51 protein-coding genes (2 of these 51 running past the window's edge) are annotated in these 57492 nt (G+C 63.9%); 30 read left to right on the forward strand and 21 right to left on the reverse strand.

The features are described from left to right. From RX330_RS32375 to RX330_RS32400, 6 genes are all read right to left on the reverse strand, one after another. A protein-coding gene (locus RX330_RS32375; protein ID WP_317241181.1) for an ABC transporter ATP-binding protein crosses the window boundary here: on the reverse strand, positions 1-901 show its 5' portion. Its footprint begins 737 nt before the window's first position; the window shows 901 of its 1638 coding nt (coding positions 1-901); its start codon is at positions 899-901; the stop codon falls past the left edge of the window. 4 nt (positions 902-905) lie between these two features. Next, positions 906-2084, reverse strand: a complete 1179-nt coding sequence (locus RX330_RS32380) for an ABC transporter permease (protein WP_212087832.1) — start codon at positions 2082-2084, stop codon at positions 906-908. Then, positions 2084-3193, reverse strand: a complete 1110-nt coding sequence (locus RX330_RS32385) for a microcin C ABC transporter permease YejB (protein WP_212087830.1) — start codon at positions 3191-3193, stop codon at positions 2084-2086. Before RX330_RS32385 ends, RX330_RS32380 begins: the two co-directional genes overlap by 1 nt. Before the next feature lie 2 nt (positions 3194-3195). Next, positions 3196-5082, reverse strand: coding sequence for an extracellular solute-binding protein (locus RX330_RS32390; protein WP_317241182.1), 1887 nt, complete (start codon positions 5080-5082; stop codon positions 3196-3198). A 14-nt stretch (positions 5083-5096) separates the two neighbouring features. After that, a complete protein-coding gene (locus RX330_RS32395; protein ID WP_317241183.1) occupies positions 5097-6998 on the reverse strand; it encodes an extracellular solute-binding protein in 1902 nt (633 codons plus the stop codon). 211 nt (positions 6999-7209) lie between these two features. Beyond that, positions 7210-7764: a c-type cytochrome gene (locus RX330_RS32400; RefSeq protein WP_317241184.1), complete on the reverse strand. Its 555-nt coding sequence runs from the start codon at positions 7762-7764 to the stop codon at positions 7210-7212. Positions 7765-7982: 218 nt separating this feature from the next. On the opposite strand from RX330_RS32400, the gene RX330_RS32405 reads away from it, so the two are divergent. Next, positions 7983-8723, forward strand: coding sequence for a 3-deoxy-manno-octulosonate cytidylyltransferase (locus tag RX330_RS32405; protein WP_212087823.1), 741 nt, complete (start codon positions 7983-7985; stop codon positions 8721-8723). Positions 8724-8761: 38 nt separating this feature from the next. Continuing rightward, entirely contained in the window at positions 8762-9616 is an 855-nt protein-coding gene (locus RX330_RS32410) for a prephenate dehydratase (RefSeq protein ID WP_317241185.1), read from the forward strand. A 53-nt stretch (positions 9617-9669) separates the two neighbouring features. On the opposite strand, the gene RX330_RS32415 is transcribed toward RX330_RS32410, so the two are convergent. Continuing rightward, on the reverse strand, positions 9670-10689 hold the full coding sequence (locus RX330_RS32415; RefSeq protein WP_317241186.1) for an LLM class flavin-dependent oxidoreductase: 1020 nt from the start codon (positions 10687-10689) through the stop codon (positions 9670-9672). Between the two features lie 388 nt (positions 10690-11077). Here RX330_RS32415 and metF point away from each other — a divergent pair, with 388 nt between their 5' ends. Next, positions 11078-11998, forward strand: coding sequence for a methylenetetrahydrofolate reductase [NAD(P)H] (gene metF / locus RX330_RS32420; protein WP_317241187.1), 921 nt, complete (start codon positions 11078-11080; stop codon positions 11996-11998). Positions 11999-12004: 6 nt separating this feature from the next. Then, a complete protein-coding gene (gene metH, locus RX330_RS32425; protein WP_317241188.1) occupies positions 12005-15853 on the forward strand; it encodes a methionine synthase in 3849 nt (1282 codons plus the stop codon). Between the two features lie 326 nt (positions 15854-16179). Here metH and RX330_RS32430 read toward each other — a convergent pair whose 3' ends face one another. Together RX330_RS32430 and RX330_RS32435 are read right to left on the reverse strand one after the other, a co-directional pair. After that, on the reverse strand, positions 16180-16809 hold the full coding sequence (locus tag RX330_RS32430; RefSeq protein WP_317241189.1) for a glutathione S-transferase family protein: 630 nt from the start codon (positions 16807-16809) through the stop codon (positions 16180-16182). Between the two features lie 138 nt (positions 16810-16947). Further along, positions 16948-17250, reverse strand: a complete 303-nt coding sequence (locus RX330_RS32435; protein ID WP_024340569.1) for an ArsR/SmtB family transcription factor — start codon at positions 17248-17250, stop codon at positions 16948-16950. Positions 17251-17312: 62 nt separating this feature from the next. Between RX330_RS32435 and RX330_RS32440 the strand changes: the two genes are divergently transcribed. Together RX330_RS32440 and RX330_RS32445 are read left to right on the forward strand one after the other, a co-directional pair. After that, positions 17313-18260 (forward strand): threonine/serine dehydratase, encoded by a 948-nt coding sequence (locus RX330_RS32440; protein ID WP_317241190.1) that lies wholly within the window; start codon positions 17313-17315, stop codon positions 18258-18260. Positions 18261-18316: 56 nt separating this feature from the next. After that, positions 18317-18919, forward strand: a complete 603-nt coding sequence (locus RX330_RS32445) for a hypothetical protein (protein ID WP_317241191.1) — start codon at positions 18317-18319, stop codon at positions 18917-18919. A 206-nt stretch (positions 18920-19125) separates the two neighbouring features. Here the strand turns inward: RX330_RS32445 and RX330_RS32450 are convergent, their stop codons facing one another. The 3 genes from RX330_RS32450 to RX330_RS32460 form a co-directional block, all read right to left on the reverse strand. After that, positions 19126-19719 (reverse strand): GNAT family N-acetyltransferase, encoded by a 594-nt coding sequence (locus RX330_RS32450; protein WP_317241192.1) that lies wholly within the window; start codon positions 19717-19719, stop codon positions 19126-19128. A 178-nt stretch (positions 19720-19897) separates the two neighbouring features. Continuing rightward, a complete protein-coding gene (glpK, locus tag RX330_RS32455; protein WP_317241193.1) occupies positions 19898-21403 on the reverse strand; it encodes a glycerol kinase GlpK in 1506 nt (501 codons plus the stop codon). Between the two features lie 323 nt (positions 21404-21726). Then, the gene (locus RX330_RS32460; protein WP_317241194.1) at positions 21727-22119 is read right to left on the reverse strand and encodes an endonuclease domain-containing protein; all 393 of its coding nucleotides are present in this window, start codon (positions 22117-22119) and stop codon (positions 21727-21729) included. A gap of 224 nt (positions 22120-22343) precedes the next feature. Here RX330_RS32460 and RX330_RS32465 point away from each other — a divergent pair, with 224 nt between their 5' ends. The 3 genes from RX330_RS32465 (at position 22344) to RX330_RS32475 (ending at position 24591) form a co-directional block, all read left to right on the forward strand. Beyond that, positions 22344-23255, forward strand: coding sequence for an MBOAT family O-acyltransferase (locus tag RX330_RS32465; protein ID WP_317241195.1), 912 nt, complete (start codon positions 22344-22346; stop codon positions 23253-23255). Between the two features lie 55 nt (positions 23256-23310). Beyond that, positions 23311-23628: a hypothetical protein gene (locus tag RX330_RS32470; protein WP_317241196.1), complete on the forward strand. Its 318-nt coding sequence runs from the start codon at positions 23311-23313 to the stop codon at positions 23626-23628. A 96-nt stretch (positions 23629-23724) separates the two neighbouring features. Continuing rightward, a complete protein-coding gene (locus RX330_RS32475) occupies positions 23725-24591 on the forward strand; it encodes a hypothetical protein (protein ID WP_317241197.1) in 867 nt (288 codons plus the stop codon). 14 nt (positions 24592-24605) lie between these two features. Here RX330_RS32475 and RX330_RS32480 read toward each other — a convergent pair whose 3' ends face one another. The 5 genes from RX330_RS32480 to RX330_RS32500 all read right to left on the reverse strand — a co-directional run bounded on the left by RX330_RS32480 (position 24606) and on the right by RX330_RS32500 (position 31969). After that, complete coding sequence (locus RX330_RS32480; RefSeq protein ID WP_212087806.1) at positions 24606-25379, reverse strand: SDR family NAD(P)-dependent oxidoreductase; 774 nt, start codon at positions 25377-25379, stop codon at positions 24606-24608. A gap of 148 nt (positions 25380-25527) precedes the next feature. After that, complete coding sequence (gene pimD / locus RX330_RS32485; protein WP_317241198.1) at positions 25528-26670, reverse strand: pimeloyl-CoA dehydrogenase small subunit; 1143 nt, start codon at positions 26668-26670, stop codon at positions 25528-25530. 184 nt (positions 26671-26854) lie between these two features. After that, positions 26855-28045, reverse strand: coding sequence for a pimeloyl-CoA dehydrogenase large subunit (pimC, locus tag RX330_RS32490; protein ID WP_317241199.1), 1191 nt, complete (start codon positions 28043-28045; stop codon positions 26855-26857). A gap of 23 nt (positions 28046-28068) precedes the next feature. Next, on the reverse strand, positions 28069-29727 hold the full coding sequence (gene pimA / locus RX330_RS32495) for a dicarboxylate--CoA ligase PimA (protein WP_317244013.1): 1659 nt from the start codon (positions 29725-29727) through the stop codon (positions 28069-28071). A 145-nt stretch (positions 29728-29872) separates the two neighbouring features. Further along, positions 29873-31969 carry a 3-hydroxyacyl-CoA dehydrogenase NAD-binding domain-containing protein gene (locus tag RX330_RS32500; RefSeq protein ID WP_317241200.1) on the reverse strand — a complete coding sequence of 699 codons (2097 nt, stop codon included), beginning with the start codon at positions 31967-31969 and terminating at the stop codon, positions 29873-29875. Between the two features lie 131 nt (positions 31970-32100). Here RX330_RS32500 and RX330_RS32505 point away from each other — a divergent pair, with 131 nt between their 5' ends. From RX330_RS32505 to RX330_RS32550, 10 genes are all read left to right on the forward strand, one after another. Further along, positions 32101-32967 (forward strand): IclR family transcriptional regulator, encoded by an 867-nt coding sequence (locus RX330_RS32505; protein ID WP_212087797.1) that lies wholly within the window; start codon positions 32101-32103, stop codon positions 32965-32967. A 66-nt stretch (positions 32968-33033) separates the two neighbouring features. Next, positions 33034-33831 (forward strand): ABC transporter ATP-binding protein, encoded by a 798-nt coding sequence (locus RX330_RS32510; protein ID WP_212087795.1) that lies wholly within the window; start codon positions 33034-33036, stop codon positions 33829-33831. Then, complete coding sequence (locus tag RX330_RS32515) at positions 33828-34541, forward strand: ABC transporter ATP-binding protein (protein ID WP_035997952.1); 714 nt, start codon at positions 33828-33830, stop codon at positions 34539-34541. Before RX330_RS32510 ends, RX330_RS32515 begins: the two co-directional genes overlap by 4 nt. A gap of 13 nt (positions 34542-34554) precedes the next feature. Beyond that, on the forward strand, positions 34555-35433 hold the full coding sequence (locus tag RX330_RS32520) for a branched-chain amino acid ABC transporter permease (protein ID WP_212087793.1): 879 nt from the start codon (positions 34555-34557) through the stop codon (positions 35431-35433). Between the two features lie 2 nt (positions 35434-35435). Beyond that, positions 35436-36455: a branched-chain amino acid ABC transporter permease gene (locus tag RX330_RS32525; RefSeq protein WP_212087791.1), complete on the forward strand. Its 1020-nt coding sequence runs from the start codon at positions 35436-35438 to the stop codon at positions 36453-36455. A 37-nt stretch (positions 36456-36492) separates the two neighbouring features. Next, positions 36493-37728 (forward strand): ABC transporter substrate-binding protein, encoded by a 1236-nt coding sequence (locus RX330_RS32530; RefSeq protein WP_212087789.1) that lies wholly within the window; start codon positions 36493-36495, stop codon positions 37726-37728. A 117-nt stretch (positions 37729-37845) separates the two neighbouring features. Continuing rightward, positions 37846-39072: an ABC transporter substrate-binding protein gene (locus RX330_RS32535; RefSeq protein ID WP_317241201.1), complete on the forward strand. Its 1227-nt coding sequence runs from the start codon at positions 37846-37848 to the stop codon at positions 39070-39072. A gap of 248 nt (positions 39073-39320) precedes the next feature. After that, positions 39321-40550, forward strand: a complete 1230-nt coding sequence (locus RX330_RS32540; protein WP_212087785.1) for an ABC transporter substrate-binding protein — start codon at positions 39321-39323, stop codon at positions 40548-40550. Between the two features lie 166 nt (positions 40551-40716). Then, a complete protein-coding gene (locus RX330_RS32545; RefSeq protein ID WP_212087783.1) occupies positions 40717-41946 on the forward strand; it encodes an ABC transporter substrate-binding protein in 1230 nt (409 codons plus the stop codon). 192 nt (positions 41947-42138) lie between these two features. After that, complete coding sequence (locus tag RX330_RS32550; protein WP_317241202.1) at positions 42139-43422, forward strand: glycerate kinase; 1284 nt, start codon at positions 42139-42141, stop codon at positions 43420-43422. A 177-nt stretch (positions 43423-43599) separates the two neighbouring features. Here RX330_RS32550 and RX330_RS32555 read toward each other — a convergent pair whose 3' ends face one another. Then, a complete protein-coding gene (locus RX330_RS32555; RefSeq protein ID WP_212087778.1) occupies positions 43600-44133 on the reverse strand; it encodes a MarR family winged helix-turn-helix transcriptional regulator in 534 nt (177 codons plus the stop codon). A gap of 179 nt (positions 44134-44312) precedes the next feature. Here RX330_RS32555 and RX330_RS32560 point away from each other — a divergent pair, with 179 nt between their 5' ends. The 6 genes from RX330_RS32560 to RX330_RS32585 all read left to right on the forward strand — a co-directional run bounded on the left by RX330_RS32560 (position 44313) and on the right by RX330_RS32585 (position 50135). Continuing rightward, positions 44313-45353, forward strand: a complete 1041-nt coding sequence (locus tag RX330_RS32560; RefSeq protein WP_212087776.1) for a branched-chain amino acid ABC transporter permease — start codon at positions 44313-44315, stop codon at positions 45351-45353. A 7-nt stretch (positions 45354-45360) separates the two neighbouring features. After that, positions 45361-47130, forward strand: coding sequence for an ABC transporter permease subunit (locus RX330_RS32565; protein ID WP_212087774.1), 1770 nt, complete (start codon positions 45361-45363; stop codon positions 47128-47130). Continuing rightward, a complete protein-coding gene (locus tag RX330_RS32570; protein WP_317241203.1) occupies positions 47127-47858 on the forward strand; it encodes an ABC transporter ATP-binding protein in 732 nt (243 codons plus the stop codon). The genes RX330_RS32565 and RX330_RS32570 overlap by 4 nt, the downstream gene beginning before the upstream one ends. Positions 47859-48103: 245 nt before the next feature. Then, positions 48104-48757, forward strand: coding sequence for a hypothetical protein (locus RX330_RS32575; protein ID WP_317241204.1), 654 nt, complete (start codon positions 48104-48106; stop codon positions 48755-48757). 11 nt (positions 48758-48768) lie between these two features. Continuing rightward, entirely contained in the window at positions 48769-49203 is a 435-nt protein-coding gene (locus tag RX330_RS32580) for a hypothetical protein (protein WP_317241205.1), read from the forward strand. Further along, on the forward strand, positions 49203-50135 hold the full coding sequence (locus RX330_RS32585; RefSeq protein WP_317241206.1) for a class I SAM-dependent methyltransferase: 933 nt from the start codon (positions 49203-49205) through the stop codon (positions 50133-50135). Before RX330_RS32580 ends, RX330_RS32585 begins: the two co-directional genes overlap by 1 nt. On the opposite strand, the gene RX330_RS32590 is transcribed toward RX330_RS32585, so the two are convergent. Beyond that, a complete protein-coding gene (locus tag RX330_RS32590) occupies positions 50132-50752 on the reverse strand; it encodes a pyridoxamine 5'-phosphate oxidase family protein (RefSeq protein ID WP_317241207.1) in 621 nt (206 codons plus the stop codon). The genes RX330_RS32585 and RX330_RS32590 overlap by 4 nt on opposite strands. Before the next feature lie 121 nt (positions 50753-50873). On the opposite strand from RX330_RS32590, the gene RX330_RS32595 reads away from it, so the two are divergent. After that, a complete protein-coding gene (locus RX330_RS32595; RefSeq protein ID WP_317241208.1) occupies positions 50874-51758 on the forward strand; it encodes a LysR family transcriptional regulator in 885 nt (294 codons plus the stop codon). Between the two features lie 146 nt (positions 51759-51904). On the opposite strand, the gene RX330_RS32600 is transcribed toward RX330_RS32595, so the two are convergent. Further along, a complete protein-coding gene (locus RX330_RS32600) occupies positions 51905-52324 on the reverse strand; it encodes a PaaI family thioesterase (RefSeq protein ID WP_317241209.1) in 420 nt (139 codons plus the stop codon). 227 nt (positions 52325-52551) lie between these two features. Beyond that, positions 52552-53721, reverse strand: coding sequence for a 4-hydroxybenzoate 3-monooxygenase (pobA, locus tag RX330_RS32605; protein ID WP_317241210.1), 1170 nt, complete (start codon positions 53719-53721; stop codon positions 52552-52554). Positions 53722-53987: 266 nt separating this feature from the next. Here pobA and RX330_RS32610 point away from each other — a divergent pair, with 266 nt between their 5' ends. The 4 genes from RX330_RS32610 to RX330_RS32625 all read left to right on the forward strand — a co-directional run. After that, complete coding sequence (locus RX330_RS32610) at positions 53988-55004, forward strand: TRAP transporter substrate-binding protein (RefSeq protein WP_317241211.1); 1017 nt, start codon at positions 53988-53990, stop codon at positions 55002-55004. A gap of 198 nt (positions 55005-55202) precedes the next feature. Next, complete coding sequence (locus tag RX330_RS32615) at positions 55203-55739, forward strand: TRAP transporter small permease (protein ID WP_317241212.1); 537 nt, start codon at positions 55203-55205, stop codon at positions 55737-55739. A 2-nt stretch (positions 55740-55741) separates the two neighbouring features. Continuing rightward, a complete protein-coding gene (locus RX330_RS32620; RefSeq protein WP_317241213.1) occupies positions 55742-57061 on the forward strand; it encodes a TRAP transporter large permease in 1320 nt (439 codons plus the stop codon). Between the two features lie 12 nt (positions 57062-57073). Then, positions 57074-57492, forward strand: the 5' portion of a protein-coding gene (locus tag RX330_RS32625) for a DUF3237 domain-containing protein (protein WP_212087753.1). The gene runs 43 nt beyond the window's last position; only the first 419 of its 462 coding nucleotides appear in the window; its start codon is at positions 57074-57076; its stop codon lies beyond the right edge, outside the window.

Below are 57492 nucleotides of genomic sequence, written 5' to 3' on the forward strand. Positions count from 1 at the left end.
GGCCGACCGTCTTGCGCATCAGGCCGCGCTTGATCGGAAACCAGACCTTCAAATCGTCCGCCGACATCACCACCGGCGCATCCGGCTGCGGCGGCGCCGGGTCCGGCTTCGGCTCGGCCGCGAGCAGATCGCGCGTATAGGGATGCTTCGGCGACTTGAAGACCTGCTCGACCGGTCCCTGCTCGACGATCTCGCCGCTCTTCATGACGCAGACGGTGTCGGCGATGCGGCGCACGATGCCGAGATCGTGGGTGATGAAGAGCAGGCTCATGCCGAGCCGCGAGCGGATCTCGGCGAGCAGCGCCAGGATCTGTGCCTGCACGGTGACGTCGAGCGCCGTCGTCGGCTCGTCCGCGATCAGCAGATCCGGCTCGTTGGCGAGCGCCATCGCGATCATCACACGCTGGCGCTGACCGCCGGAGAGCTGATGCGGATAGCTCTTCAGCCGCGTCTCGGGCTCGGGGATGCCGACCTGCGTCAGCAGCTCCAGCGTCCGTTTGCGCGCCTCGGCATTACTGGTCGGATTGTGCAACTGGATGATCTCGCCGATCTGCGCCTCGATCGTGTGCAACGGATTGAGCGAGGTCATCGGCTCCTGGAAGATGATGGAGATGTCACTGCCGCGAATCTCCCGCATCTGCTGCTCGGATCGGTCGATCAGCTCCTGCCCCTTGAAGCGGATGCTGCCCGAGGGATGCGAGGCGTTCGGATAGGGCAGGAGCTTGAGGATCGAGAGCGCGCTGACGGACTTGCCGGATCCGGATTCGCCGACCAATGCCAGGCATTCGCCGCGCTTGATCTGGAACGTGACCTTGTCGACTGCAAGCGTGGTGGCGCCGCCCTGGTGGAAGGCCACCGAGAGATCGCGCACGCTGAGCAGGGGCTGGTTGATCGCGTCCATCGGCCTACCTGAACGTCTTGCGCGGATCGAAGGCGTCGCGAACGGCTTCGCCGATGAAAATCAGGAGTGAAAGCATGATCGCGACCGAGAAGAAGCCGGAGAACCCGAGCCAGGGTGCCTGCACATTGGACTTGGCCTGCGACAGCAATTCGCCGAGCGAAGGTGACCCCGGCGGCAGGCCGAAGCCGAGGAAATCCAGCGCCGTCAATGTCATCACCGAACTCGACACGATGAAGGGCAGGAACGTCATGGTCGCCACCATCGCGTTCGGCAGCAGATGGCGGAACATGATGGTCGGGTTGGAGACGCCGAGCGCCCGCGCCGCCTGGATGTACTCGAAGTTGCGCCCGCGCAGGAATTCGGCCCGCACGAGGCCGACCAGCGAGACCCAGGAGAACAGCAAGAGGATGCCGAGCAGCACGAAGAAGCCGGGCACAAGGACCGAGGACAGGATCAGGAGAAGATAGAGCGAGGGGATAGCCGTCCAGATCTCGATGAAGCGCTGGAAGATGAGATCGACCCGGCCACCGAAATAGCCCTGCACCGCGCCCGCTGCTATGCCGATGACCGACGAAACGATCGTGAGACAAAGGCCGAACAGCACCGAGATGCGGAAGCCGTAGATCAGCCGTGCGACCACGTCGCGCCCCTGGTCGTCGGTGCCGAGCCAGTTGTATTCGAGGTCGCGGCAACTCGTCAGCCCCTTCTTTTCCACCACCGGCTTGCATTGCTTCTCGGTCAGCATCCAGGTCGGCGGCGACGGCGCCGGCGTCGGCAAGTCGAGATTGTGGGTGTCGTAAGAGTAACGGATCAGCGGCCAGACGATGGTGCCGTTCTTTTCCTTGATCAGCTTCTGCAAATAGGGATCGCGGTAGTCAGCCGCGGTTTCGAAGTCCCCGCCGAAGGTGGTTTCGGAATAGGTCACGAACGCGGGCCAGTAGAGGCGACCGTCGAACTTGATCAGAAAAGGCCGATCGTTGGCGATCAGCTCCGCGAACAGCGAGAGCACGAACAGCGCAATGAATAACCAGAACGACCAGTAGCCGCGGCGGTTGGCCTTGAAGTTCTGCCACCGCCGCCTGTTGAGCGGCGAAGGAGCGAACGGCTTGCGTGTGATCGGAACGACCTCGCCCAATGGGGACTGGGCCGTGGTCTCGATCGGCGTCGGTGCGGTGATCGTCATCAGACCTCCCGCGCTTCGAAATCGATCCGGGGGTCGATCCACATATACGTCAGGTCGGAGACCAGGTTGATCACGAGGCCGACCAGCGAGAAGATGTAGAGCGTGCCGAACACCACGGGATAGTCGCGGTTGAGCACGCTCTCGAAGCTGAGCAGGCCCAACCCGTCCAGCGAGAAGATGGTCTCGATCAGCAGCGAGCCGGAAAAGAAGGCGTGGATGAAGGTCCCCGGGAAGCCGGCGATCACGATGAGCATGGCATTGCGGAAGACGTGGCCGTAGAGCACCCGGCCCTCGCTACAGCCCTTGGCGCGCGCGGTCATCACGTATTGCTTGCGAATCTCGTCCAGGAACGAGTTCTTGGTCAGGAACGTCATGGTGGTGAAGGCACCTAACCCCATGGCGATCAGCGGCAGCGTCAGATGCCAGAAATAGTCGATGATCTGCCAGTACCAGGGAAACTGCGACCAGCCGTCCGAGGTCAGTCCGCGCAGCGGGAACCAGTTGAAGAAGGAGCCGCCGGCGAACAGGATGATGAGAAGGATGGCGAACAGGAAGCCGGGAATGGCATAGCCCAGCACGAGAATGGTCGACGTCCAGGTGTCGAAGCGCGTGCCGTCCTTCACCGCCTTGCGGATGCCGAGCGGAATCGAGATCAGATAGGTGATCAGCGTCAACCACAGGCCGAGCGAGATCGAAACCGGCAGCTTCTCCTTGATGAGTTGCAGAACGCTGACGTCGCGGAAATAGCTCTTGCCGAAATCGAAGCGGGCAAAATTCCACACCATCAGTGCGAAGCGTTCCGGTGCCGGCTTGTCGAAGCCGAACTGCACCTCGAGCTTCTTGATGAAGTCAGGATCAAGACCCTGCGCACCGCGATATTTCGAGTTGATGGCGTCGCCACCGGCCCCGACCTGCCCGGGCGCCCGCTGCGCAAAGTCGCTGCCGCCCGAAATGCGCGAAGTGCCGCCGGTGTCAGCCCCGGAGAGTTGCGCGATCACGCGCTCGACCGGGCCGCCCGGCGCGAACTGCACGACGACGAAAGACACGAAGAGAATCCCCAGCAGCGTCGGGATCATCAGGAGGATGCGGCGGGCGATATAGGCGCTCATGATTATTTCGCCTGTTCGAGCTTGGCGGCCTTGGCGGGTTCATGCCACCAGATGTCGGGCGCGCCGACGCCGTTGGCATAACGCGGCAGCTTCTGCGGGTGGCCGAACTGATCCCAATAAGCCAGCCGGTGCGTCTTGTTGTACCATTGCGGCACCCAGTAGCGGCCGGCGCGAAACAGGCGGTCGAAAGCACGACAAGCAAAGGTCAATTCCTCGCGGCTGTCGGCTGCCATGATCTTCTCGATCATGGCATCGATGGCCGGGTTGGCGATGCCCGCGAGATTGTACGAGCCCTTGGTGTTCGCGACCTGCGAGGAGAAGAACGAGCGCATGGCATCGCCCGGCGTTGCCGACATGCTGAAGCGCTGGATCGTCAGGTCGAAATCGAAGTCATCCTGACGCGCCCTGTATTGCACCGCATCAACAAGGCGCACGTTCGCCTCGATGCCGAGCGTCGCGAGATTCTTGATGTAGGGCGCGTGATGCGGCTGGAAGGAGGGTTCGTCCAACAGGAACTCGATCTTGAACACCTCGCCGTTGGGCAGCATCCGCTTGCCATCCTTGATCGGCACGCCAGCCTCGCTCAGCAGTTGCTGCGCCTTGCGCAACAGGCTGCGGTCCTGCCCGGAGCCGTCCGTTACCGGAGGCGTAAACGGTGCGGTGAAAACTTCGTCGGGAACCTGGCCGCGAAACGGCTCCAGCAGCTTCAGCTCTTCCGGCGAAGGCGGCACACCGCCCGCCATGAGGTCCGAATTCTGGAACGGCGACACGGTACGGGCATAGGCGCCGTACATGATGGTCTTGTTGGTCCATTCGAAATCGAAGGCGTTGATCAGGGCCTCGCGCACGCGCGGGTCCTTGAACTTGTCGCGCCTCGTATTGATGAACCAGCCCTGCGCGCCGGAGGGCGTGTCGTCGGGCACGACCTCCATCTTGACGCGGCCGTCCTTGACGGCCGGAAAGTCGTAGCGCGTCGCCCAGATGCGCGAGGTGAACTCTTCGCGATAGAGATAACTCTTGCCGGTGAAGCCCTCGAAGGCGACATCGCGGTCGCGATAGAATTCATAGCGCACGACATCGAAATTGTAAGTGCCGCGGCAGGGCGGCAGATCGGCCGCCCACCAATCCTTGACTCGCTCGAACTCGATGTAGCGATTGACCTCGAACCTCCCGACCTTGTACGGACCGGAGCCGAGCGGAGTATCCAGCGTCGATTCATCGAACGGCCGGGACGTGTAATACGCTTTCGAAAAGATCGGAAGACCGGCGACATAGAGCGGTACGTCGCGGGCGCGTCCCTTGGCGAAGGTGACGACGAGCGTGGCGTCGTCGATGGCTTCCGCGCTCACGAAGTCGCGCATGTTCACGACGATCAGCGGGTGGCCCTTGGCCTTCAGCGTCGTCAGCGAGAACGCCGCATCATGCGCGGTGAGTCTGGTGCCGTCGTGGAATTTCGCTTCGGGCCGCATCGTGAAACGATAGACCAGCCTGTCCGGCGATATCTGCACGGATTTGGCGGCAAGCCCATACATCGCGTCGGGCTCGTCGCTCGCGCGCACCATCAGCGGCGAGAACGTCATGTCCATGCCTTGCGCACCGTCGCCCTTGAGAATGTAGGCGTTGAGCGAGTTGAAGGTCTGGTAGGACTGGTTATGCGATTTCGTCGACGGAATCAGCGAGAACGTGCCCCCCTTCGGGGCAGCCGGATTGACGTAGTCGAACTGGCGGAAATCGGCGGGATATTTGAGATCGCCGAACGCGGAGATGCCATGGGCCTCGATTCCGGCCTCCGACGCGCCTGCCTTGCGCAACGGCGGCACGCCAAGGAACGCTCCAAAGGCGCCGCCAACACCCAGGGCCAGCACATGGCGGCGTGACATCTGCGTCATGCGGGGGATGTCCTTCACGACTTCTTTGCGATCCGTGCCGCCTTGTCTGCGTCGTACCACCAGATGAACGGGAAGCCGGATAGCCCGTATTTGGGCAGTTCCGCCGGCCGGCCGAAACGGTCCCAGCGCGCGGTACGCACCTTGTTGTAGGTCCATTGCGGCACGACGTAGTGATTCCACAGCAGCACGCGGTCGAGCGCCTTGGTTGCGGCGACGAGCTCGTCTCGATCTTTCGCGAAAATCACACGATCGATCAACTTGTCGACCGCCGGATTCTTGATTCCCGCTATATTGTCAGACCCTGCTATGTCGGCGTTCTTGGCGCCCCAACGTTCCCGTTGCTCGTTGCCGGGAGACTGCGACTCCCCCCAGGACTTTGTGACAATATCGAAGTCCCATTCCCGCAATCTGTTCTCGTATTGGGTCGGATCGACCGTGCGCACGCTCACCGCGATGCCGAGCCGCTCCAGCGACGGCTTGTAGAACAGCGTGATCCGCTCGAAGCTGGGATCCGAGTTCAGCAATTCGAGGGTGAACTGGGCGCCGGTCTTGACGTCGACCAGCTTGCGGTCGCGCACCTCGTAGCCGGCCTCCTTGAACAGGCGCAGCGCCTCGCGGAGATTATCGCGCACGGCTTCCGGATTGCCGCCGACCGGATTGGTGTAGGCCGTGGTGAAGACTTCGGGCGGGACCTGGGCGCGGACGGTCTCGAGGATCTCGAGCTCCTTGCCCTGCGGCACGCCGGTTGCCATCAGATCTTCGATGCCGTCGAAATAGCTGCTGACGCGCTTGTACTGGCCGAAGAAGATCTGCTTGTTCATCTCCTCGAAGTCGAACGCATAGTTGAGCGCACGCCGCACGCGCGGATCGCTGAACTTGCCGCGGCGCAGGTTCGGCACGAAGGCCTGCATCACGCCCGAGCTGCGATTGGCGAATTCTTCGAGGATCACGCGCTTTTCGGTCACGGCCGGGAAGTCGTAGGCGGTCGCCCAGTTCTTCGCGCTGTTCTCCGCACGCCAATCGACCTGGTCGGCCTTGAAAGCCTCGATCGCCACGGTGGCGTCGCGGAAATATTCGTAGCGCAGCTCGTCGAAATTGTTGCGACCCACATTGGCAGGCAGATCGCGGCCCCAATAGTCCTTGACGCGCTCCAGCGCGATCGATCGTCCCGCCACGAAGTCCTTGATCTTGTAGGGACCGGAGCCGAGCGGAACTTCGAGCGTGGTCGCGGAGACATCGCGCTTGCGGCCCTGCGCGTCCGTCCCCTCCCACCAATGCTTCGGCAGGACCGTGAGCTGCCCCACGATCTGCGGCAGCTCGCGGTTGCCCGGCGCGTCGAATACGAACTTCACCTCGCGCTCGCCAACCTTCTCGGCCTTCAGCACGTGGCTGTAATAGGCCGAGTACATCGGGTGATGCTTCTTGAAGGAATCCAGCGAGAAGATCACGTCCTCCGCGGTAACAGGCTTGCCGTCGTGCCATTTGGCCTGCGGCCGCAAACGGTAGGTGACGAAGGCGAAATCGTCCGGGTGGCTGACGGCCTCGGCCAGCGCGCCGTATTCGGTCGAGACTTCGTCGAGCGAGGCCGTCGTGAGGGACTCGTAGATGAATGCGACAGCGCCGGCGACCTGGCCCTTCACGCCCGACACGACGATGTTGAAATTGTCGAAGGTGCCGACGGCGATCTGGCGGGCGATGCCGCCCTTGGGCGCTTCCGGATTGACATAATCGAAGCGCTTGAAATCAGCGGGGTACTTGACCTTCCCGAACAGGGACAGCGCGTGGCGCCAAGGCAGCTCATTCGCCGATTGCGCCGCGGCACTGCCGACGACGGAAAGGCCCGCTACGGAACCGAGGGCGGGAAGCGCTGCGGCCGCAGTGCCGGTGAGCAGGAGATCGCGTCGGGTAATGGCCAAATCAACATCCCTGTCTTGAAGGAGGCTACTCCTTTAAGTTCGCAATATAGGCGAGGTTTCGACCGAATATGTTGCTTTTTCCTCATCTTGGAAGCCCCGGCCGCCGATCGGATGCGGCCAAACGCCCCGATAAATTCACTGGGAGGGCCGGATAAGGAAACGGCCAGGCTCTTCAGCCCGGCCGCATTTTCAGAGACAGGTTGTTGAAGCTTTACTTCGCCGCCGTTGGCAGCGGCTGGGGTTTCTCCGACAGCGAATTCAGGTAGGCAATGACGTCGGCCCGCTCGGAATCCTTCTGGATGCCGGCAAATCCCATCGCGGTACCCGGGACAAAGCCCTTCGGATTGGCGATGAACTTGTTGAGGTCATCGAACGTCCAGTTGCCGCCCTTGCCCTTGAGGGCCGCCGAGAAGTTGAAGCCGCCGCGGCCCTGGCCCTTTGGCTCGCCGACGACGCCATAGAGGTTGGGACCGACGCGATTCGGGCCACCCTTTTCGAAGGTGTGGCAGGCGCCGCACTTCTTGGCGGCGGCAGAGCCCTTTTCGACGGAGGCGGTCTGGAGCAGCTTTTCGATCGGTTCGGACGCTGCCGCGGCGGCGGCGCCTTCCTTGCCGTGGCCGGCATCTTCCTTCACGGCGATCTCGAAGCCGGGCTTTTCCGGCATCTTGGGCGAGAAAAGAGCCTGGGCGGTAAAGCTGGTCACCAGGAGAAAGAGACAGGTACCGAGCACGGCACCCATGATCTTATTGAGTTCGAAAGAGTCCATTTCCGGCCAGGCCCCACCGCAAGAAGGAAACAGCGGCGCAATCGGCCGCCAGGACGAGCCTCGGGAGAATCAAACGTATCCTATAGTTTCCCCGAGTTTTGCCATTGAGATATCGGTTTGCCCGGGGTCTGGCAACCCGTATAAGCGACCCGGCTTTCAACCCGTCCCACCTCCATTTCTCGGCGCGGAAAACGCCCTGTTTGCAGGCTCTTGACCCGATGATCGACCCTCGCATCCTGGTGCTGATCCCGGCCCGCATGGCCGCCACCCGCCTGCCCGGCAAGCCGCTCGCCGACATCGCGGGCCAGCCGATGATCGTGCATGTGCTGCGCCGCGCCGAGGCCGCCGGTATCGGCCGGGTCGCGGTCGCAACCGATACGCCGGAGATCGCCTCGGTCGTGACGGCCCATGGCGGCGAAGCCGTGATGACGCGCGCCGACCACCCCTCCGGTTCGGACCGCATCCACGAGGCCATGCAGAAGCTCGACCCGGACGGCAAGGCCGAGATCGTGATCAACCTGCAGGGCGATTTCCCGACCATCACGCCGCAGACCATCCGCGAGGTGCTGCCGCCCTTTTCCGAACCCGCGGTCGACATCGTGACGCTGGCCTCGCAAATCCACACCGAGGAGGAGGACCTCGCCCCCAGCGTCGTGAAGGCCATCGGCTCGCCGATCGGGCCGCGGCGGCTGCGGGCACTCTATTTTACCCGCGCCACAGCCCCTTACGGCAATGGACCGCGTTACCACCACATCGGCCTCTATGCTTACCGCCGCGCGGCGCTGGAACGGTTCGTGGCACTGCCGCCTTCGCCGCTGGAGCGTCAGGAAAGCCTGGAGCAGCTCCGGGCGGTCGAAGCCGGCATGCGCATCGACATCATGATCGTCGACAGCGTACCTCGCGGCGTCGACACGCCGCCTGATCTCGAAACCGCGCGCAGCATCCTTTCCAAATCCTGAGCGGCTGGTACAAGGCGCCGCAGGAGCACTTTTAAGACATGAGCAAGCTGAAAATCGCATTCCAGGGCGAGCCCGGAGCCAATTCCCACATCGCCATCGTCGAAGCCTATCCCGACGCCGAGCCGATGCCCTGTGCCACCTTCGAGGATGCGCTGTCTGCGATCTCGTCGGGCGAGGCCGATCTCGGCATGATCCCGATCGAGAACTCGGTCGCCGGCCGCGTCGCCGACATCCATCATCTCTTGCCGGCCTCCGGTCTCTTCATCATCGGCGAGTGGTTTCTCCCCGTTCGGCATCAGCTGATGGCGGTGAAGGGCACCAGGCTCGACGACATCAAGAGCGTCGAGAGCCATGTGCATGCGCTCGGCCAGTGCCGCCGCATCATCCGCAAGCTCGGCATCAAGCCGATCGTGCACGCCGACACTGCCGGCAGCGCCCGCGACATCTCGGAACGCAAGGACAAGACGGTCGCCGCGATCGCCTCGCGCCTCGCCGCCAAGATCTATGGCCTCGACATCCTCGCCGAGGACATCGAGGACGAGGCCCACAACACGACGCGCTTCGTGGTGCTGGCGCGCGAGCCGAAATGGGCCGCGCAAGGCACGGGTCCGCTGGTCACGACCTTCGTCTTCCGGGTGCGCAATTTGCCGGCCGCGCTGTACAAGGCACTCGGCGGCTTTGCCACCAACGGCGTCAACATGACCAAGCTGGAAAGCTACATGGTCGACGGCAATTTCTTCGCCACGCAGTTCTATGCCGACGTCGATGGCCACCCCGAGGACAAGGGGCTCGCCTTCGCCATCGAGGAGCTGAAATTCTTCTCGCGCGAATTCCGCATCGTCGGCGTCTATCCGGGCCATCCGTTCCGCGCGACGTTCAGCGAAGCACAGTAGGATTGAACTCGTGTCCCGGACGCGCGAAGCGCGAGCCGGAGCACGAGGGCGGGTTATGCGACTTCGCTTTTCGCCAGCCCAAACGCCTCCGCCAGCAGCGAATACGACTTCTTTCGCGCCTCGTGGTCATACACGGCGGTGATCACCATCAATTCGTCCGGCTTGCTCGCGTCGATCAGCGGCTGCAGCTTCCTCCGCACCGTCGCGGGGCTGCCGACGAACAGGCGGGAGCGGTTGCGGAGGATCGAGGTGCGCTCGGCGTCGGAGTAAGGATAGGCCAGCGCCTCCTCGACGCTCGGCAGCGGCAGATACTGACCGCGGTCGCGGCGCAGCCGGTTGAGGTCGAACGAAGAGGCGAGACGTTCGGCTTCCTCATCGGTATCGGCCGCGATGGCCGCGACTGCGAGGATCGCGTGCGGACTCGCACGCCAGGCCGACGGCTGGAAGCGGTTGCGGTAATGCACCATCGCATCGATCGCATCGTGGGACGCGAAATGATGGGCGAAGGCGAAGCCCATGCCGACTTGCGCGGCCAGCTCCGAGGAATAATCGCTGGAGCCGAGCAGCCAGATCGGCGGCAAAGCGGTGTCGTCAGGCATGGCGACGACATTGTTGTAGGGGTGGCCTGCAGGGAATTCGCGCGTCTGCCACAGAATCAGTTCGTGGAGCCGCTCCAGGAAATCGTCGCCTTCGCCGCGGTCGAGCCGGCTGCGCAGCGCGTAAGCCGTTGCTCCGTCGGTGCCGGGCGCACGGCCGAGGCCGAGGTCGATGCGGCCGGGAAACAGCGCCTCCAGCATCTTGAAGCGCTCGGCCACCACCAGCGGCGCGTGATTGGGCAGCATCACCCCGCCGGAGCCGACGCGGATATGCTTCGTCACGGCGGCGATCTGTCCGATCATGACGTCGGGCGCGGGGCTCGCGACCGAGGCGAGATTGTGGTGCTCGGCGAGCCAGTAGCGGACATAGCCAAGCCCGTCGACGTGGCGGGCCAGATCAATGCTGTTGCGCAGCGCCGCGGCAGGCCTGGTGCCCGTGGTGACGACGGAGAGGTCGAGGACGGAAAGCGGAATCATGGCGCGCTAAGTTAGTTGCGGGCGGCGACGCGGCAATGGGTCGGCTGCGCAGGTCTGACGTGTGCGGGCGGCGGACGGCCATCTGGTGGACGTTGGGACAGTTGACAGAGGCATGACCGTAAAATCATTCTGCCCACCTTCATTCTCGGCGTGCATCATGATGACGGCAGTCATATTTTATTGAATTTTCACGATATTTTAGACCAATCTCACCTCCCACAGCTCAGTCCCAGGATAACGATACTCAGAGGAATTCGCGTTAAGTGGGCCACTTCCCATCCGCGATGGGCTGTAGATCAAACTGCCTTTGCCGTATCTTAGGTCATCCAAGCGAGAACCTGACCGTCGGCCGCCGAAACCCGGCGACAAATCTGGAGTGAGTGGGGCCATGACCGATCTGACGATTCCTGCCCGCGCCGACGGGCAAGACGGGCACCTGAAGCGGCCTGCGATCTCCTTCGAGTTCTTTCCGCCGAAGACGGAAGAGATGGAGCGCAATCTCTGGGAGACCATCAACCGGCTCGCCCCGCTCGACCCGAAATTCGTGTCGGTGACTTACGGCGCCGGCGGCTCGACCCGCGAGCGGACGCACTCCACCATCTCGCGTATTCTGAAGGAGACCGCGCTGCTGCCGGCGGCGCATCTGACCTGCGTCGGCGCCTCGCGCGGCGAGATCGACGAGATCGTCGACCGCTATCACGAGGTCGGCGTCCGCCACATCGTGGGCCTGCGCGGCGATCCCGCCGGCGGCATCGGCACGCCCTATGCCAGCCATCCCGACGGCTACCAGAGCTCGGCGGAGCTCGTCGCGGGGATCAAGAAGCGGCATGCCGATATCGAGGTGTCGGTCTCGGCCTATCCCGAGAAGCACCCGGAGGCGCGCGACTTCGACGCCGACATCGACACACTGAAGGCCAAGGTCGACGCCGGCGCGAGCCGCGCGATCACCCAGGTGTTCTTCGACAATGATCTCTACTTCCGCTATCTCGACCGCGTCCGCGCCCGCGGCATCAGCATTCCGATCGTGCCGGGCATCATGCCCATGCACAATTTCAAGCAGGCGCGCAATTTCGTCACCCGCGCCGGCACCACCGTGCCCGACTGGTTCGCCGCGAAGTTCGAGGGCCTCGATGACGACGCCGAGACCCGCAAGCTGGTGGCTGCGACGGTCGCCGCCGGCCAGGTGCAGAAGCTCGCCAAGCACGGCGTCGACACCTTCCATTTCTACACCATGAACCGCGCCGATCTCGTGTTCGCGATCAGCCATTTGCTCGGCATCCGCGCCAAGAGCGCGCAGAAGGCGGCTTAAGACACCATGACCGTATCCACCTCTCCGAAGCGAACTGCCCTGCTCAACGCCGCGCGCCAACGCATTCTCGTGCTCGACGGCGCCATGGGCACGATGATCCAGAACCTCCAGTTCGACGAGGCCGCCTTCCGCGGCGAGCGCTTCAAGAACTTCCATCGCGACCTGCGCGGCAACAACGACCTGCTGATCCTGACGCAGCCGCAGGCGATCGAGGACATCCACGCGGCGTATTTGCGTGCCGGCGCCGACATCGTCGCCACCAACACCTTCTCCACGACCTCGATCGCGCAGGCCGATTACGACCTCACCGACATCGTCTACGAGATGGCGCGCGAAGGCGCCCGCCTCGCCGGCAATGCCGCAAGGCGCGTCGAAGCCGAGGACGGCAAGCCGCGCTTCGTCGCGGGCGCCATCGGCCCGACCAACCGCACCGCCTCGATCTCGCCCGACGTGTCCAATCCCGGCTACCGCGCCGTCACCTTCGACGATCTGCGCAAGTCCTATGGCGAGCAGATCAACGGCATGCTCGACGGCGGCGTCGACCTGCTGCTGGTCGAAACCATCTTCGATACGCTGAACGCCAAGGCGGCGCTTTATGCGATCGCCGAGATCACCGAAGAACGCGGCATCGACATGCCCGTGATGGTGTCGGGCACCATCACCGACAAGTCCGGCCGCCTGCTCTCGGGCCAGATGCCGGAGGCGTTCTGGAATTCGGTGCGCCACGCCAAGCCCATCACCATCGGCTTCAACTGCGCGCTCGGCGCCGAAGATTTGCGCGCGCATATCGCCGATATCGGCCGCGTCGCCGACACGCTCGTCTGCGCCTACCCCAATGCTGGCCTGCCCAACGAATTCGGCCAATATGACGAGACGCCCGAATACATGGCGCGCCTCGTCGGCGAGTTCGCACGCGACGGCCTCGTCAACATCGTAGGCGGCTGCTGCGGCACCACGCCGGACCATATCGCGGCGATCGCAGCTAGCGTCGCTCCGCACAAGCCGCGCACCGTGCCGGAGATTACGCCGCGACTGCGTCTCTCCGGCCTCGAGCCGTTTGTGCTGACGGACGCGATTCCTTTCGTCAATGTCGGCGAGCGCACCAACGTCACGGGCTCGGCCCGCTTCCGCAAGCTGATCACCGCCGGCGACTACACCGCCGCACTGCAGGTCGCACGCGACCAGGTCGAGAACGGCGCACAGATCATCGACGTCAACATGGACGAGGGGCTGCTCGATTCCGAAGCCGCGATGGTGACCTTCCTCAACCTCGTCGCCGCCGAGCCCGACATCGCCCGCGTCCCCGTCATGGTGGACTCTTCGAAATTCTCGGTGATCGAGGCCGGCCTGAAATGCGTGCAGGGCAAGCCGGTCGTCAACTCGATCTCGATGAAGGAAGGCGAGGAGAAGTTCATCCACGAGGCCAAGATTGCCCGTCGCCACGGCGCGGCCGTCGTCGTCATGGCGTTCGACGAGGTCGGCCAGGCCGATACGTTCGCGCGCAAAACCGAGATCTGCAAGCGCGCCTACGACATCCTGGTGAACAAGGTCGGCTTCCCGCCCGAGGACATCATCTTCGATCCCAACATTTTTGCGATCGCGACCGGCATCGAGGAGCACAACAATTACGGCGTCGACTTCATCGAGGCGACGCGCTGGATTCGCCAGAACCTGCCGGGCGCGCACATCTCCGGCGGCGTCTCCAACCTGTCGTTCTCGTTCCGCGGCAACGAGCCGGTGCGCGAGGCCATGCACTCGGTGTTCCTGTATCATGCCATCAAGGCCGGCATGGACATGGGCATCGTCAATGCCGGGCAGATGATCGTCTATGACGACATCGACCCCGAGCTGCGCCAGACCTGCGAGGACGTCGTCCTCAACCGCGATCCCGGTGCCTCCGAGCGGCTGCTGGCACTCGCCGAGAAGTTCCGCGGCAAGAAGACGGAGAGCAAGGAAGCCGATCTCGCCTGGCGTGAATGGCCGGTGGAGAAGCGGCTGTCGCATTCGCTGGTGCACGGCATCACCGAATTCATCGAGGAGGACACCGAGGAAGCCCGCAAGAATTCATCGCGCCCGCTCGACGTGATCGAGGGACCGCTGATGGCCGGCATGAACGTGGTCGGCGATCTCTTCGGCGACGGCAAAATGTTCTTGCCGCAGGTGGTGAAGTCCGCCCGCGTCATGAAGCAGGCGGTGGCCTGGCTGATGCCGTTCATGGAGGAGGAGAAGGCGCGCAACCTCGCCAACGGGATCGGCACGGAGGGCTCCTCCTCCGCCGGCAAGATCGTGCTGGCGACGGTCAAGGGCGACGTCCACGACATCGGCAAGAACATCGTCGGCATCGTGCTCCAATGCAACAATTTCGAGGTCATCGACCTCGGCGTGATGGTGCCGGCGGCCAAGATCGTCGAGACCGTGAAGGCGGAGAAGGCCGACATCGTCGGGCTCTCCGGCCTGATTACGCCCTCGCTCGACGAGATGGCGTTCTTCGCCGGCGAATTGCAGCGCGAAGGCCTCAAGCTGCCGCTGCTGATCGGCGGCGCCACCACCAGCCGCGTGCATACCGCCGTCAAGATCGACCCGAGCTATCGCGCCGGTCCCGTCGTGCACGTCAACGACGCCAGCCGCGCCGTCGGCGTCGCCTCCTCGCTGCTCTCGCCGGAGAAGCGCGAGGCCTACGCCGCCGAGGTGCGGGCGGAATACGCCAAGATCTCGGATGCACATCTGCGCGCGCAGGCTGACAAGAAGCGCCTGAAACTCGCCGCTGCCCGCGCCAACCGCGTGCCGGTCGATTTCGCCAGGAGCCGGCCGGTGAAGCCGACCTTCCTCGGCATCCGCAGCTTCGACGATTACGATCTCGGCGAGCTCGTGCCCTACATCGACTGGACGCCGTTCTTCCAGACCTGGGAGCTCGCGGGCCGCTTCCCCGCCATCCTCGACGATGCCAAGGTCGGCGAGGTCGCGCGCTCGCTCTATGACGACGCCCGCAAGATGCTCGACACCATCGTCAAGGAAAAGTGGTTCCGGGCGCGCGCGACGATCGGCTTCTGGCCGGCCAACGCCGAAGGCGACGACATCCTGCTCTACGCCGACGAGAGCCGCATCAAGCCAATCGCGACGCTGCACACGCTGCGCCAGCAGCTCGAGAAGCGCGAGGGCCGCTTCAACGCAGCGCTCGCCGATTTCGTCGCGCCCCCGGGCGTGCCCGACTATGTCGGCGGCTTCGTCGTCACCGCCGGCATCGGCGAGGATGTGGTGGCCGATCGCTTCAAGATGGCCAACGACGACTATTCCTCGATCCTGTGCAAGGCGCTCGCCGACCGGCTCGCCGAGGCCTTCGCCGAGCGCATGCATGCCCGCGTGCGCCGCGAGTTCTGGGCCTATGCGCCGGACGAGGCGCTCTCGACCGAGGAACTGATCCTCGAAAAGTACCAGGGCATCCGCCCCGCGCCCGGCTATCCCGCCCAGCCCGATCACACCGAGAAGGCGACGCTGTTCGAGCTGCTCGATGCGGAGGCCACGGCCGGCGTGAAGCTGACCGAGAGCTTTGCGATGTGGCCGGGCTCCTCCGTATCCGGGCTCTATTTCGCGAACCCCGAGAGCTATTATTTCGGCGTCGGGAAGATCGAGCGCGACCAGGTCGAGGATTACGCTGCGCGCAAGGGCATGACGGTCGCGGAGACCGAGCGTTGGCTCGCGCCGGTGCTGAACTACATCCCGTCGCAACAGACCGACAAAGCCTTTGCGGCAACGCCGGCGAACGACGAGACGTCAAAGGATCTCGCCTCGCATCCGCCAGGCTGTACCTGCGCGGTGCACCTCGTCTGGCAGAAGAAGCGCGCCGGCGCGGGCTAGAGACGCCGCCAAAACAAAAATTGAGAAAACAACCCCATGCACAGTAGTGATGGGGTTGAAAAGGCTGGGTTATTTCTGTTTTGCCGAAAGCGCGTTGCAGCGTCGGGCAAGCGAAGCGAGATGCGGGAACCGGTCTATCGCATTCGAGTGCTTCTCCCTGCGGCCATCCTTCGAGACGCCGCGAAGAGCGCGGCTCCTCAGGATGAGGACGGAGTGTGCGGCAGCAGGAGACCGCGAAGCGGTCGTCTCGAAGGACGAGGCGCTTGCTCAGGCCCTGCCAAGAACTCATATGCGATAACCCTGCCCTCCAGGGAGGGAAGGAAGCCCTACCCCTTCGGCGGCGCCAGCGGCTGCACGATTTCCTTGAACGGCGTCAACGCCTCGCAGCGCTCGGCATGCGCGCTCAGAGCTGGATAGGGCGAAGCATCGAACAGTTGCGGATGCGCTTCGCGGGTGAAGCGGACGACGCAGGCCACTGCGACGTCGGCGTGACCGATGCGGTCTCCCAGCCAGTACGGCGTCGTCACTTTGACGCGCTCGGCCTCCAGCACTTTCAGGACGTCGCCGATCTGCGCCTGGCAGCGCTCGACCCACAGCGCGAGCTGCTCCTTCCGCAGCACGCGCTCGTAGAGCAGGCTGACCGCCTTGTCGCCGAGGCCGGATGCGAGCGCGCAGATGCGCAAATGCCTGCGGCGTTCGGTGCCAGCGCGCGGCAGCATCGCCTTCTCGGGACCAACGAGGTCGTCGAGATAATCAAGAATGATGGTGCTCTCGATCAGCGCCTCGCCGTCGTCGAGCACCAGGGTCGGCACCCGGCGCAGCGGATTGTACGGCGCGATCTTGTCGGCATCGCCGAAGGTCGACCACGGCCGGTGCTCGAAGGCGAGGCCATAAAGCCGCAGCGCAATCGCGACGCGGCGGACGAAGGGGGAATCATATTGGCCGATCAGGAACATGGTTCGCGTTCTTCCCGGTTGGACGAGGCAGGGCCGATCAGTCTCCACGACCAGCTCGGTGCGGCGCAACAAATATCTTGGAAATGGTGTGTTGCGCCGGCTGCAACGACGCCGGCGACAGCGTCACGTACCACACGGTCAAAGCCCGTCCTGGATCGATCGCTTGATCGCGGCGATGGCCGTCTCGTTGCGCTTGTACATCGTCCATTGCTTGATCCGCTTGGCGCGCACCAGCTTGGCTGATGTCAGCACCCGCATGTGCTCGCTCACTGTCGGGGCGCTGACGCCGAGCTTTTCGGCGATCAGCAATCCGCAGACGCCGTCCTCGACCAGGTCGCCATCGGCCTGCTCGCGAAAATGCTTCCTGGGATCCCGCAGCCATTCCAGGATCTGCAGGCGGCGTTCGTTGGCGAGCGCCCGTAACGCGACGGCAAATTTCATTTAGCCATTTTGCTAATTACCTAATTGATGTCAACCGGCCGATAGGGTATTCTGAACGCCTCATGACAGCGACAATTGACATCACGCGGGAGCGGATTGCGGCGACCGAGGCCGTCATCCGTCCGCATATCAGGCGCACGCCGCTTCTTCAGGCCGATCTCGCCGATTTCGGCCTGCCGGCGGCGCCAGTCACGTTCAAGCTCGAGATGCTGCAGCATTCCGGATCGTTCAAGGCGCGCGGCGCCTTCGCCAATCTGTTGCTGCGGCAGGTGCCGCAGGCCGGTGTCGTCGCCGCATCCGGCGGCAATCACGGCGCGGCTGTCGCCTACGCGGCACAGCGGCTCGGCCTTCCCGCGACGATCTTCGTGCCCGACATCACCTCGCCGGCCAAGGCCGAGCGCATCAGGGGTTATGGCGCAAAGCTCGTAGTTGCGGGAAATCGCTATGCCGATGCGCTGGCAGCGAGCGAGTCCCACGTCGCACAGACCGGCGCGCTTGCCGTCCACGCCTACGATCAGGCCGAAACCCTGCTCGGCCAGGGCAGCGTCGGCCTGGAGCTGGAGCAGGACGCGCCCGGCTTAGACACGCTGCTGGTCGCGGTCGGCGGCGGCGGATTGATCGGCGGCATCGCAGCTTGGTTCGGGGGCCGGACGCGCATCGTCGCGGTCGAGCCGGAGCAATCGCCAACCCTGCACACTGCGTTCGCGGCCGGCGCGCCGGTCGATGCGCCGGCCGGCGGCATCGCCGCCGACAGCCTTGCGCCGCGGCGCGTCGGCGAGCTGATGTTTCCGGTCGCGCGCGCTCATGTCGAACGCGTCGTTCTGGTCAGCGACGATGCGATCCGGCAGGCCCAGGCCGCGCTGTGGTCCAGCCTGCGCCTCGTGGCCGAGCCCGGCGGCGCGGCCGCGTTTGCCGCGGTGCTCTCCGGCCGTTATCGTCCGTCGCTCAAGGAGCGCGTCGCGGTGCTGGTCTGCGGGGCGAACACGACGGCGGTGAATTTCGACAGCTGATTGGAAAAGAGATAACGGAACTACGCGGCGGCTTGATTGCCTGCGTCGCGTCAATCATGGTAGGCCCCGCACAGGGCCAGAGCGACGTGACGGATCAACCTCCCTCCCTCAGTATCGTGGGTGTCTACTCATTCAGCGCGGACAAGGCCGCCTATGCCCGCTTCATCCGGGAGCTGATCGATTCCCACGATCCGCCTAATTTCAGCGAAGAAGTTAAGGATGTCCTCCGTGTCGGCGGCAGGGGTAACGAGTTGTGGCCGTTGACTCCTGAGGAGCGACAAGATTTGGAAAGCGAACTGCGCTTCTATATGGACAACGCCGCGGTTCTCGAGGTGCTGGTGAAGAATCCGGACCTACAATTCAATCCCCATGACTTCGCTCAAATTGATCCGGTCAACCCAAAGGACCACTCGGAGATGGCGTGGAACGAGATGTTCCTGACGGCAGACGGCGAGACGGAAATCAGGACCGACTACAGGCAAAGGATGCCTGCGGCCAAGCAATATCGCGTGGTGTTCGTCATCCATCGCTGGATGCCTAGCGTCCCACTGCTTTCCAGCTACGGAGAACTTCAGGCTCCTCCTGTGCAGCCGCTCCCAGAGCGATTATGGCGTCTCGCTCCGTATGAGCTGCCGGAGCCGAGTGTTGTTGTTGGATGACGGCGGAGAGCGCAGCAACCAGGAAGTCGCCCCGGATCGCGCTGCGCGCATCCGGGGTGCGCGAATCGCGAGTTAGTCGACTAACATCTCCAACACACTCCGTCATTGCGAGCGTAGCGAAGCAATCCAGTCTTTCTCCGCGGATGCAGTCTGGATTGCTTCGTCGCAAGGGCTCCTCGCAATGACGGTGGGCCGACAGCCGCGTACTACTCAATGATCGGCACATGCCTCGCCGCTGTCCGCGGTGCCGTTCCATCGAGCCGCGGATCGTCCGCCACCTCGATCTGGCGGCGGAAGGGGCGGAAGCCGGAGCGCTGGTAGAACGCCACGGCCGAAGGATGGTCGAAGGTGCAGGTGTGGACCCAGACCCGGCTGACGTCGCGTGACCAGGCGCGCTCCAGCGCGCGGTTCATCAGGAAGCGGGCGGCGCCGGTGCCGATCAAGGGTGCGGTGACGCCGAAATAGACCAGCTCGCACTGGCCGGGCTCGCGGAAGTCCAGCTCGAGCAGGCCTTCGTCGCGGCCGTCCACGCCCAGCGCGTAGACCTCGACATTGGGCGCGTGAATGATCGCGGCGAGCTCGGCGTCGTTCATACGGGCGCGCGAGAACCACAGCCAGTCCTCACCGACGCGGCGGAAGAGATCGCGGTACCAGGGAAGCGCGGGGGCATCGACCTTGCGCAGGGTCCAGGCGCTGGGGGGATCGTCGCGGCGCGCGGGCCGCTCGATCATCTCCAGATGGGTGACGACGGCGGCGATCTTGCCGGCAGGGACGTCGGAATAGCCATCGGGAAGGATCATGGTTCGTTGGTACCCTTGATATTGAGCCAGCGGGCGGTGCCGTTTCAAGGAGCGACAGCAGCTTCACACTCCGTCATTGCGAGCGTAGCGAAGCAATCCAGGATCTTTCCGCGGAGGGACTCTGGATTGCTTCGTCGCAAGAGCTCCTCGCAATGACGTGGAGAGAGAGCGTGTACCCCTACCCCTCCCCCTCGTCGCTCGCCAGCACGCCCTTCACTGCGCGCGCCCAGCCGGCAAGCTTCCGCTCCCGTGTCGCCTGGCTCATGTTCGGCTTGAAGCGGTGCTCGAGGCGCCAGTTGTCGGCGAATTTGGTCGGCTCGGGATAGACGCCGGCCTGGAGGCCGGCGAGGTAGGCGGCGCCGAGGGCCGTGGTCTCCTGGATCACGGGGCGGTCGACGGGCGCATCCAGGAGATCGGCGAGGCGCTGCATGGTCCAGTCGGACGCGGTCATGCCGCCGTCGACGCGGAGCACGACGCTGGCGGTTTCCGAGCTCGGCCAGTCCGCGCGCATCGCCGCCCAGAGGTCGAAGGTCTGGTAGCAGACGCTTTCCAGCGCGGCATGGGCGAGCTCGGCGGGGCCGGTGTTGCGGGTGAGGCCGAATAACGCGCCGCGCACGCGCGGATTCCAGTAGGGGGCACCCATGCCGACGAAGGCCGGCACGAGATAAACGCTCTGCATGGAGTCCGACTGATCGGCGAGAGGTCCCGTCTCGGCGGCGTGCTTGATGATGCCGAGGCCGTCGCGCAGCCATTGCACGGCACTGCCGGCGACGAAGATCGAGCCTTCGAGCGCATAGGTACGCTTGCCGTCGAGCTGATAGGCGACGGTGGTGAGCAGCTTGTTCTTCGACGCCACGGGCGTGGTGCCGGTGTTGAGCAAGGCAAAACAGCCGGTGCCGTAGGTCGACTTCATCATGCCCGGGCGGAAGCAGGCTTGTCCAATGGTCGCGGCCTGCTGGTCGCCGGCGATGCCGGAGATGACGATGGGGCCGCCGAACAGATCGGGCGTGCTCTCGCCGAAGCGCGCGGAGGAATCCTTCACCTCGGGCAGCATCGAGCGCGGCACGCCGATGATCTCCAGGAGCTCGTCGTCCCACTCGCCGGTGTGGATGTTGAACAGCAGCGTGCGCGAGGCATTGGTGGCGTCGGTGGCGTGCACCTTACCGCCGGTGAGGCGCCAGAGCAGATAGCAGTCGACGGTGCCGAACATCAGTTCGCCGCGCGCGGCCCGTGCCCGCGCGCCGGGAACGTGATCCAGGATCCAGGCGACCTTGGTGCCGGAGAAATAGGGATCGATAATCAGTCCGGTCTTCCTGGAGATCACCGGCTCGCGGCCGTCGGCTTTCAGTTTCGCGCAGATGTCGGCTGTGCGGCGGTCCTGCCAGACGATGGCGCGGTGCACCGCCTGTCCGGTGGCGCGGTCCCACACCACCGTGGTCTCGCGCTGGTTGGTGATGCCGATCGCCGCGATGTCCTTAGGCTTGATGCCGGCCTGCGCGATCGCGTCGCGGCACACGTTCACGGTCGAGGTCCAGATGTCCTCCGGCTCGTGCTCGACCCAGCCCGAGGCCGGGAAATGCTGCGGAAACTCGGCTTGTGCCTTCGCCGCAATGGAAATGTCGCCGCGAAACACGATCGCGCGCGAGGAGGTGGTGCCCTGGTCGATGGCGAGAACGAAAGACATGGCGGCTTACCCTTGGCGTTTTCCCTGAGGGATCATTGTGTCGCGGCAAAGGGAGCGGATTGGAGGCGGAAGGTCAAGATTGGATGAATGGTGGTGCCTCTTACCCTCCCCTGGAGGGGGAGGGTCGATCGCGCGAAGCGCGAGCGGGGTGGGGTGAAGCCACAACGGCAGTCTTTCGTTCTCGCCAGAACGAGCTTCGCCGCGCATCCATAAGCACCGCATTCGCAGATGGTCTGTCACCCCACCCCGCTACGCATGTCGCTTCGCTCCCTGCGTAGCGACCCTCCCCCTCCAGGGGAGGGTAAGACGAGAGCGGGCCAAAGCTAGGTTCTGCGGTGCTTCAAAGGCCAGGTTTCCGCCTCGCGCGAACCGTATAGCTCGACATAGATGCGTTCGAGCACGGCAGTCAGGTCGCTCGTGATCTCCAGATTCCAGAACCGGACAACGCGGTAACCTTCGCGTTCCAGCCAGCGTTGGCGTTCGAGGTCCCGTACGGCCGTGTCGTCTTCGTTGTGGTGTCCGCCATCGAGCTCGATCACCAAGCGCTTGGCCGGGCAGAGGAAGTCAACGATGTAAGGGCCGATCGGCGCCTGCCGGCGGAAGTGCGACCCCTCGATCGGAATATCCTTGAGAGCCCGCCACAAGATCCGCTCATGTGGGGTGGTGTTCGCCCTCAGCTTCTTTGCGGCGGCGCGTCGGATCGATGTTGAGACCATTTTTGCGGCTTCACCCCACCCCGCTCGCGCTTCGCGCGAACGACCCTCCCCCTCCAGGGTAAGAGGACTGCGCCTCCGATGCAATTGCAAGCCGCCCCGGACTGTGCCGGCCTCACACCCGCGCGCGCACTTGATCCGAAGTCGCCATCCCAGTCGTAGTCCTGCGCAAGGCTAGGACCGCTCCCGCAAAAATGCTACACGCCGGACCGGGCACGCGGGGCGGCATGACTTTCACCTCCTTTCAGTTCGGCATCTTCGTCGCGGTCGTGTTCGGCGCGTATTACCTGCCGCCTCTGCGCCGCTTCCAGGTGCAGTTGCTGGTGGCCGCAAGCGTGTTCTTCTACGGCTTGGGGCAAACGGAGTTGCTGCCGCTGTTGCTCGTCGCGGTTCTGGGCACCCATGCCTGCCTGGTGCTCGCGTTCGAGAACCGCGCTGTCTGGATGCCGGCCGGCATCGTCTTCAATCTCGGCCTGCTGGCGTTCTTCAAGTACAAATTCCTGTTCGTCGACGCCGGCGCGGCCGATCTGACCGGCGCCGCACCGATCGACTTCCTGCTGCGGCTGCCGCTGCCGATCGGCATTTCGTTCTTCGTGTTCCACAATATCAGCCTGCTGGTCGACCTGACCCGCGAGAAACGCACCGCGCCGCTGCGCGACGTATTCCTCTACATCATCTTCTTCCCGCAGCTCGTCTCCGGGCCGATCACGCGCGCCGCCCAGTTCATGCCGCAGATCGTTCCCAAGCAGATCGGTGACGTCGCCTTCGTCGAGGCGGCAAAGTGGATTCTCGTCGGCTATTTCTTCAAGCTGTACGTCGCGAACAATCTGAACGAGATGACGGCCTACATGGACTTCCCGCTCTACGAGACGCTGCGCACGCAGGACCGCTGGCTGCTCGTGTTCCTCTACAGCTACCAGATCTATGCCGACTTCTTCGGCTACTCCGCGATCGCGCTCGGGCTCGGGCTGCTGTTCGGCTATCGGCTGCCCGTGAACTTCAACCTGCCCTACATCTCGACCTCGTTCTCCGAATTCTGGACGCGCTGGCATATCTCGCTGTCGAGCTGGCTCAGGACCTATCTGTACATTCCGCTCGGCGGCAACCGGCATGGACGGCTGCGAACTATCTCAACCTGATGATCGTGATGACGCTCGGCGGCCTCTGGCATGGCGCGAGCCTGAGCTACGCGCTGTGGGGCATGGCGCACGGGCTGCTGCTGGGGTCATCGAGCGGCCGTTCCTGAACCTTCTCGGCAATACAAGCCCCGCGGTGCGGGTGATCCGGATGGGCATCGTGTTCTTCTGCGTCACGATGCTCTGGATCTTCTTCAAGTTGCCGAATTTCGATCACGCGCTTGGCTACCTCAAGGGGATGTTCATCGCGACCGACGTCCCCAATCCGCCAAAGCTGTTCACCAATCTCGCTTTGCTCTACGCCTTGCCGGTGATCATCCAGCACATCGGCATCGGCACGTTCGTCGAAGGACGGTTGCGGCGATGGGAGCCCTAACTCTATGGTGCGCTCGCGGCGCTCGCTTATCTCGAAGCGGGACCCGACAGCGCGTTCATCTACTTCCAGTTCTGACCGGCAGGAATCAACGCTTTCGTGGACGATCAAATTCGCGGCAGATGTCGCTGCGCTGTTGCTTGCCTGCGGCCTGGCCACGGCGCGGTTCGGCTTGGACCGCAGCAGCCGGCGGTCACGACCCGCGGCGGCAGCCTCGTCAGCCTCAACCGCTATGTGCGGGATCCCATGCCTGATATCGTGCTGGTCGGCTGCTCGATCGCCTGGCGCCTCAAGGAAGGGTATTTCTCGCCTCCGCGCGTCCGCAATCTTTCGTTGGCGGGCGGCTCGCCGGTGACAGGTCTCGAGATCGTCGCGAACCGGCCGAACTCGCCGAAGATCGTTCTGATCGAGACGAATATCCTGACGCGCGAGCCGGACACCGCGCTCATCGAGAGATTTTCCGGCGGCGCGCGCACGGAAGCGCCGCTCTTGCGCCCGGTGCGAACAGCGGTCGCGGGCTATGAAACGTGGAAACACGGTGAACCCGATCCCGCCCAGGCACGCGCCGAGTGGGATCGCCTGCTCGGCCAGCCGCCGAGCACGTTCGACAACAAGGTCTATCTCGACCGTGCGCTGGCGCAGATGAACGAAGCCGACCCGGCCGTCGCTCGCGCGAGTGTAGCCCGCATCAGGCAGCTCATCGACGAGCTGCAGCGGCGTGGCACCCGCGCATTTCTGATCCGCGTTCCCTTTGCGCCGGAGGTCGAAGGCTCCCGCATGGTCCGGATGACCAACGAGATCGTCGACGAAGCCTTCCCTGATCGCGCGCTTTGGCTTCAAATCGATCCGCCGCGCCGCGAGCTGCGTTGGGACGACGGCGTGCACCTCGACGAACGTTCGGCGCTGATCGTCGTACGCGCCATCGAACGCGCCTTGGCCGAGCGCGACGGCGCGCGCCGCCCGTAACGGAAGACCGGCAGCTACACCGCCGCCGTCGTCACACCGCCGTCGATGACGATCGTCTGGCCGGTCATGAAGCTCGAGGCGTCGGAGGCGAGGTAGGCAACGGCGCCGGCGATTTCATCAGGCTCGCCGATGCGGCGCAGCGGCGTGGTCGCGGTGCGGCGCTTCAGCATGGCTTCGTCTTCCCACAGCGCACGCGCGAAATCGGTCTTGACCAGGCCAGGCGCGATGCAGTTGACGCGGACGCCTTTCGGACCCCATTCGCCGGCGAGGGAACGGCACAGCGCGAAATCGGCCGCCTTCGAGATGCCGTAGGCGCCGATCACGGTGGAGCCGCGCAAGCCGCCGATGGAAGAAATGATGATCACGGAGCCGCCGCCGCGCTCGGCCATTTGCGGGATCGTCAGCGCGGAGAGCCAGATGTTGCTCTTGACGTTCGAGCCCATGATCTTGTCGAAGGCCTCGTCGGTGATATCGAGCAACGGGCCATAATAAGGATTCACCGCGGCGTTGCAGACGAGGATGTCGATCTTGCCGTAATGCCTGGTCGCGCCCGCGATCAGCGCCTCGACCTCGGCCTTGCGGGCGATGTTGCAGGGGATGACGGTGGCCTCTCCGCCGGACGCGATGATGCCGTCGGCAACGTCCTTGCACGCATCCGCCTTGCGCGAGGACACCACGACCTTGGCCCCGAGCCTGGCGAGCAGCTCGGCGGAGGAGCGGCCGATGCCGCGGCTGGAGCCGGTGACCACGGCGACCTTGCCGGTGAGATCGAACGGGGTGTTTTTCATTGTTGTTGCTCCGCTGCGTCCGCTTGTTCGGTGTCATCGCCCGACGTGATCGGGCGATCCAGTACTCCGCGGCCGGAGTTACGTGGACCAACTGCCGCTGCGGAGTACTGGATGCCCCGGTCAAGCCGGGGCATGACAGTCGTCGTTGTCAGATCAACCCGCCCGCATCCGCGACGCGGCGCTGGTGGTAGTCGGTGTCGCCGAAGCTGTTCTCGATCATGGTGAGGCGCTTGAAGTAGTGGCCGATCTTCGCCTCCATGGTCATGCCGATGCCGCCGTGGAGCTGGATCGCCTGCTGCCCCACGAATTTCAGCGACTTGCCGATCTGCACCTTGGCCGCAGCGATCGCATTGCTGCGCTCTGCGGCGTCCTCGAAATCGCCAGCCATGGTCGCGAACATCGACATCGATCGCGCCTGCTCGGCCGCCACGAACATGTCGGAGGCGCGGTGCTGCAGCGACTGGAACGAGCCGATCGCGACGCCGAACTGTTTTCGGGTCTTGATGTACTCGACGGTGGTCTTCAGCGATTCGTCCATCAGGCCGACCGCCTCGGCGCAAAGCGCGATGCGGGCTTCATCGACCACGCGCTCGATCAGCGCGAGCGAGTCGTCGGGATTTCCGATCGCGGCATCCGGGCCGATTTCGACGCCGGTGAAGGTGATGTCGGCGGCATGCAGGCCATCCTGGGTCGGGTAGGACTTCCTGGTCACGCCCTTGGCATTGGCAGGAACCAGGAACGCGCCGATGCCGGTCTTGTCACGGCGGTCGCCCTTGGTGCGCGCGGTGACGATCAGCGTGTCGGCATTCTCGCCGTTGAGCACGACGAATTTCTCACCGTCGATGACCCAGCCGTCGCCCTTCTTCTTCGCCGTCGTGGTGACGTCGAACAGATCGTAGCGCGAGTTCTTCTCGAGCTGGGCGAACGCCAGCGTCTTGCTGCCGTCGATGATCCCGGGCACGTGCGCGGCCTTCTGCGCATCGGTGCCGGCATGGCGCAGGAAGCCGCCGCCGATCACGACCGTCGCCAGATACGGCTCGAGCACCAGCGCCTTGCCGAGTGCCTCCATCACGATCATCGTCTCGACGCCGCCGCCGCCGAAGCCGCCATCGGCTTCGCTGAAGGGCAGGCCGAGCAGACCCTGCTCGGCGAGCTTGAGCCAGACCGTTTTGCTCCAGCCGCCCTTCTCCTTCATGTACTTCTTGCGCTGCTCGAAATCGTAGGAATCGGTCAGCAGGCCGTCGATGCTTTCCTTAAGAAGCCGCTGCTCCTCGTTCAGATCAAAATCCATTCTCTTGGTTCCTCGTACCCGGACTTATTTTGCTTCATCATTCCGGGATGGCCCAAAGGGCCAGGCCCGAAAATCCATTTCACCTTTGAACGTGCGGCCCGATGGACTCCGGGTTCGCGACTTCGTCGCGCCCCGGAATGACGGTGGAAACATTGCCCTCCCCGCCTCGCGGAGAGGGAGAAGATCACAGCCCCAGCACCGCCTTGGCGATGATGTTGCGCTGGATCTCGTTGGAGCCGCCGTAGATAGAGACCTTGCGGTTGTTGAAGTAGCTCGGCGCGATCTGGGCGGTCCAGTCCATGGCTTCGTTCGAGCCGTCGTCGCCGTGTACATCGTAAGGCGCAGCGAAGGGGCCGATCACTTCCATGAGCAGCTCGGTGGTGGTCTGCTGGATCTCGGAGCCCTTGATCTTCAGCACCGAGGAGGCCGGATTGGGCTTGCCCTTGCCGTGCTTGCCTTCGTCGGCGACGACGCGAAGCTGCGTCAGCTCGAGTGCCTTCAGCTCGATCTCGCAGGCGGCGAGCTTTTCGCGGAAGGCGGGATCCTGGATGATCGGCTTGCCGCCTGACTCGACCTTGCCGGCGAGATCCCTGATGCGGCGGATGCGCTCCTTGGAGACGCCGACGCGGGCGATGCCGGTGCGCTCATTGCCGAGCAGGAATTTGGCGTAATCCCAGCCCTTGTTCTCCTCGCCGATCAGGTTCTCGTAGGGCACCTCGACGTCGTCGAAGAACACCTCGTTGACCTCGACGCCGCCGTCGATGGTCTGGATCGGGCGCACGGTGACGCCCTTCGACTTCATCGAGAACACGATGAAGGAGATGCCCATCTGCTTCTTCGCATTGTTGTCGGTGCGGCACAGGCAGAAGATCATGTCGGCGTGCTGGGCCAGCGTGGTCCAGGTCTTCTGGCCGTTGATGATCCACTTGTCGCCCTTGCGCTCGGCCTTGGTCTTGAGCGAGGCGAGGTCGGAGCCGGAGCCGGGCTCGGAGAAGCCCTGGCACCACCAATCGTCGACATTGGCGATGCGCGGCAGATACTTCTTCTTCTGCTCCTCGTTGCCGAAGGTGTAGATGACCGGACCGACCATGCTGACGCCGAAGGCGAGCGGCTGCGGCGCCGGATAGGACTGCAGCTCCTCGTTGAAGATGTAATGCTGCACTGAGGTCCAGCCCGTGCCGCCATATTGCGTCGGCCAGTGGCTGACGCCCCAGCCCTTCTTGTTGAGGATGCGCCACCACGTCACCATCTCGTCCTTCGAGAGGTGGCGGCCCTCGACCATCTTGCGCCGCGTATCCGGCGGCACATTGTCGCGGAAGAACTGTCGCACTTCCTCGCGAAACGCCTGTTCTTCTTTCGTGAATGCGAGATCCATCGGATCCTCCTGTGAGCTTTCTTCTATGCGGATTGTGCTGGTTTCTGCCGCTGGCGCAATTCGTGGCGCGACAATTTTCCGACCGGCGTACGCGGCAGGTCGTCGACGAATTCGGCCGCGGCCGGCAATTCATGCTTGCCGAGCTTGCCGGCCAGCTGCGCGCGCAGCTCGTCGAGCGAGAACGGTTTTGCGTCCGGCCGCAGCTTGATGAAGGCCTTTGCGGCCTCGCCGCGATAGGGGTCGGGAATGCCGAGCACGATCACCTCGTGCACCCCTGGGATGGTGTAGATCGCCTGCTCGATCATCTGCGGATAGACGTTGAAGCCGCCGGAGATGATCATGTCCTTCTTGCGATCGACCAGGAAGAAGTAGCCGTCGGTGTCGACATAGCCGATGTCGCCGGTGAGGAAGCGGCCATCGACGAAGGCCTCGGCCGACCCCTCCGGCTTGTTCCAATACCCCTTGGTGACGTTGGGGCCCTTGATGCGGATCTCGCCGACTTCGCCGGGTGGCAACACGCGCTTGGGATCGTCGAGCGCGACCACATCGAGCTCGATGCCGGGCAGCATCAGGCCGATCGAGCCCGGCTTGTCGGGACCGGTGGGCGGATGGCCGGTGCCGGGCGAGCAGGTCTCGGTCATGCCCCAGCCGCTGCGCAGCTTCTTGCCGACCTTGCGCTCGAAGAAGTTCGCGATTTCCACCGGCAGCGGCGCGCCGCCGGAGCCGATGCTGGCGAGCGAGGAGAAATCGCGCTTGTCGAGATCAGGCAGCGCGGCGATCGCGATCCACATCGTCGGCACGCCGGGAAAGTACGTCGCGCGTTTGGCCTCGATGTCGCGCATGACCGCTTCGACGTCGAAACGCTGATGCAGCGAGATCAGATTGCCGCGGCTGAGCGAGGAGAGCAGCACCACGGTGAGCGCATAGATGTGGAACAGCGGGAGCACGCAGATCACGCGCTCGACGACGTCGCCGCGCGCAGCGCGCGACGGCTTGCCCCAGACGTCGTAGATCGACACGGCGGAGGTGAGATTGCCGTGCGTCAGCATCGCGCCCTTGGGCAGGCCGGTGGTGCCGCCGGTATATTGCAGCAGCGCGACGTCGTCGGCCGTCACGTTCGGCCATTGTGCCGGCGCGGTCGCACCCTCCACAAAAGCCTTGAAGGTGATGATGCGGGGATCATTCGGAATCGCCGCCTGCGGCGTGCCGACCTTGCCCCAATCGTCGTCCTCGCAAACGACGAGGCGGTCGATCAGGCCCTTCTCCAGGAATTTCAGCGCCGTCGGCAGCAGCGTCTGAAGGTTCGAGGTGACGAGCAGACGCGATCCCGAATCGGAAACCTTGTGCGTCAGCGCGATCTCGCCGTCGAGCGGCGACAGATGCGCTATGCGGGCGCCCGCCTTCAGCGCGCCGAAGAAGTTGACGGGGTGATCCGGCGTGTTGCCGAGGAATAGCGCGACGGAGGCGTTCTTGCCGATGCCTTCGCGCAGGAACGCCGCGGCGGCCCGCTCGGCCTGAGCTACGAGCTCGGTGTAGGTGATGGGACGATCCCGGAATTCGAGCGCAATGCGCGGGCCGTAGTCGGACGCTGCGTTCGACAAAAGATCCGGAAGCGTGCCCTGCGCGATGGTATCGTCCCAACGCACGCCTTCGGGATAAAATTGTTCGCCGGGATGGGTCATTTTCTGCATCATATTCCGTCGTCATTCCGGGGCGCGACAAAGTCGCAAGCCCGGAATCCATCAGGCCGCACGCTCCGAGGAGAGATGGATTCCGGGCCTGGCCCTTCGGGCCATCCCGGAATGACGTGCGGATAGACTGCGGCCATCACGCCGCCTTCGACGCCGCGGCCAGCGAGGCAAACGTCTTGCCTTCGGCCGCCAGCTTCTTCAGCAGCGGGGCGGGCTCGAGGCTGGGGTCGTCGGTCTCCTTGGCGTAGAAGGCCAGGCGATCGGCGATGTGCTTGAGGCCGACGCTGTCGGCCCAGAACATCGGGCCGCCGCGGTAGATCGGCCAGCCATAGCCGTAGAGCCAGACCACGTCGATGTCGGAGGGGCGCGCCGCGATGCCCTCTTCCAGGATCTTCGCGCCCTCGTTGATCATCGGATACATCATGCGCTCGAGGATTTCCTCGTCGCTGACGACGCGCTTCTTGCGGCCGAGGCGCAGCAGCGTCTCGTCGATCAGCTTCTCGACCTCGGGATCGGGCAGCGCCGAGCGCGAACCTGCCTCGTACTTGTAGTAGCCCTTGCCGGTCTTCTGGCCGAAGCGGCCGGCTTCGCAGAGCGCATCCGCGATCTCCGACTTGATGCCGCGGTCCTTGCGCGAGCGCCAGCCGATATCGAGGCCGGCGAGGTCGCCCATCGCGAACGGGCCCATCGGCATGCCGAACTTCGTCACCACGGCATCGACCTGCTGCGGCAGGGCACCTTCGAACAACAGCTTCTCGGACTGCTTGCCGCGCTGGGCGAGCATGCGGTTGCCGACGAAGCCGTCGCAGACGCCGACCACGGCCGGCACTTTTGCAATCTTGCGCGCGATGGTGACCGCCGTCACGAGAGCGTCCGGCGCGGTCTTGTCGGCGCGCACGATCTCGCACAGCTTCATGACGTTGGCCGGGGAGAAGAAGTGCATCCCGAGCACGTCCTGCGGACGCTTGGTCGACTTCGCGATCTCGTCGATGTCGAGATACGAGGTGTTGGAGGCGAGCACTGCGCCGGGCTTGACGTATTGGTCGAGCTTGCCGAACACTTCCTTCTTGACCGCCATGGTCTCGAACACCGCTTCGATGACGAGATCGGCATCGCCGACATTCTCGATGCCGACGACACCGTTGATCAGCGCCATGCGCTTGGCGGGCGCGTCAGCCGGGATACCGCCGCGCGCGGCGGTCGCTTCCCAGTTCTTCTGCATGATGCCCATGCCGCGCTTGAGCTGCTCCTCACCGGTCTCGATCAGGGTGACGGGAACGCCGGCATTGGCAAAGGACATCGCGATGCCGCCGCCCATGGTGCCGGCGCCGAGAATGGCGACGCGGTTCACGGGACGCGCCTTGGTGCCTTCAGGGACACCTGCGATCTTGCTGGCTTCGCGCTCGGCGAAGAAGGCATAGCGCTGCGCCTTGGACTGGTCGCTGGCGACGAGCTTCAGGAAGCCCTCGCGCTCCTTCTTCAGACCTTCGTCGAACGGCAGGTCAATGGCGTAGCCCACCGCGTCGGCGGCGGCGAAGGGCGCCTCAAGGCCGCGCGCCTTCTTGGTCATCGCAGCAACGGCATTTGTGAAGATCGAACGGTCGGCCTTGGCGGCCGCGATCTTGGAATCGTCGTCCCGCAGGCGGCGCAGCGGACGCTTCTCGGCGAGCAGCTCGCGCACGAAGGCCTCGCCGCCCGATGCCGGTCCCTCGACGATTTCCTCGATCAGGCCGTTCTTCAGCGCGTCCGCAGCACCAATGGGATCACCGCCGACGATCATCTTGACCGCGAGCTCGGGACCGACCGCGCGCGGCAGGCGCTGGGTCCCGCCGGCGCCCGGCAGCAGGCCGAGCTTCACCTCCGGCAGGCCGAGCTTGGCTTCCTTGACGGCGACGCGGAAATGACAGGCGAGCGCGACCTCGAGGCCGCCGCCAAGCGCCGTGCCATGGATCGCAGCAACCACCGGCTTCGGTGAGTTCTCGATCTCCGACAGCACATCGTTGAGGGCGGGCGGCTTCGGCGGCTTGCCGAATTCGGTGATGTCGGCCCCCGCAATGAAGGTGCGGCCGGCACAGGTCAGCACGATGCCCTTGATGGCGGGATCGGCGATCGCGGCCTTGATGCATTCCAGGATCCCCCCGCGGACTGCGGCACTCAGCGCATTGACCGGAGGGCTATTGACCGTGACGATCCCGACTTCGTCATGACGCTCAAGCTTGACCACTTCGCTCACGGTGTCCCTCCTTGGTGGGGCTATGTACTTTTGTCGATTTCGCGGTGCGGAATTTAATTCCGCATCTTGACGGCAGGGTTATTTTGAAGCACGGACGTTGTCAACGACTCCGCGCAAGAAGCAGATCAGGGATGAAGCGTACAGGAAAGAAGACCGCGACCGATCGGAACTTCGTCGTCGCGCTTTCCCGCGGACTGGACGTATTGCGCGCATTCCAACCCAATGACGGCCTTCTCGGCAATCAGGAGATCGCGGCGCGGACCAATTTGCCGAAGCCGACCGTGTCGCGGCTAACCTATACACTGACCAAGCTCGGCTATCTGGCGCCGGTTCCCCGCTTCGAGAAGTACCAGCTCACGCCCGCCGCCATGTCGCTCGGCTATGCAGCGCTCGCCAATCTCGGCGTTCGGCATTTGTCCGAACCGTTTCGCGAGGACCTGATGCGCGCGACCGGGGGCGCCGTCGCCGTCGGCGGCCGCGATCGTCACAGCATGATCTATTTCGGGCAGAGTCGCGGCACGGAAACGGTCGGTGTTCAACTTGACGTCGGCTCCCGCGTGCCGATTGCAACCAGCGCGATGGGGCGCGCCTATTTCTGGGCGCTCGACCCCGACGATCGCGCAGAACTCTCGCGTCTGCTGCGCGAGCATTACGGCAGCCGCTGGACCAAGATGCGCGACGGGCTGGAACGTTCCGGGGAGACCGTGGCGAAATACGGCTTTGCGATCTCCGTCGGCGACTGGCACGACGACATCGGCGCCGCCGGCGTCGCGCTCAAGCTCAACGACGGAACTGGTCCTTACGCCTTCAATTGCGGCGCGCCCGCATTCCGCTTCACGGAAGAGCGTTTGATCAAGGACATTGGACCGCGTCTCTTAGCGATGGTAAGGAACATCGAAGCGGCGCTCGGGGGTCTGATGCCGCATTCCAAAAAAGACATCGGCAAAAAGCTGAAATCAGGAGGAAAAGTTGCGCGTGTGGCCGAGGGGATCAGATAGCTTTTGTCATCACTGGGAGCGGTTCGCATCGCCCCTTCGCTCACTCAATGATGTGAGCGAGACGAGATGACGCAGGCACAGCTCGCGCAGGGGACATCGCCCCTGCTCGCGGTTCGCGACGTCAGCGTCGTGTTCGGCGGCATCGTCGCGCTCAACGGCGTGTCCTTCGACATGCACAAGGGCCAGATCCTCGGACTGATCGGCCCCAACGGCGCCGGCAAGACCACGCTCTTCAACTGCCTGTCCCGGCTCTATCAGCCATCGTCCGGCGATATCCTGATGGAAGGCGCGAGCATCCTGACGCGGGCGCCGCACCGGATCGCGGAGATCGGCATCGGCCGCACCTTCCAGAACGTGGCGCTGTTTCCGAACTTGTCGGTGATGGACAACGTCCGCGTCGGCGCGCATTCGAAGACCTCCAGCGACATCATCAGCGACTCCCTGAAGCTTGCCTGGGTCCGGCGCAGCGAGGCCACCGTCAACAAGAAGGTGCATGAGATCCTCGCTTATCTCAACCTCGAGGACGTCGCCCACACCGTCGTCTCCGGCCTGCCCTTCGGCACCCAGAAGCGCGTCGAGCTGGCGCGCGCGCTGGCAGCCGATCCAAAGATCCTGCTGCTCGACGAGCCGGCCGGCGGCCTCAACCATGAGGAAGTCCATGTTCTCGGCGACCTCATTCGCCGTATCCGCGACGAGCGCCACATGACCGTGCTGCTGGTCGAGCACCACATGGGCCTCGTGATGTCGATCGCCGACCACGTGGTCGCGCTGAATTTCGGCAAGAAGCTCGCGGAAGGCACGCCCGCCCAGGTGCAGGCGGACCCGGACGTCATCAAAGCCTATCTCGGGAGCAAGGATCAATGACGCCACTGCTCAACGTCAAGGACCTGCGCGCCTATTACGGCCAGGTTCAGGCGCTTCATGGCCTGTCCTTCTCGCTCAACGAAGGCTCGCTCGTGACGCTGCTGGGTGCCAACGGCGCCGGCAAGACCACCACGCTGCGCGCGATCTGCAACATGGTGCGCTCCACCGGCGGCGTCGAGTTCGAAGGCAAGCCGCTGAACAACCGCTCGACCGAGAGCATCGTGCGGTTCGGCATCGCCCACGTGCCGCAGGGCCGCGGCACCTTCACCAACATGACGGTGGAGGAGAATCTTCAGCTAGGGGCGATCACCCGCAAGGACCGCGCCGGCATCGTCTCCGACATCGAGCGCATGTATGCGCACTTCCCGGTCCTGAAGCAGCGCCACACCCAGCAGGCCGGCACGCTGTCCGGCGGCGAGCAGCAGATGCTCGCGGTCGCGCGCGCGCTGATGCTGCGCCCGCGGCTGATGCTGCTGGACGAGCCGTCCTTCGGCCTCGCGCCGCTGGTGGTGCGCGACCTGTTCGGCATCCTCGGCAAGATCAACCGCGAGGACAAGGTATCGATCCTGGTGGTCGAGCAGAACGCCCAACTCGCGCTCGAACTCGCCGACCAGGCCTATGTGATCGAGACCGGTCGCATCGTGATGTCCGGCAAGGCCAAGGACATCGCGAACAACGAAGAAATCCGCAAATCCTATCTGGGTTACTGAGGGAGCCGGGACAATGGAGCTGTTCACCAACCAAGTCCTGGCCGGCATCGCCACGGGCGCGATCTACGCCTGCATGGCGCTCGCCGTGGTCATGATCTACCAGGCCATCGACCATCTCAACTTCGCGCAAGGCGAGATGGCGATGTTCTCGACCTTCATCTCCTGGCAGCTGATGCAATGGGGCGTGTCCTACTGGGCCGCCTTCGTGATCACGCTGGCCTTCTCCTTCGTCGCCGGCATCGCGATCGAGCGCATCCTGTTCAAGCCGCTGGCGAAAGCGCCGGTACTGACCAACGTTGCCGGCTTCATCGCGCTGTTTGCGATCATCAACTCTTCGGCCGGCCTGATCTGGGACTTCACGATCAAGCAGTATCCGACCCCGTTCGGCTCCGCACCGTTCCTCGGCAGTCAGCTGATCTCCACCCACCAAGCTGGCATGATCGGCGTCACGATAGCGCTGCTGCTCGCGCTGTACTTCTTCTTCCAGTACACGCGGATCGGCCTTGCGATGCGCGCCGCCGCCTCGGTGCCTGAGTCGGCCCGCCTCGTCGGCATCAACACCAGCTGGATGATCGCGCTCGGCTGGGGCATGGCAACCGCGATCGGCTCGATCGCCGGCATGCTGATCGCCCCGGTCGTATTCCTCGAGCCCAACATGATGGGCGGCGTCTTGATCTACGGGTTCGCCGCCGCGGTGCTCGGCGGACTGTCGAGCCCGTTCGGCGCGGTGGTCGGCGGCTTCCTGGTCGGCGTGTTCGAGAACCTCGCCGGCACCTACATCCCCGGCGTCGGCAACGAGCTGAAACTCCCGATCGCGCTTGCGCTGATCATCTCCGTCCTGGTCGTCAAACCCGCTGGCCTGTTCGGCCGGCACATCGTCAAGCGAGTTTGATCATGAGCGCAGCAGAAGAAGTCGTTGGCCAAGGCCACGAGGCGGTCGAGGCGGTTCCGAAGCGGGCCATGACGCTGGGCACCGGCACGTCGCTGGTGGTGCTGGCGGCGCTGTTGGTCGTGCCGTTGTTCGTCAAGAACTTCATCATCTTCCAGATGACGATGCTCCTGATCTACGGGCTCGCCGTGCTGGCGCTGAACATCCTGACCGGCGGAAGCGGCCAGTTCTCGCTCGGCCAGAGCGCGTTCTACGCCGTCGGCGCCTATGTGTCCGCGGTGCTGATGGAGCATGCCAACGTCAACTATGCGCTGACCATTCCGATTTCCGCGGCGATCTGCTTCGGCTTCGGATACCTGTTCGGCAAGCCGGCGCTGCGGTTGTCGGGCATCTATCTCGCGCTCGCGACCTTTGCGCTCGCCACCGCGATGCCGCAGCTGCTCAAGCTGAACTTCCTCGAGCACTGGACCGGCGGCGTGCAGGGACTCGTCGTCACCAAGCCCGACGCGCCGTTCGGCCTGCCGATGTCGCAGGACATGTGGCTGTACTATTTCACCCTCCTCGTGACGCTCGCGATCTACATCTTCTCGGTGAACCTGCTGCGCTCCCGCTCGGGCCGCGCCTTCATGGCGATCCGCGACAACGAGATCGCGGCCTCCTCGATGGGTGTCAACGTCGCTCTGTACAAGACGCTGGCTTTCGGCGTGTCCGCCGGCATCACCGGCGTCGCCGGCTCGCTCGGCGCCATCGCCGTGCAGTTCGTCGCGCCCGACAGCTACACCATCACGCTGGCGATTTCGCTGTTCCTCGGCATGGTCGTCGGCGGCGTCGGCTGGCTGCCCGGCTCGTTCGTCGGCGCTGCCTTCATCATCTTCGTGCCGAACATGGCGGAGAGCATCTCCAAGGGCCTCTCCGGCGCCGTGTTCGGCGTACTGCTGTTCCTGGTCATCTACCTCGTGCCGCACGGCGCACGGCAGGTGGCGATCCTGGGCCAACAACTTGCCGGCAAGCTCAAAAGAAACTGAAACTCTCTACAACTGTTGTTTAACGAAGGAGACCCAATTGCTTTCTGGAAGAACACTGCGAGCCGCCGCGCTGGTCACGGCAACGGCGGCCATTGCCCTCACCTCCGGCGCTGCACTCGCTCAGAAGAAATACGACACCGGCGCGTCCGATACCGAGATCAAGATCGGCAACATCATGCCGTACAGCGGTCCGGCGTCGGCTTATGGCATCATCGGCAAGACCGAAGAAGCCTATTTCAAGATGATCAACGACAAGGGCGGCATCAACGGCCGCAAGATCAACTTCGTCACCTATGACGACGGCTATTCGCCGCCCAAGGCCGTCGAGCAGGTACGCAAGCTGATCGAGAGCGATGAGGTGCTGGCGGTGTTCAATCCGCTCGGCACGCCCTCGAACACGGCGATCCAGAAATACCTCAACTCCAAGAAAATCCCGCAGCTCTTCGTCGCGACCGGCGCCACCAAGTGGAACGACCCGAAGAACTTCCCCTGGACCATCGGCTGGCAGCCGTCCTACCAGAGCGAAGCGCAGATCTACGCGAAATGGCTGATGAAGGAGAAGCCGGACGCCAAGATCGCGATCCTCTACCAGAACGACGATTTCGGCAAAGACTACCTCAAGGGCACCAAGGACGGCCTCGGCGCCAAGGCCTCTTCCATGATCATCATGGAAGAAAGCTACGAAGTGTCCGAGCCGTCGATCGACGGCCACATCGTCAAGATCAAGGCCGCCAATCCCGACGTGCTGCTGATCTACACCACGCCGAAGTTCGCGGCCCAGACCATCAAGAAGACCGCCGAGCTGAGCTGGAAGCCGCTTCAGATCCTCACCAACGTGTCGATCTCGGTCGGCAGCGTGATGAAGCCGGCCGGCTTCGAGAACGCGCAGGGCGTGCTGTCGGCAGCCTATGCCAAGGATTCGACGGATCCGCAGTGGGCCAACGACCCCGGCATGAAGAAGTGGAACGAGTTCGTCGACAAGTATATGCCGGGTGCCGACAAGTCCGACACCAGCATGGTCTACGGCTATGGCGCCGCCTCGACGCTCGCCAAGGTGCTGGAAATGTGCGGCGACGATCTGACCCGCGCCAACATCATGAAGCAGGCGGCGAGCCTGAAGGACTTCGTGCCGGATACCCTGTTGCCGGGCGTCAAGATCAACACCAGCCCGACCGACTTCGCGCCGATCGCCCAGCTCCAGATGATGCGCTTCAAGGGCGAGAAGTGGGAACTGTTCGGCGAGATCATCAGCGGCGACGTCGCTTCCGAGTGACGCGCTGACGCAGCAGACCGAGCCCAGGAAGCCCCCGCGAACCATCGCGGGGGCTTTTTGTTGACGGCAGGCGCCAAACTTGTTCAATGCGGCGATCCAACCCGGGGTAGGAGAACAATGCCCGCCGTTCGTTTTCAGGTTGTAGCCCTGTGGACCGCGCTCGCTTTGTGCACTGCGACGAGCAGCCCGACACTGGCGCAGAAGAAATACGACAGCGGCGCTTCCGATGCCGAGATCAAGATCGGCAACATCATGCCCTATAGCGGCCCGGCCTCGGCCTATGCCGCGATCGGCAAGACGGAGCAGGCCTATTTCAACAAGATCAATGCCGAGGGCGGCATCAACGGACGCAAGATCAAGCTCATCTCCTATGACGACGCCTATTCGCCGCCGAAGACCGTGGAGCAGGCACGCAGGCTGGTCGAGAGCGACGGGGTGCTCCTGATCTTCGGCTCGCTCGGCACGTCCACCAACGGCGCCATCCGCAAATACATGAACGAGAAAAAGGTGCCGCAATTGTTCGTGGCGAGCGGCGCGTCCAAGTGGAACGATCCCAAGCAATATCCCTGGACCATGGGCTGGCAACCGAGCTATGCGAGCGAAGCGCGCATCTACGCCAAGTACATCATGAAGGAAAAGCCCGACGGAAAAATCGGGGTGCTCTACCAGAACGACGATTTCGGCAAGGACTATCTGAAAGGGCTGAAGGACGGTCTCGGCGCCAAGGCCTCGATGATCGTGATGCAGGAGACCTACGATACCTCCGAGCCCGCGATCGACGAACACGTCGTCAAGCTGAAGGCCTCGGGTGCCGACGTGTTCATCAGCATCACGACGCCGAAATTCGCCGCGCAGGCGATCAAGAAGGCGGCCGAGATCAACTGGCATCCGGTCCACATCGTCTCGAACGTCTCGGCCTCGGTCGGCGGCGTGATCGAGCCGGCCGGCCTCGAGATCTCCCAGGGCATCCTGTCGGCAAGCTACCTCAAGGACGGCTCCGATCCGCAGTGGAACGCCGACGACGGCATGAAGAAGTTCTATAACTTCCTCGCGCAATACGATCCCAAGGCCAACAAGCTCGAAGCCGGCGTGGTGTTCGGCTATGCCGCAGCTCAAACCATGGTGAAGGTGCTGCAGATGTGCGGCGACGATCTCACCCGCGAGAACGTCATGAAGCAGGCCGCCTCCTTAAAGGATTTCGAACCGGACACGCTGCTGCCCGGCATCAAGATCAACACCGCGCCGGACAATTTTGCCCCGATCGAGCAGCTCCAGATGATGCGTTTCAAGGGCCGGAAGTGGGAGCTGTTCGGCGACATCATATCGAGCGAGATCGGCCATTGAAGCCGCACATGACGCAATTATAAATTGCGTATGTTTCAGAAGGCAATTTTGGCGTAGCTGAGTGATGGCGCGCTTCATCTCGCGCGCCGGAATATTCCGCATCCCCTCGCAGAAGAAGGACCTCGCGCGACGGCGCGTTCTCCTTGCTGGGCACCTGAGAAGGGTATTCAATGCGTGCTGGAGCGACGCGCAATGATCGCTCACGACAAGAACAATCGACACATTCAAACCGACCTAGGGAGATCAAGATGCCTGCAATGCATGTGCGATTGGGGGCCTTCTCGGCTGCCCTCGTGCTGGCTGCCACCCTGTCCACAACAGCGTCCGCGCAGAAGAAATACGACACCGGCGCATCCGACAGCGAGATCAAGATCGGCAATATCATGCCCTACAGCGGACCAGCCTCCGCCTACGGCGTGATCGGCAAGACCGAGGAGGCGTATTTCCGCAAGATCAATGCAGAAGGCGGCATCAACGGCCGCAAGATCAACTTCGTGACCTATGACGACGCCTATTCGCCGCCGAAGACCGTGGAGCAGGCACGCAAGCTCATCGAGAGCGACGAGGTGCTGCTCATCTTCAACTCGCTTGGCACACCGCCGAACACCGCGATCCAGAAATACATGAACCAGAAGAAGGTGCCGCAGCTGTTCGTCGCCACCGGCGCCACCAAATGGGACGATCCCAAGGAGTTTCCGTGGACCATCGGCTGGCAGCCGAACTACCAGACTGAAGCCCGCATCTATGCAAAGTACATTCTGAAGGAAAGGCCGGGCGCCAGGATAGCCATCCTCTATCAGAATGACGACTACGGCAAAGATTACGTCAAAGGCCTGAAGGACGGCCTGGGCGCCAAGGCGGCGTCGATGATCGTGGCCGAGGAAAGCTACGAGGTGGCGCAGCCGACCATCGACTCCAGCATCGTCAAGCTCAAGTCGACGGATGCCGACGTCTTCTTCAACGTCACCACGCCGAAATTTGCTGCTCAGACGATCAAGAAGATGCATGAGATCGGCTGGAAGCCGATGCATTTCCTCAACAACGTCTCGGTTTCCATCGGCAGCGTCATGAAGCCGGCCGGCTTCGAAGCCTCGCAAGGCATCATCTCCTCGAACTACTACAAGGATCCGACCGACACGCAATGGAAGAACGATCCGGCGATGAAGGCCTGGAATGAGTTCCTCGACAAGTACTATCCGGATGCCAACCGCACGGATTCGGCTGTGATGTACGGATACATCGTGGCCCAGGGTCTTGCGCATGTATTGAAGGCGTGCGGCGACGATCTGACGCGAGCCAACGTCATGAAGCAGGCAGCCGCCCTCCGGGACTTCGAACCCGGAGGCCTGCTGCCGGGCATCAAGGTTAACACCAGCCCCACCGACTTCGCGCCGCTGTCCCAAGTGCAACTCATGCGCTTCAAGGGCGAAAGCTGGGAGCTGTTCGGCGACGTCCTCAGTAGCGAGGTAGGCGGCTAAGGGCGCGGCCCTGCCCAATGACTACTAAAGACGCAGCCCCTGCGGCATTGCCGCAGGGGCTTTTCCTTGAAGCCTTCGGGCAAATCGTATTGAATTGCGGCAGCGTCGCCAAAAACAATCAAGCCAAGAAAAGGGACGCCCACATCAAGAAAATAGGGAGAATGGAATGCCTGCTGTCACCGGCAAATTTGCCGCCGCGTCACTGGCGCTTGCGCTCATTGCGGCCTCGACCTCCACTGCATCGGCCCAGAAGAAATACGATACCGGCGCGACCGATACCGAAATCAAGATCGGCAACATCATGCCCTACAGCGGACCGGCCTCCGCCTACGGCATCATCGGCCGGACCGAAGCCGCCTATTTCAAGAAGATCAACGACGAGGGCGGAATCAACGGCCGCAAGATCAATTTCGTCTCTTACGACGACGCCTATTCGCCGCCCAAGACGGTGGAGCAGGCGCGCAAGCTGGTCGAGAGCGACGAGGTGCTGCTCGTCTTCAACTCGCTCGGCACCCCGCCGAACTCGGCGATCCAGAAGTACATGAACTCGAAGAAGGTGCCGCAGCTGTTCGTCGCAACCGGCGCCACCAAGTGGAACGATCCGCAGAACTTCCCCTGGACGATGGGCTGGCAGCCCAACTACCAGAGCGAGACGCAGATCTACGCAAAGTACATCCTGAAGGCCATGCCCAACGCCAAGATCGGCGTCCTGTACCAGAACGACGATTACGGCAAGGACTACCTGAAGGGCCTGAAGGACGGCCTCGGCGCCAAGGCCGCAAGCATGATCGTGCTGGAGGAAAGCTACGAGACGTCGGAGCCAACCATCGACAATCACATCGTCAAGCTGAAGGCGACCGGCGCCGACGTCTTCATCAACATCACCACGCCGAAATTCGCGGCGCAGGCGATCAAGAAGATCTCCGAGATCGGCTGGAAGCCGACGCACTTCCTCAACAACGTCTCGGCCTCGGTCGGCAGCGTGATCAAGCCCGCGGGCTTCGAGAACTCGCAGGACATCATCTCGGCCGCATATCTGAAGGACGTCTCCGATCCGCAGTGGAAGGACGACGCCGGCATGAAGGGCTTCCTGGACTTCATGGCGAAGTACTTCCCGGAAGGCGACAAGCTCGACGGCGGCACCATCGTCGGCTACGGCGTGGCACAGACGCTGGTCGAAGTGCTGAAGAAGTGCGGCGACAATCTCACGCGCGAGAACGTCATGAAACAGGCGGCCAGCCTGAAGGACTTCCGTACCGAAGTGCTGCTGCCCGGCATCAAGATCAACACCGGCGCGAACGACTTCGCACCGATCAGCTCACTCCAGCTCATGAAGTTCAAGGGCGACAAGTGGGATCTGTTCGGCGACGTGATCAGCGCCGACGCCGGCGGCTAGTCGCTGGAAGACGTGGACGGCAGGCTCCCTGCGATGCTCTCGCAGGGAGCTTTTTTTGCCCACCGATTGCGATCACGCGATTGCACAATCGAATGATGGCCAAGGCCGCTTACGCTTTGGCGCCTGATGGGGTAGGCATGTGACCGGGGGCGCTCGCCGCCGATCCCTCCTGTTCGCCCAAGGCTTTTCGTCATGACCGACCGACGTCCCCTGCTCCGCGCGCTCTACGATGCCGCCGTTGCCGCCGCCCATCCCAACGTCGTGCTGGCGCCGCATCTGCGCCCCGCGCCGAGGGGACGCGTGATCTGCCTTGCCGCCGGCAAGGGCGCGGGCGCGATGGCCGCGGCGGCGGAGCGGCACTATCTCGACACCCTGGGGCTGGCGCCGGAGCGGCTGGTCGGCATCGCCACCACGCGCCACGGATACGGCGTGCCGACGCGCCGCATCCGCGTGGTCGAGGCCGGCCATCCCGTGCCCGACGAGGCCGGCCTGAAGGGCGCGGCCGACACGCTCGCGCTGGCCGGCGAGGCCGGCCCTGACGATCTGCTCCTGGTGCTGCTCACCGGCGGCGGCTCGGCGAACTGGATCGCGCCGGTGGAGGGCATCAGCTTCGCGCAGAAGCAGGCGGTCAACAAGGCGCTGCTGCGCTCGGGCGCGCCGATCGGCGAGATGAACGTCGTGCGCAAGCATCTGTCGCGGATCAAGGGCGGCCGTCTCGCGCGCGCCGGCAGGAATGCCGCCGAGATCGTGACGCTCGCGATCTCCGACGTGCCGCATGACGATCCCTCCGCGATCGCCTCCGGTCCCACGGTGGCGGATCCGACCACCCTGGCCGATGCGCGCGCGATCGTGGCGAAGTACAGGCTCGACATCGACGATGCCGTGCGCCGCGCGCTCGATGATCCCGCCAACGAGAGCTGCAAGCCTGACGATGCGGCCTTTGCCCGGGCGCATTTCGAGCTGATCGCGCGGCCCAAGCAGTCGCTCGACGCCGCGGTGAAGCTCGCGCGCGAGGCCGGTTACGAGACCATCGGTCTCGGCGCCGATCTCGAAGGCGAGGCCCGCGAGGTCGCGGCCGATCATGCGAAGCTCGCGCTTCAGGCACGCGCGCAAGGCAAGCGCGTCGCGATCCTCTCCGGCGGCGAGCTCACGGTTACCGTGCGCGGCCAGGGGCGCGGCGGACCGAACCAGGAATACGCCCTGGCGCTCGCCAACCTGCTGAAGGACACGCCGGATATCTCGGCGCTGGCCGCCGATACCGACGGTGCCGATGGCGGCGCCGGCAACCCCACCGATCCCGCCGGCGCGCTGATCGACGCGGCGACGTTCGCGAAGATGAAGGCGCAGGGACTCCAGCCACAGGCCTACCTCGACAACAACGACGCCACCACGTTCTTCGAGGCGACGGGGGATCTGCTGCTGCCCGGCCCGACGCTGACCAACGTGAACGATATAAGGGTGATCCTGGTGGATTGAGGCGCCAGCCCCAACGACGGTGTCATTCCCCGCGCAGGCGGGGAATCCAGTACGCCGCAGCCTCTCGATGAACCAAAACGGTCTCGGAGTACTGGATCGCCCGATCATGTCGGGCGATGACAGCGGAGAATGTGGGTTGGGCTCGTCACAAGCCAGCTTGGGCTCGACGGCCGCCCCTCAAAACTCGTTCGCGATCTTCGAGAGCATCGCGATGAGCGCCTCGCGGTTGCTCTGCCCGAGCAAGTCGTTCAGCCGGGCCTCGTGCTTGGTGGCGACGAGCTTCTTGGCGCGGGAAAGCACGGCCTTGCCCTTGTCGGTCAGCACCAGGATGTGCGAGCGGCGGTCGTTGGTGGAGCGGATCCGGGCGCAAAGATCGCGGCTCTCGAGATTGTCGAGCATCGCCACGAAGTTCGGCCTGAGGATGCCGAGAGTCGAGGCGATCTCGGTCTGGTTACGGCCGGGATTCTTCTCGACCAGCAGCAGCACGGAGAATTGCGCCGGCGTCAGCTGGAGCGAGGCCATGCAGCGCAGGAAGTTCTCGAACACCTTGAGCTGCGCCCGCTTCAGCACATAGCCGAGCTGCTCCGAGAGTTCGCCGAGCTGGAGGGCTTCGGCGGACCCCTGACCCTGCGCCTCGGCCACGTCCTTGCGGCCCTTGGCCGTATCGGCAGGCTTCTCAGAGGACTTTTCGGCAGCTTTGGAAACGGTCATCGCCTCGTGCTCGTAATCCCGCTAAATTCGGGACGGGTCATCCACCCCGCCCTTGATGTTATATTTGATAATTGTTATGGACCATATCAAATATCGCATGCGTTTTTCAATGGCTGTGAGCGTACCGTCCACCGCAATCCAGGGGACCGGTCCGTAATCTTTAGGGGGAGCGTCCGGTCTTGAATACCACCATCATGCTGTTCCTGGTGCAGGATGGCATCACCAATGGCGCGATCTACGCGCTGCTCGGCCTCGCGCTGGTGCTGGTGTTCGCCGTCACCCGGGTGATCCTCATTCCCCAGGGCGAGTTCGTCACCTACGGTGCGCTGACCTATGCCTCGCTGGCGGCAGGCCAGATGCCGGGCACGGCCAAGCTCGCACTTGCGCTGGGCATCGGCGCCTTCGCGTTCGACCTGTTCGTGGCACGCAAGGCGCTGCATGGGCGGCTGATCGTGCGCAGCTTCGTCACCAACGTCGTGCTGCCGGCCATCGTGCTGGCGCTGACCGTGTATTTCGCCGCCCAGAAGCCGCCGGTCGCGATTTGCATCGCACTGTCGCTGGTGATCGTGGCGATGATCGGCCTCTATCTCTACCGCGTCGCGTTCCAGCCGCTGGCCCACACCTCCGTGCTGGTGCTGCTGATCGCCTCGGTGGGCGTCCATCTCGCGCTGCAGGGACTTGGCCTGCTTTTCTTCGGCGCCGAAGGCCAGCGCGGGCCGGCGGTGCTGTCCGGCGCCTTCACCGCCGGCGCATTGCGCTTCACCGGCCAGAGCCTCACCGTCTACGGCATCACCATCGCCTTCATCATCGGGCTCTGGCTGTTCTTCGGCCTGACGCTCTACGGCAAGGCGCTGCGCGCGACCGCCGTGAACCGGCTGGGGGCGCGGCTCGCGGGCATCCGCACCACGCTATCGGGGCAGATCGCCTTCCTGCTGGCATCCGTCATCGGCGCGCTGTCGGGCATCCTGATCGTGCCGATCACGACGCTCTACTATGACAGCGGCTTCCTGATCGGCCTGAAGGGTTTCGTCGCCGCGATCATCGGCGGCCTCGTCAGCTATCCCCTCACCGCCGCCGCGGCGCTGGTCGTCGGCCTCGTCGAGGCGTTCTCGTCCTTCTATGCCTCCAACTACAAGGAGGTGATCGTTTTCATGCTGCTGATCCCCGTGCTGCTGCTGCGCTCGCTCGCCGCGCCGGCGGTCGAGGAAGAGAAGGACTGACGCCAAGATGCAGAGCCGGTTTCCCATTCTCGTCTTCGCGCTCGTCATGGCGGCGATCCCGTTCATCCCCGGCATGCCGCCGTTCTGGATCGTGCTGCTGGACAATATCGGCCTCGCGGCCCTGGTCGCGATGGGCCTCGTGCTGCTGACCGGCGTCGGCGGCCTGACCTCGTTCGGCCAAGCGGCCTTCGTCGGCTTCGGCGCCTACACCACCGCGGTGCTGTCGACGGCCTATGGCGTATCGCCGTGGCTGACCCTTCCGCTGTCGCTCCTGGTCAGCGGATCGCTGGCGGTGCTGCTCGGGCTGATCACCGTCCGCCTCTCCGGCCATTATCTGCCGCTCGGCACGATCGCCTGGGGCCTCGGCCTGTTCTATCTCTTCAGCAAGCTGGAATTCCTGGGGAGAAACGACGGCATCTCGGCGATCCCGCCGCTGTCGATCGGCACGTTCAAGATGCTCTCGCCCGGCTCGATCTACTACGCGATCTGGATCGCCGTGATCGTTTCGGCGCTGCTGACGATGAACCTGTTGGACTCCCGCACCGGCCGCGCCATCCGCGCGCTCAGGCGCGGCCATGTCGCGGCGGAAGCCTTTGGCGTGCACACGCCGCGCGCAAAGCTCCTGGTGTTCATCCACGCCGCCGTGCTTGCCGGGCTCTCGGGATGGCTCTACGCGCATCTTCAGCGCGCGGTGAACCCGACGCCGTTTGGCGCACATATGGGCATCGAATATCTCTTCATCGCCGTGGTCGGCGGCGCCGGCTATGTCTGGGGCGGCGTGCTGGGTGCCGCGATCGTCGTGATCCTGAAAGAGGCGCTGCAGAGCTATTTGCCGCTGCTTCTGCCCGGCTCCGGCCAAGTCGAGACCATCGTGTTCGGCATCATGCTGGTGGCGCTGCTCCAGCTTGCGCCCGGCGGGCTCTGGCCCTGGCTGATGTCGTTCTTCCCCGAGCGTACCAGTGGCAAGAAGCCCGACACCTCGCTGAAACTGGAGCATCGCGCCCGCGCACCCGGCCAGTCCAGCGCCCTGCTCCAGGTCGACAAGGCGCGGAAGCAATTCGGCGGCGTGGTCGCGGTCAACAACGTCTCCTTCGACGTCCAGGCCCGCGAGATCGTCGCGCTGATCGGCCCGAACGGCGCCGGCAAGAGCACGACGTTCAACCTGATCACGGGCGTCCTGTCGGCAACGTCGGGCTCGGTCTCGGTGCTCGGCAAGAAGGTCGACAAGGCGCCGCCGCAGGAGATCGTCAAGCTCGGCATCAGCAGGACCTTCCAGCACGTCAAGCTGGTCCCTGACATGACCGTGCTGGAGAATGTCGCGATCGGCGCGCATCTGCGCGGCCATTCGGGCCCCATCTCCTCGATGCTGCGGCTCGACCGCGCCGACGAGGCCAAGTTGCTCGCGGAGGCCGCCCGCCAGATCGAGCGTGTCGGCCTCGCTGAGCAGATGCACCAGCTCGCAGGCAGCCTTTCGCTCGGCCAGCAGCGCATCGTCGAGATCGCGCGCGCTCTCTGCGTCGATCCGATGCTGTTGCTGCTCGACGAGCCGGCCGCGGGCCTGCGCCACATGGAGAAGCAGCAGCTCGCCACCCTGCTCCGCGAATTGCGCGACGGCGGCATGAGCGTCCTGCTGGTCGAGCACGACATGGGGTTCGTCATGAACCTCGCCGACCGCATCGTCGTGCTCGATTTTGGCACCAAGATCGCGGAGGGCACACCTGCCACGATCAAGTCAAATCCTGAAGTGATCAAGGCCTATCTCGGAGTGGCGGCATGAGCGCGCTGTTGTCCGTCACCGACGCCCATGTCGCCTATGGCAAGGTCGAGGCGGTGCGCTCGGTCTCGCTCGAGGTCGGCCAGAACCAGATCGTCACCATCGTCGGCGCCAACGGCGCCGGCAAGACCACGCTGCTTTCAGCCGTCATGGGCATCCTGCCGCTGAAGGGCCGCGTCACCTTTGCCGGCCAGGATCTCGCCCGGCTCGACATCGAGGATCGCGTCGCGATGGGACTTGGCCTCGTCCCGGAGCACCGCGAATTGTTCGTGACCATGAATGTCGAAGATAATCTCGAGTTGGGGGCCTTCCGCATCGAGCGAAGCAAGGCGAAGGCTTCGATGGAGCGCGTCTACACGCTGTTCCCGCGGCTGAAGGAGCGCCGCAAGCAGCTCGCCGGCACGCTCTCCGGCGGCGAGCAGCAGATGCTCGCGATGGGCCGCGCGCTCATGGGCGAGCCGAAGCTCCTGATGCTGGACGAGCCCAGCCTCGGCCTTGCCCCGATCATCGTCGCCGACATTTTCCGCATCGTCACCGAGCTCCGCGCCAGCGGCGTCTCGGTGCTGCTGGTGGAGCAGAATGCGCAGGCCGCCCTGAAGATCGCGGACCAGGCCTATGTGATGGAGCTCGGCGAGTTCGTGCTGAGCGGCAAGGCCAGCGACATCGCCGCGAACGAGCGCGTTGCGGCAAGCTACCTCGGCTTCCAGCACGAAGGCACGAGCGCGATCTGATTTCGTGCTGGGCGGTGACAGCTAGGCTCACGCTCTTTCCTCCTCGTCATTGCGAGCGCAGCGAAGCAATCCAGAATCCCTCCGCGGAAGGCCTCTGGATTGCTTCGCTGCGCTCGCAATGACGGCGTTGACGGAGCGCGCGCTATCTCGGCCGGATGAATTCGCGGAGACTCCCGCCAGCCCCCGCCCGAACTCATCGCGCCTGAATCTCTCCCCTCGCACGTTAATGCGTGATGCGAGGCTCGATGACCGCTCCACGATTGACGCTGACCGCTGATCTCTTCCGGCCCTATCTGGTCGGAACGACCTGGGAAAGCGGAACCTGGAAGCACGTCCGTTGGCTCGACGGCATCGTCGGCACCGCTGCGCGGCTCGGCGGATGGCAGGTCGGCACGGCGTCGTGGGATGCGCGGCTACGCGGGGACCATCACTATTTTCACACGCCCGATCTGTACGAGCAGGCCGGCTTGCCGCTGACAACGGAAGGATGGGGCAAGCTCCTGTCGCTCGAGACCCTGCCCGCCGGGATCGCGAACGCCGTGACCGAGCTGTTTCGCGGCACCACCGTGGTCGGCTACGAACTGCCGGATCTGATGTGCAGGCTGCTGGACCAGGCTGGAATCGCCGTCATCGATCTGATCCTCTATCCGGTCCGCTTCCTCGACGATGTGGTGTTCGCGGCCCGCACCAACCGAGCTTCGATCCATCGGATGCTGCTGCACAACATGCTCGATCTCCGCGACGCCGCGCTCCGCGCCGGCTTCGTCAGGAGCAAGGCGAGTTTCATGACACCGTTGAATCTCAGGCCCTCATCCTCGGGCAGGTTCCGGACGACCGTGCGGCGCTCGATCTCGAGACCGGACGCTTCGTTCAGCTTGGCGATTATCTTTCAGACCTGATCGAGCTGTCGGTGCGCTCGTCGGCGGTCCTGTTCAAGCCGCACCCCTATGACCAGCCGCACTCGGCGGCGCGCAAGGCCATCAAGAGCCTGCGCTCGGTCGGCTGGACCGACCTCAACCTCTACCAGCTCCTCGCGCAGCCGGAGATCGAGACCGTCTGCGCACTGAACTCGAGCGGCCTCGTCGAGGCAGAGCTGTTCGGCAAGCGGACGATCGCGTTGAAGCCGCCGCTCTACCGCTTCGGCACCGGCGCCCCCGGCACCGACAGCGGATTCGGCGATGCGGTCCCGCAGAGCGCCGGCTGGTACAGCCCGCAGACGTGGCACTGTCTGCTGGATGAGAGCCACAGCCTGCCCGAATTCTCGCATGGCCTGGAGAAGGATCGTCTGCGGCGCGCGCTCAATGCGGATTGGGGCTTTGGTGCAATCGACAGAGTGGTGGCGTGATGCCCGGAAGCTGGAGCTCGGTCCTGTCGCTGCTGGAAGAGCAACGCTTTACCGACGTGGTCGCTCACCTCGATGCGACGCTGCGCAGCCAGCCGACCAATATCGAGGCTCTGCTGCTGCGCTCGATCGCCAGAGCCAGTATCGGACTGACGCAGGAGGCCGAGGCGGACCTGTGGCGCGCACTCGTCGTCAATCCCGCTGCGCCCGGGGTCCGAACCGCACTTGGCGATCGCTTCGTGCGCAATCCGGCGGCCCAGCTCGACGGCCACGATCTCTCGCTCGACAGCGGCGAACGTCAGACCGCGCATGAGGTCGGAGCCGTCAGACGGGACCACACCGCCCGCTACGAATTCGCCGCGCGCTGGCTCGGCCGCCACTTGACGGTGCCCCAGGCGGCCAGCGGCCTCGACCTCTTTTGCGGCAACGGCTACGGGGCCAGAATCATCGCCGATCGCTGCGGTGCAAGAGTGATCGGCATCGACGGCTCCGCGCCGGCCGTCACACTGGCCGAACGATCATACGGCGATCATCGCGTCGTCTTCACACAAGCCTACTTTCCGTTCGAGCTCGCTGCGGCGTCTGCCGACTTCGCGGTCTGCTTCGAATCGATCGAGCACGTCACCGAGTGCGACGAATTCCTCCGGCAGGCCGGAAAGGCCACCGCGGGACCGATTTTACTGTCGTGCCCGCTTGAAAGCGGTTTGCCTTTTGCTTTGCACAAATCGTCGTTCCGCTTCCATGTGCGGCATTTCACGATTGAGGAGATCGAGGACAAGCTCTGGCGCCTTGCCGGACGCCGCATCGCCGAGATCCGCGGACAAATGGTCTATCGTCTCGAGGCCGGCCGCCTTGCCGGCCTGCTCGCGCCCGCGCAAATGGAGCTTTCTCGCCTGAACGGCGACAGTCAGTTCGCAATCGTGGCCGCCGTCTAGGTCGCCGACTGTCTCTTCAGCGCCGCGACCTCCGCCTCGAGCTCCGCGATCCGCTGATCTCTTGCCGCCAGCGCCGCCGCGACATCACCCGCATCGAACTTCTGCGGGATGTGCTGCGGGCAGTTGGTGTCCCACGCGGAGATCTTGAACAGGATCACCTGCTCCGGCCGCGCGCGATAGCCTTTTGGCATCAGCGACGTGGTCAGTGCCTCGTCGTCCTCGACGACGCGCGCCTCGCCCCAGATCTTCACGCGGCGGCGGTGGGCGTAATCCATGACGAAGATGTAGGCCTTGGGGTTCTCCGAGAGGTTACCCTGCGTGATGTATTGCCGGTTGCCGGCGTAGTCGGTGAAAGCCAGCGTCTGCTTGTCCAGCACCTTGAGAAAGCCCTTCGGGCCGCCGCGGTGCTGGATGTAGGGCTGGCCGTCGGCCGATGCCGTTGCAAGATAGAAGCTGTTGGCGTCAGCCAGGAACGCCGCGAGGTTCTCGTCGACCTCGGTGCGCCATCCGCGCTGCTCGGCATGGGCATAGCCCTCGCGCGACCCCTTTCGGGTCTGGATCGATTTCACCGCCGGCGAAAAGGCGATATCGCTGGCGTAGGTCTGAGTTGCCGTCATCGGAATGGCTCCTGAAATTCCGGCGCATTGCTACGTCTTTCGACGACCAATCTGGGCTTTTCTGCCGCCAGAACAATCCGGCCGCTTGACACTTCATCATTGCGATATATGCAATAATGCCATGGACCGCCTCGAAGCCATGCACGTCTTCGTCACCGTCGCCGATCTGCGAGGCTTTGCGCCGGCGGCGCGCAAGCTGCGACTCTCGCCCTCGGCGGTGACGCGGCTGATCGCGGCGCTGGAGGAGCATCTGGGCGCGCGGCTGCTGCAGCGGACCACGCGGCAGGTGAGATTGACCGATGTCGGCACGCGCTATCTGGAGCGCGCGCAGCGCATTCTCGCCGATGTCGAGGAAGCCGACGGCTCCGCGCGGCAAGAGCGCAACCGGCCGAGCGGACGGCTCGTGGTCTCGGCGCCGGTCGGCTTCGGCCGGCTGCATGTCGGGCCGGTCATGACCGCTTATCTCAAGCGCTATCCCGAGGTCGCCGGCGAATTGCGGCTCTCCGACCATCTCGTCAACCTGGTAGAGGATGCCGTCGACGCCGCGGTGCGGATCGGCCATCTCGCCGATTCCTCGCTGGTGGCACGCCAGGTCGGGGAGATGAGGCGGATCGTGGTGGCCTCGCCCGGCTATCTCAAGCGCCACGGCGAACCCAAGACGCCGGAAGCCCTCCCCGCACATCAGACCATCCAGTTCGGCCCCTGGTCGGAATGGCGCTTCCAGCACGACGGCCACGACATCGAGGTGAAGCCGTCTCCCCGCTTCATCAGCAACAGCGCCGACGCGGCGCTGCAATATGCCGAGGCCGGCGGCGGCGTGACGCGCGTGCTGGCCTATCAGGCGGCCGACGGGCTGAAACGCGGACGGCTCAAAATCGTGCTCGCGGCATATGAACAGCCGGCGCTTCCGATCCACATCGTCTATCCGACCTCGCGCCTGCTCTCGGCGAAGGTGCGGGCGTTCGTCGATCTCGTGGTGGAGATGGCAGAGTGGAGGTTCGGGTAGGTCTTGTGTCCCGGACGCGCTGCAACGCGTAGCGTTGCTGCGCAGAACCGGGACCCAGTCGGCGGTACTGTAGCGTGTCGATGGATGGGCCCCGGCTCTGCGGAGCGCCACTTCGCGCCGCACCGCGTCCGGGGCACGGGAGAGCTTCACCCCTTCTTCGGCACCACGCGAAACGTCCCGCTCGCTCGCGCGATCAGGGCGTCGTCGGCCCTCACCAGGCATTGCGCGAAACAGATCGTGGAGCCGGTCTTGATCGCCTCGCCCTCGACCGCGAGCCATTGGCCGATCTCGGCCGCGCCGACATAATCGACCGACAGTGAGATTGTGACGAAGGACGTCGTCCAGCCGGTCGCCTGGGCGCAGCTATAGCCCATGGCGGCATCCGCCAGCGCCGCAATCAGCCCGCCATGGATCAGCCCGCGCGCGTTGGTGTGGGGCGTAGCCAGCCGCAATCCCACGGTGACGCCCTTGTCGGTCTTCCTGGAGTAGAGCGGCTCCCAGGGATCGGTGAGCGGCGCCTTGCGGAAATGCGGCTCGAAGTCGGAGGGGATGTCAGGAGAGGTCATTTCTGTCTCGCGCTGCTGTGTTGCCGACATTGAACGCGATGTGCATGACCGTTGCACCAATTACAAAGTTTTAAACGGAATTTGCGCGGGCGTTTGAAACGGACGATGCTGCAATGACGGAGCCGTAGGGTAGGCAAAGGCGCGAAGCGCCGTGCCCACGATCTCTCACAATTGAGAAAGCTGGTGGGCACGCTTACGCTTTGCCCACCCTACGGCACCTGCTCGTTCTAAAACGGCAGCCCGACATAATTCTCCGATAGCGACGTCATCGCGGCCTGCGACTGCGTGACATAGTCGAGCTCGGCAAGCTGGATGCGGGCACCGATGGTGCCGGTGTCGGGGAATTTGTGCAGCATCGAGGTCATCCACCAGGAGAAGCGCACGGCCTTCCAGACCCGCGCCAGCGCGGTGGCGGAATAGGCGTCGATCCCGGCGCTGGATTTCTCGTCATAGAACTCGCGCAAGGCGCTCGATAAATAATGCGCGTCGGAAGCGGCGAGGTTCAGGCCCTTGGCTCCGGTCGGCGGCACGATGTGCGCGGCATCGCCGCACAAGAACATCCGGCCGAAGCGCATCGGCTCGGCAACGAAGCTGCGCAAGGGCGCGATGCTCTTTTCGATCGACGGGCCCGTGACGAGGCTGTCGGCCGCCTCCTGGTCGAGCCGGCCCTTCAATTCGTCCCAGAAGCGATCGTCCGGCCATTGGTCGACGTGATCGTCGAGCGAACATTGGACATAGTAACGGCTGCGCTTGATCGAGCGCATGGTGCACAGCGCAAAGCCGCGCGCGTGGTTGGAATAGATCAGCTCGTGGCTGACCGGCGGCGTATCGGACAGAATGCCGAGCCAACCGAACGGATAGACCCGCTCGAACTCCTCGATCGCGGTCGCCGGAACGCTGGCGCGGCTGACGCCGTGGAAACCATCACAGCCGGCGATGAAATCGCAATCCAGCGTGTGGGTGACGCCGTCCTTCACCCAGGTTACGCGCGGGTGACTGCCGTCGAAATCATGCGGCTGCACGTCCCTGGCCTCGTACACGGAGACGAGACCGGCGGCCTTGCGGGCATTCATCAGGTCGAGCGTGACCTCGGTCTGGCCATAGATCATCACCGTCTTGCCGGTCGCGCCCTTCATGTCGATGCGGTGACGGCGGCCGGAAAAGGCGAGTTCGATGCCCTCATGCACCAAGCCCTCGGCATGTGCCCGCGCGCCAACGCCGATCTGGTCGAGCAGCGCGACGGTTCCCTCCTCCAGCAGGCCGGCGCGGATACGGCCGAGCACATAGTCCGGGCTCTGCCGCTCCAGAATGACGTTGTCGATGCCATATGCGTGCAGCAGTTGCCCAAGCAACAATCCGGCCGGCCCGGCCCCGATGATTGCGACTCTTGTCCGCAATACTTGCTCCTTCCGATCCTGTAGGCTTTGCATGCGGCCCGCTTGTCGCGCCGGCCAGCAGACGATAATTATACTACATAATTGTTAGGCAGAAGGGGAGCGGTCGTCGCCCGAGCAGCGACAAATCCATGCAACATGGCTGACGTAGACGACGCGGCAAGGCCGCATGCCAGTTCCGGCTTGAACGCGCCAGCCAATTAGATAACATGTTAATTAATGAGACCGGGCCATCGAAGCCCGCCGTCGAAAACAGGGAGAGACGCGTGATGAGAAAAGCCTGTCTGGCATTGCTGCTGGCCGCGAGCGTGACGCCTGCCTACGCGCAGGACAAGACCTTCGATTTGAAGATCTCGCATTGGGTGCCGGCCTCGCATCCCCTGCAGAAATCGCTGGAAGACTGGGCCGCGGCGGTCGAGAAGGATTCCGGCGGCACCATCAAGGGCAAGGTGTTTCCGGCCCAGCAGCTCGGCAAGGCCTTCGACCATTACGACATGGCGCGCGACGGCATCGCCGACGTCACCTATGTCAATCCCGGCTACCAGCCCGGCCGCTTCCCGATCATCGGCGCCGGGGAATTGCCGTTCCTGATCTCGGATGCCAAGGGCGGCTCGATGGGGCTCGACGCCTGGTATCGCAAATATGCCGAGAAGGAGATGAAGGACGTCAAATACTGCCTCGCCTTCGTCCACTCGCCCTCCTCCTTCCATTCCAAGACCAAGAAAATCGTCAGCCCTGAGGACGTGAAGGGCATGAAGATCCGCCCTGCGCACGCCACCATGGCAAACTTCGTCACCTCGCTCGGCGGCACCAACGTGCAGTCCTCGGCACCGGAAGTGCGCGACATCATCGAGCGCGGCGTCGCCGACGGCGTCACCTTTCCCTGGGGCTCCCTGGTGCTGTTCGGCATCGACAAGGTGACCAAATACGACATGGAGGCGCCTCTCTACACCACGACGTTCGTGTTCGTGATCAACAAGGACAAGTACAATGCGATGTCCGACAAGCAGAAGGCCGCGATCGACAAGAACTGCACGGTCGAGACGGCAGGCGCGGTCGGCGAGCATTGGGGCAAGTTCGAGGACGCCGGCATCGCCAAGGTGAAGGCGGAATCCAGCCACGAGGTCTACAAGCTGACACCCGAGCAGACCGCCGCCTGGAAGAAGGCCGCCGAGCCGCTGGTCAAGACGTGGGGCGACAATGCCAAGAAGACCGGCGCCGATCCTGATGCGGCTCTCGCGGATCTGAAGGCCTCGCTGAAGAAGTACAACGCGCTGGCAGAGTGACGCCGCACCCGATCGGCCCTCCCTCTCCCTCTCCCCTTCTTGGTGGGAGAGGGCCGGGGGGAGGGCTGCTTCCGGCATGAAAGTGAGGGATGGGCTCGCCGAGCGGGTCCCTTCACCCGCATCGCGTCTTCGATGCGATGCCGCTCTTCCCGCACGCGGGGAGAAGCGAAGAACCGCCGCTGGAGTCGAGATCAAGCAATGACAGAACCCGACGGGCCACAGCCGACAAGACGCTCCTGGATGGACCGCGTGATCGACTCGATCGAATGGATCGCGGCCGGCTTCGTCGGCATCGTCGCGCTCGATATCTTCCTGTCGGTGCTGCTGCGCAACACGCTGAACTATTCGATCCCCGACAGCTTCGACATCGGCCGCATGCTACTCGGCATCCTCATCTTCTGGGGCATCGCGGCGACGTCCTATCGCGGCACCCACATCACCGTGGACCTGATCTGGGCCAATGTCGGGCCGCGCTACCAGCGCATGATCGACATATTTGCGACGCTGGTGCTGCTGTTCGTCGTCACCGTGCAGACCTGGACGCTGTTCGACAAGGTCCGGCTGACCTACAACGACAATGTTCAGACCTTCGACCTGCACATGCCGACATGGCCATTCTTCCTCGTCGCCTGGATCGGCGACGTCTGCGCCGTGCTGTTGATCGCGATCCGCACGTACCGCCTGATCTTCCATCCCGAAGAGATACATGAACCGAAAATCAAGGTGACGGAGTAAGCATGGATACCGACGCCGTCGCCGTCATCGGCTTTGTTGCCCTGTTCGCCCTGATGCTGCTGCGTGTGCCGGTCGGCATGGCAATGGGCCTCGTTGGCGTATGCGGCTTCAGCTATCTCGTCGGCTCGACGCCGGCCTTGAAGATGGTCGGACAGGTCACGATGCGAACAGTGACCGACTACACCTTCGGCGTGATCCCGATGTTCCTGCTGATGGGCGCCTTCGTCACCAACTCCGGCATGAGCCGCGAGCTATTCCGCGCAGCCAACGGCTTCGTCGGCCATTTGCGCGGCGGGCTGGGCATCGCGACCGTCGGCGCCTGCGGCGGCTTTGCCGCGATCTGCGGCTCCTCGGTCGCTACGGCCGCAACCTTCTCCGCGGTCGCTTATCCGGAAATGCGGCGCTTCGGCTACCCGCAGTCCTTTGCCACGGGCGTGATCGCGGCCGGCGGCACGTTGGGTGCGATGCTGCCGCCCTCCACCGTGCTTGCGGTGTACGGCATCATCACCGAGCAGGACATCGGAAAGCTGTTCATCGCCGGCATAATCCCGGGCCTGCTCGCGATGACAATGTACATGCTGACGATCTTCCTGATCGGTTATTTCCGCCCTGACTTCCTGCCGAAGGGCAAGGTGACACCCTGGCGCGAGCGCTTCGCCGGATTGAAGGACATCTGGGCTCCGGTTCTGCTGTTCATATTCGTGATCGGCGGCCTCTACGGTCTGCCCTTCCTGCCGCGCTTCACGCCGACGGAAGCCGGCGGCGTCGGCGCCACCGGCGCCTTCATCATCGGCGTGGTGACGGGCCGGCTGGACCGCGAGAAGGTGCTGGCCTCGCTACTGCAGGCGACGCGCACCGCGGCCGCCGTCTTTACCGTGCTGATCGGCGCGCTGATCTTCGGCTATTTCCTGACGGTGACGCAGACGCCGCAGAAGGTCACGGAATTTCTGACCGGCCTTGGCCTAGGTCCCTACGGCGTGCTGGCGCTGATCATGGTGATGTATCTCGCGCTCGGCTGCCTGATGGATGCGATGGCGATGATCATCCTGACCGTGCCGATCGTCTTCCCTGTCATCATGCATCTCGGCTTCGACCCGATCTGGTTCGGCGTCATCATCGTCGTGACCGTCGAGCTCGGCCTGATCACTCCGCCGGTGGGCATGAATGTCTTCGTCATAAAAAGTGTGGTGAAGGGCGTCTCCTTCTCCACCATCTTCAAGGGCGTAAGCCCGTTCGTGGCAACGGACGTCGTGCGCCTCGTGATCCTGATCGCGTTCCCGCTGCTGGCGACCTGGCTGCCGACACGGATGATGGCGCATTGATGAGGGGAAGCGATGACCACACCGACGCTTGAGACCAGATACGTCTTCACCGTCACCGCCCGCATCGGCGATGTCGTCACCGCCGGCGAGACCGGCATCGGGGTGCGCCGCATCATTCCGATCGTCGGCGGTGAGGTGACGGGCGCGATCAATGGCAGAGTGCTTCCGTTCGGCGCCGATTTCCAGACCATCCGCCCCAATGAGCTGATCGATCTCGAGGCGAAATACGCCTTCGAGACCGATGACGGCGCGATCATCTATGTCGAGAACAAGGGCATGCGCTTCGGCCCGGTCGAACTGCTGCAGAAGCTCAAGCGCGGCGAGCCGGTCGATCCCAAGCTGATCTATTTCCGCACCGTGCCGCGGTTCGAGACCGGGCACGAGAAATATCGCTGGCTGATGGAGCACATTTTCGTCGGCTCGGCGGCGCG

It is taken from the genome of Bradyrhizobium sp. NDS-1 (assembly GCF_032918005.1).
GTDB lineage: Bacteria > Pseudomonadota > Alphaproteobacteria > Rhizobiales > Xanthobacteraceae > Bradyrhizobium > Bradyrhizobium tunisiense.

What these genes read in the sequence shown, in the direction of transcription:
- RX330_RS32380 (WP_212087832.1), bottom strand. Translation starts at nt 2,084, where the DNA reads ATGACGATCACCGCACCGACGCCGATCGAGACCACGGCCCAGTCCCCA.
- RX330_RS32385 (WP_212087830.1), bottom strand. Translation starts at nt 3,193, where the DNA reads ATGAGCGCCTATATCGCCCGCCGCATCCTCCTGATGATCCCGACGCTG.
- RX330_RS32390 (WP_317241182.1), bottom strand. Translation starts at nt 5,082, where the DNA reads ATGACGCAGATGTCACGCCGCCATGTGCTGGCCCTGGGTGTTGGCGGC.
- RX330_RS32400 (WP_317241184.1), bottom strand. Translation starts at nt 7,764, where the DNA reads ATGGACTCTTTCGAACTCAATAAGATCATGGGTGCCGTGCTCGGTACC.
- RX330_RS32405 (WP_212087823.1), top strand. Translation starts at nt 7,983, where the DNA reads ATGATCGACCCTCGCATCCTGGTGCTGATCCCGGCCCGCATGGCCGCC.
- RX330_RS32410 (WP_317241185.1), top strand. Translation starts at nt 8,762, where the DNA reads ATGAGCAAGCTGAAAATCGCATTCCAGGGCGAGCCCGGAGCCAATTCC.
- RX330_RS32415 (WP_317241186.1), bottom strand. Translation starts at nt 10,689, where the DNA reads ATGATTCCGCTTTCCGTCCTCGACCTCTCCGTCGTCACCACGGGCACC.
- metF (WP_317241187.1), top strand. Translation starts at nt 11,078, where the DNA reads ATGACCGATCTGACGATTCCTGCCCGCGCCGACGGGCAAGACGGGCAC.
- metH (WP_317241188.1), top strand. Translation starts at nt 12,005, where the DNA reads ATGACCGTATCCACCTCTCCGAAGCGAACTGCCCTGCTCAACGCCGCG.
- RX330_RS32430 (WP_317241189.1), bottom strand. Translation starts at nt 16,809, where the DNA reads ATGTTCCTGATCGGCCAATATGATTCCCCCTTCGTCCGCCGCGTCGCG.
- RX330_RS32435 (WP_024340569.1), bottom strand. Translation starts at nt 17,250, where the DNA reads ATGAAATTTGCCGTCGCGTTACGGGCGCTCGCCAACGAACGCCGCCTG.
- RX330_RS32440 (WP_317241190.1), top strand. Translation starts at nt 17,313, where the DNA reads ATGACAGCGACAATTGACATCACGCGGGAGCGGATTGCGGCGACCGAG.
- RX330_RS32445 (WP_317241191.1), top strand. Translation starts at nt 18,317, where the DNA reads ATGGTAGGCCCCGCACAGGGCCAGAGCGACGTGACGGATCAACCTCCC.
- RX330_RS32450 (WP_317241192.1), bottom strand. Translation starts at nt 19,719, where the DNA reads ATGATCCTTCCCGATGGCTATTCCGACGTCCCTGCCGGCAAGATCGCC.
- glpK (WP_317241193.1), bottom strand. Translation starts at nt 21,403, where the DNA reads ATGTCTTTCGTTCTCGCCATCGACCAGGGCACCACCTCCTCGCGCGCG.
- RX330_RS32460 (WP_317241194.1), bottom strand. Translation starts at nt 22,119, where the DNA reads ATGGTCTCAACATCGATCCGACGCGCCGCCGCAAAGAAGCTGAGGGCG.
- RX330_RS32465 (WP_317241195.1), top strand. Translation starts at nt 22,344, where the DNA reads ATGACTTTCACCTCCTTTCAGTTCGGCATCTTCGTCGCGGTCGTGTTC.
- RX330_RS32480 (WP_212087806.1), bottom strand. Translation starts at nt 25,379, where the DNA reads ATGAAAAACACCCCGTTCGATCTCACCGGCAAGGTCGCCGTGGTCACC.
- pimD (WP_317241198.1), bottom strand. Translation starts at nt 26,670, where the DNA reads ATGGATTTTGATCTGAACGAGGAGCAGCGGCTTCTTAAGGAAAGCATC.
- pimC (WP_317241199.1), bottom strand. Translation starts at nt 28,045, where the DNA reads ATGGATCTCGCATTCACGAAAGAAGAACAGGCGTTTCGCGAGGAAGTG.
- pimA (WP_317244013.1), bottom strand. Translation starts at nt 29,727, where the DNA reads ATGACCCATCCCGGCGAACAATTTTATCCCGAAGGCGTGCGTTGGGAC.
- RX330_RS32505 (WP_212087797.1), top strand. Translation starts at nt 32,101, where the DNA reads ATGAAGCGTACAGGAAAGAAGACCGCGACCGATCGGAACTTCGTCGTC.
- RX330_RS32510 (WP_212087795.1), top strand. Translation starts at nt 33,034, where the DNA reads ATGACGCAGGCACAGCTCGCGCAGGGGACATCGCCCCTGCTCGCGGTT.
- RX330_RS32515 (WP_035997952.1), top strand. Translation starts at nt 33,828, where the DNA reads ATGACGCCACTGCTCAACGTCAAGGACCTGCGCGCCTATTACGGCCAG.
- RX330_RS32520 (WP_212087793.1), top strand. Translation starts at nt 34,555, where the DNA reads ATGGAGCTGTTCACCAACCAAGTCCTGGCCGGCATCGCCACGGGCGCG.
- RX330_RS32525 (WP_212087791.1), top strand. Translation starts at nt 35,436, where the DNA reads ATGAGCGCAGCAGAAGAAGTCGTTGGCCAAGGCCACGAGGCGGTCGAG.
- RX330_RS32535 (WP_317241201.1), top strand. Translation starts at nt 37,846, where the DNA reads ATGCCCGCCGTTCGTTTTCAGGTTGTAGCCCTGTGGACCGCGCTCGCT.
- RX330_RS32540 (WP_212087785.1), top strand. Translation starts at nt 39,321, where the DNA reads ATGCCTGCAATGCATGTGCGATTGGGGGCCTTCTCGGCTGCCCTCGTG.
- RX330_RS32545 (WP_212087783.1), top strand. Translation starts at nt 40,717, where the DNA reads ATGCCTGCTGTCACCGGCAAATTTGCCGCCGCGTCACTGGCGCTTGCG.
- RX330_RS32550 (WP_317241202.1), top strand. Translation starts at nt 42,139, where the DNA reads ATGACCGACCGACGTCCCCTGCTCCGCGCGCTCTACGATGCCGCCGTT.
- RX330_RS32555 (WP_212087778.1), bottom strand. Translation starts at nt 44,133, where the DNA reads ATGACCGTTTCCAAAGCTGCCGAAAAGTCCTCTGAGAAGCCTGCCGAT.
- RX330_RS32565 (WP_212087774.1), top strand. Translation starts at nt 45,361, where the DNA reads ATGCAGAGCCGGTTTCCCATTCTCGTCTTCGCGCTCGTCATGGCGGCG.
- RX330_RS32570 (WP_317241203.1), top strand. Translation starts at nt 47,127, where the DNA reads ATGAGCGCGCTGTTGTCCGTCACCGACGCCCATGTCGCCTATGGCAAG.
- RX330_RS32575 (WP_317241204.1), top strand. Translation starts at nt 48,104, where the DNA reads ATGACCGCTCCACGATTGACGCTGACCGCTGATCTCTTCCGGCCCTAT.
- RX330_RS32585 (WP_317241206.1), top strand. Translation starts at nt 49,203, where the DNA reads ATGCCCGGAAGCTGGAGCTCGGTCCTGTCGCTGCTGGAAGAGCAACGC.
- RX330_RS32590 (WP_317241207.1), bottom strand. Translation starts at nt 50,752, where the DNA reads ATGACGGCAACTCAGACCTACGCCAGCGATATCGCCTTTTCGCCGGCG.
- RX330_RS32595 (WP_317241208.1), top strand. Translation starts at nt 50,874, where the DNA reads ATGGACCGCCTCGAAGCCATGCACGTCTTCGTCACCGTCGCCGATCTG.
- RX330_RS32600 (WP_317241209.1), bottom strand. Translation starts at nt 52,324, where the DNA reads ATGACCTCTCCTGACATCCCCTCCGACTTCGAGCCGCATTTCCGCAAG.
- RX330_RS32610 (WP_317241211.1), top strand. Translation starts at nt 53,988, where the DNA reads ATGAGAAAAGCCTGTCTGGCATTGCTGCTGGCCGCGAGCGTGACGCCT.
- RX330_RS32615 (WP_317241212.1), top strand. Translation starts at nt 55,203, where the DNA reads ATGACAGAACCCGACGGGCCACAGCCGACAAGACGCTCCTGGATGGAC.
- RX330_RS32620 (WP_317241213.1), top strand. Translation starts at nt 55,742, where the DNA reads ATGGATACCGACGCCGTCGCCGTCATCGGCTTTGTTGCCCTGTTCGCC.